55 protein-coding genes, 1 tRNA gene and 2 pseudogenes (2 of these 58 cut by a window edge) are annotated in these 57,671 nt (G+C 40.7%); 30 read left to right on the top strand and 28 right to left on the bottom strand.

Features of this window, described 5'->3' with window-relative positions; all coding sequences use genetic code 11:
- A protein-coding gene (locus BM375_RS14060; protein ID WP_212611689.1) for a CPBP family glutamic-type intramembrane protease crosses the window boundary here: on the top strand, positions 1-414 show its 3' portion. The gene continues 276 nt to the left of window position 1, outside the view; 414 of the gene's 690 nt are visible here — the last part of the coding sequence; its start codon lies beyond the left edge, outside the window; the stop codon is at positions 412-414.
- 352 nt (positions 415-766) lie between these two features.
- Here BM375_RS14060 and BM375_RS14055 read toward each other — a convergent pair whose 3' ends face one another.
- On the bottom strand, positions 767-1,117 hold the full coding sequence (locus BM375_RS14055) for a hypothetical protein (RefSeq protein WP_093366970.1): 351 nt from the start codon (positions 1,115-1,117) through the stop codon (positions 767-769).
- Between the two features lie 139 nt (positions 1,118-1,256).
- Between BM375_RS14055 and BM375_RS14050 the strand changes: the two genes are divergently transcribed.
- Positions 1,257-1,745: a GNAT family N-acetyltransferase gene (locus tag BM375_RS14050; RefSeq protein WP_093366969.1), complete on the top strand. Its 489-nt coding sequence runs from the start codon at positions 1,257-1,259 to the stop codon at positions 1,743-1,745.
- A 431-nt stretch (positions 1,746-2,176) separates the two neighbouring features.
- On the opposite strand, the pseudogene BM375_RS14045 reads toward BM375_RS14050, so the two are convergent.
- Positions 2,177-2,689, bottom strand: a pseudogene (locus tag BM375_RS14045) (SDR family NAD(P)-dependent oxidoreductase).
- An 81-nt stretch (positions 2,690-2,770) separates the two neighbouring features.
- Positions 2,771-2,893, bottom strand: a pseudogene (locus tag BM375_RS14040) (helix-turn-helix domain-containing protein); the annotation flags it as partial.
- A gap of 239 nt (positions 2,894-3,132) precedes the next feature.
- On the opposite strand from BM375_RS14040, the gene BM375_RS14030 reads away from it, so the two are divergent.
- Complete coding sequence (locus BM375_RS14030; RefSeq protein WP_093366966.1) at positions 3,133-3,609, top strand: hypothetical protein; 477 nt, start codon at positions 3,133-3,135, stop codon at positions 3,607-3,609.
- 267 nt (positions 3,610-3,876) lie between these two features.
- Here BM375_RS14030 and BM375_RS14025 read toward each other — a convergent pair whose 3' ends face one another.
- Complete coding sequence (locus BM375_RS14025; RefSeq protein WP_093366964.1) at positions 3,877-5,007, bottom strand: metallophosphoesterase; 1,131 nt, start codon at positions 5,005-5,007, stop codon at positions 3,877-3,879.
- A 330-nt stretch (positions 5,008-5,337) separates the two neighbouring features.
- On the opposite strand from BM375_RS14025, the gene BM375_RS14020 reads away from it, so the two are divergent.
- On the top strand, positions 5,338-5,763 hold the full coding sequence (locus BM375_RS14020; RefSeq protein WP_093366963.1) for a nuclear transport factor 2 family protein: 426 nt from the start codon (positions 5,338-5,340) through the stop codon (positions 5,761-5,763).
- A 352-nt stretch (positions 5,764-6,115) separates the two neighbouring features.
- Here the strand turns inward: BM375_RS14020 and BM375_RS14015 are convergent, their stop codons facing one another.
- Positions 6,116-6,544 (bottom strand): GNAT family N-acetyltransferase, encoded by a 429-nt coding sequence (locus tag BM375_RS14015; protein WP_093366961.1) that lies wholly within the window; start codon positions 6,542-6,544, stop codon positions 6,116-6,118.
- Positions 6,545-6,639: 95 nt separating this feature from the next.
- Here BM375_RS14015 and BM375_RS14010 point away from each other — a divergent pair, with 95 nt between their 5' ends.
- From BM375_RS14010 to BM375_RS13980, 7 genes are all read left to right on the top strand, one after another.
- A complete protein-coding gene (locus tag BM375_RS14010; protein WP_093366959.1) occupies positions 6,640-7,278 on the top strand; it encodes a histidine phosphatase family protein in 639 nt (212 codons plus the stop codon).
- 152 nt (positions 7,279-7,430) lie between these two features.
- On the top strand, positions 7,431-8,033 hold the full coding sequence (locus BM375_RS14005) for a nuclear transport factor 2 family protein (RefSeq protein ID WP_244525912.1): 603 nt from the start codon (positions 7,431-7,433) through the stop codon (positions 8,031-8,033).
- A gap of 777 nt (positions 8,034-8,810) precedes the next feature.
- Positions 8,811-9,002, top strand: coding sequence for a cold-shock protein (locus tag BM375_RS14000; protein WP_093366957.1), 192 nt, complete (start codon positions 8,811-8,813; stop codon positions 9,000-9,002).
- Between the two features lie 235 nt (positions 9,003-9,237).
- Positions 9,238-9,927 (top strand): helix-turn-helix transcriptional regulator, encoded by a 690-nt coding sequence (locus BM375_RS13995; protein WP_093366956.1) that lies wholly within the window; start codon positions 9,238-9,240, stop codon positions 9,925-9,927.
- Positions 9,928-10,001: 74 nt separating this feature from the next.
- Positions 10,002-10,394, top strand: a complete 393-nt coding sequence (locus BM375_RS13990; RefSeq protein WP_093366954.1) for a RidA family protein — start codon at positions 10,002-10,004, stop codon at positions 10,392-10,394.
- A 2-nt stretch (positions 10,395-10,396) separates the two neighbouring features.
- Complete coding sequence (locus BM375_RS13985) at positions 10,397-10,963, top strand: YdeI/OmpD-associated family protein (RefSeq protein WP_093366953.1); 567 nt, start codon at positions 10,397-10,399, stop codon at positions 10,961-10,963.
- A 228-nt stretch (positions 10,964-11,191) separates the two neighbouring features.
- Positions 11,192-12,214, top strand: a complete 1,023-nt coding sequence (locus BM375_RS13980) for an LLM class flavin-dependent oxidoreductase (protein ID WP_093366951.1) — start codon at positions 11,192-11,194, stop codon at positions 12,212-12,214.
- A 44-nt stretch (positions 12,215-12,258) separates the two neighbouring features.
- On the opposite strand, the gene BM375_RS13975 is transcribed toward BM375_RS13980, so the two are convergent.
- From BM375_RS13975 to BM375_RS13960, 4 genes are all read right to left on the bottom strand, one after another.
- Positions 12,259-12,879 carry a response regulator transcription factor gene (locus BM375_RS13975; RefSeq protein ID WP_093366948.1) on the bottom strand — a complete coding sequence of 207 codons (621 nt, stop codon included), beginning with the start codon at positions 12,877-12,879 and terminating at the stop codon, positions 12,259-12,261.
- On the bottom strand, positions 12,872-14,902 hold the full coding sequence (locus BM375_RS13970; protein ID WP_093366946.1) for a tetratricopeptide repeat-containing sensor histidine kinase: 2,031 nt from the start codon (positions 14,900-14,902) through the stop codon (positions 12,872-12,874). Before BM375_RS13970 ends, BM375_RS13975 begins: the two co-directional genes overlap by 8 nt.
- Positions 14,903-14,972: 70 nt before the next feature.
- Entirely contained in the window at positions 14,973-15,578 is a 606-nt protein-coding gene (locus tag BM375_RS13965) for a hypothetical protein (protein ID WP_139227599.1), read from the bottom strand.
- A gap of 17 nt (positions 15,579-15,595) precedes the next feature.
- Positions 15,596-16,582: a TolB family protein gene (locus BM375_RS13960; protein ID WP_093366942.1), complete on the bottom strand. Its 987-nt coding sequence runs from the start codon at positions 16,580-16,582 to the stop codon at positions 15,596-15,598.
- 317 nt (positions 16,583-16,899) lie between these two features.
- Between BM375_RS13960 and BM375_RS13955 the strand changes: the two genes are divergently transcribed.
- Positions 16,900-17,157: a SemiSWEET transporter gene (locus BM375_RS13955; protein ID WP_093366940.1), complete on the top strand. Its 258-nt coding sequence runs from the start codon at positions 16,900-16,902 to the stop codon at positions 17,155-17,157.
- 308 nt (positions 17,158-17,465) lie between these two features.
- On the opposite strand, the gene BM375_RS13950 is transcribed toward BM375_RS13955, so the two are convergent.
- Positions 17,466-18,182 (bottom strand): 3-ketoacyl-ACP reductase, encoded by a 717-nt coding sequence (locus BM375_RS13950; RefSeq protein WP_093366938.1) that lies wholly within the window; start codon positions 18,180-18,182, stop codon positions 17,466-17,468.
- Positions 18,183-18,594: 412 nt separating this feature from the next.
- Between BM375_RS13950 and BM375_RS13945 the strand changes: the two genes are divergently transcribed.
- From BM375_RS13945 to BM375_RS17505, 8 genes are all read left to right on the top strand, one after another.
- Entirely contained in the window at positions 18,595-19,335 is a 741-nt protein-coding gene (locus tag BM375_RS13945; RefSeq protein ID WP_212611688.1) for a DsbA family oxidoreductase, read from the top strand.
- Positions 19,336-19,429: 94 nt separating this feature from the next.
- The gene (locus tag BM375_RS13940; RefSeq protein WP_093366936.1) at positions 19,430-20,149 is read left to right on the top strand and encodes a pirin family protein; all 720 of its coding nucleotides are present in this window, start codon (positions 19,430-19,432) and stop codon (positions 20,147-20,149) included.
- A 39-nt stretch (positions 20,150-20,188) separates the two neighbouring features.
- Positions 20,189-20,764: a YceI family protein gene (locus tag BM375_RS13935; RefSeq protein WP_093366934.1), complete on the top strand. Its 576-nt coding sequence runs from the start codon at positions 20,189-20,191 to the stop codon at positions 20,762-20,764.
- A 195-nt stretch (positions 20,765-20,959) separates the two neighbouring features.
- On the top strand, positions 20,960-21,565 hold the full coding sequence (locus tag BM375_RS13930; RefSeq protein WP_093366932.1) for a hypothetical protein: 606 nt from the start codon (positions 20,960-20,962) through the stop codon (positions 21,563-21,565).
- 185 nt (positions 21,566-21,750) lie between these two features.
- Entirely contained in the window at positions 21,751-22,086 is a 336-nt protein-coding gene (locus BM375_RS13925; protein WP_317614820.1) for an SDR family oxidoreductase, read from the top strand.
- A gap of 90 nt (positions 22,087-22,176) precedes the next feature.
- Positions 22,177-23,244, top strand: a complete 1,068-nt coding sequence (locus BM375_RS13920; RefSeq protein WP_093366929.1) for an AI-2E family transporter — start codon at positions 22,177-22,179, stop codon at positions 23,242-23,244.
- Complete coding sequence (locus BM375_RS17510; RefSeq protein WP_244525915.1) at positions 23,201-23,674, top strand: hypothetical protein; 474 nt, start codon at positions 23,201-23,203, stop codon at positions 23,672-23,674. Before BM375_RS13920 ends, BM375_RS17510 begins: the two co-directional genes overlap by 44 nt.
- The gene (locus BM375_RS17505) at positions 23,632-23,961 is read left to right on the top strand and encodes a hypothetical protein (RefSeq protein WP_244525911.1); all 330 of its coding nucleotides are present in this window, start codon (positions 23,632-23,634) and stop codon (positions 23,959-23,961) included. The genes BM375_RS17510 and BM375_RS17505 overlap by 43 nt, the downstream gene beginning before the upstream one ends.
- Before the next feature lie 296 nt (positions 23,962-24,257).
- Here the strand turns inward: BM375_RS17505 and BM375_RS13910 are convergent, their stop codons facing one another.
- The 15 genes from BM375_RS13910 to BM375_RS13840 form a co-directional block, all read right to left on the bottom strand.
- Positions 24,258-25,499, bottom strand: coding sequence for a bifunctional pirin family protein/GNAT family N-acetyltransferase (locus BM375_RS13910; RefSeq protein ID WP_093366927.1), 1,242 nt, complete (start codon positions 25,497-25,499; stop codon positions 24,258-24,260).
- A 215-nt stretch (positions 25,500-25,714) separates the two neighbouring features.
- The gene (locus tag BM375_RS13905; protein WP_212611687.1) at positions 25,715-27,019 is read right to left on the bottom strand and encodes a DUF3748 domain-containing protein; all 1,305 of its coding nucleotides are present in this window, start codon (positions 27,017-27,019) and stop codon (positions 25,715-25,717) included.
- A gap of 41 nt (positions 27,020-27,060) precedes the next feature.
- The gene (locus tag BM375_RS13900) at positions 27,061-27,921 is read right to left on the bottom strand and encodes a glycerophosphodiester phosphodiesterase family protein (RefSeq protein ID WP_093366926.1); all 861 of its coding nucleotides are present in this window, start codon (positions 27,919-27,921) and stop codon (positions 27,061-27,063) included.
- Between the two features lie 14 nt (positions 27,922-27,935).
- Positions 27,936-29,621: a SusD/RagB family nutrient-binding outer membrane lipoprotein gene (locus BM375_RS13895; protein WP_093366925.1), complete on the bottom strand. Its 1,686-nt coding sequence runs from the start codon at positions 29,619-29,621 to the stop codon at positions 27,936-27,938.
- A 12-nt stretch (positions 29,622-29,633) separates the two neighbouring features.
- Complete coding sequence (locus tag BM375_RS13890) at positions 29,634-32,975, bottom strand: SusC/RagA family TonB-linked outer membrane protein (RefSeq protein WP_212611686.1); 3,342 nt, start codon at positions 32,973-32,975, stop codon at positions 29,634-29,636.
- Positions 32,976-33,021: 46 nt separating this feature from the next.
- Positions 33,022-34,089, bottom strand: coding sequence for a sialidase family protein (locus tag BM375_RS13885; RefSeq protein ID WP_212611685.1), 1,068 nt, complete (start codon positions 34,087-34,089; stop codon positions 33,022-33,024).
- A 114-nt stretch (positions 34,090-34,203) separates the two neighbouring features.
- The gene (locus tag BM375_RS13880; protein ID WP_093366923.1) at positions 34,204-36,381 is read right to left on the bottom strand and encodes a hypothetical protein; all 2,178 of its coding nucleotides are present in this window, start codon (positions 36,379-36,381) and stop codon (positions 34,204-34,206) included.
- A gap of 12 nt (positions 36,382-36,393) precedes the next feature.
- Positions 36,394-37,566: a sialidase family protein gene (locus tag BM375_RS13875; protein ID WP_093366922.1), complete on the bottom strand. Its 1,173-nt coding sequence runs from the start codon at positions 37,564-37,566 to the stop codon at positions 36,394-36,396.
- A 1-nt stretch (position 37,567) separates the two neighbouring features.
- Entirely contained in the window at positions 37,568-39,340 is a 1,773-nt protein-coding gene (locus BM375_RS13870; RefSeq protein WP_093366920.1) for a metallophosphoesterase family protein, read from the bottom strand.
- A complete protein-coding gene (locus BM375_RS13865; protein ID WP_093366919.1) occupies positions 39,340-40,608 on the bottom strand; it encodes a purple acid phosphatase family protein in 1,269 nt (422 codons plus the stop codon). Before BM375_RS13865 ends, BM375_RS13870 begins: the two co-directional genes overlap by 1 nt.
- A 17-nt stretch (positions 40,609-40,625) precedes the next feature.
- Entirely contained in the window at positions 40,626-41,837 is a 1,212-nt protein-coding gene (locus tag BM375_RS13860; protein ID WP_093366918.1) for an acyltransferase family protein, read from the bottom strand.
- A gap of 41 nt (positions 41,838-41,878) precedes the next feature.
- On the bottom strand, positions 41,879-42,808 hold the full coding sequence (locus BM375_RS13855) for a dihydrodipicolinate synthase family protein (protein WP_093366917.1): 930 nt from the start codon (positions 42,806-42,808) through the stop codon (positions 41,879-41,881).
- 20 nt (positions 42,809-42,828) lie between these two features.
- Positions 42,829-44,379, bottom strand: coding sequence for a sodium:solute symporter family protein (locus BM375_RS13850; protein ID WP_093366916.1), 1,551 nt, complete (start codon positions 44,377-44,379; stop codon positions 42,829-42,831).
- The gene (locus BM375_RS13845) at positions 44,376-46,013 is read right to left on the bottom strand and encodes a ribulokinase (RefSeq protein WP_093366915.1); all 1,638 of its coding nucleotides are present in this window, start codon (positions 46,011-46,013) and stop codon (positions 44,376-44,378) included. The genes BM375_RS13850 and BM375_RS13845 overlap by 4 nt, the downstream gene beginning before the upstream one ends.
- Before the next feature lie 11 nt (positions 46,014-46,024).
- Positions 46,025-47,542: a fucose isomerase gene (locus BM375_RS13840; protein ID WP_093366994.1), complete on the bottom strand. Its 1,518-nt coding sequence runs from the start codon at positions 47,540-47,542 to the stop codon at positions 46,025-46,027.
- Positions 47,543-47,787: 245 nt separating this feature from the next.
- On the opposite strand from BM375_RS13840, the gene BM375_RS13835 reads away from it, so the two are divergent.
- Positions 47,788-48,651, top strand: a complete 864-nt coding sequence (locus BM375_RS13835) for an AraC family transcriptional regulator (RefSeq protein ID WP_093366913.1) — start codon at positions 47,788-47,790, stop codon at positions 48,649-48,651.
- 110 nt (positions 48,652-48,761) lie between these two features.
- Here the strand turns inward: BM375_RS13835 and BM375_RS13830 are convergent.
- The 3 genes from BM375_RS13830 to BM375_RS13820 form a co-directional block, all read right to left on the bottom strand.
- Positions 48,762-48,838, bottom strand: a tRNA-Asn gene (locus BM375_RS13830).
- 133 nt (positions 48,839-48,971) lie between these two features.
- Positions 48,972-50,036: an NAD(P)-dependent alcohol dehydrogenase gene (locus tag BM375_RS13825; protein ID WP_093366912.1), complete on the bottom strand. Its 1,065-nt coding sequence runs from the start codon at positions 50,034-50,036 to the stop codon at positions 48,972-48,974.
- A gap of 277 nt (positions 50,037-50,313) precedes the next feature.
- Positions 50,314-50,802, bottom strand: a complete 489-nt coding sequence (locus BM375_RS13820) for an RteC domain-containing protein (RefSeq protein WP_093366910.1) — start codon at positions 50,800-50,802, stop codon at positions 50,314-50,316.
- Positions 50,803-50,942: 140 nt separating this feature from the next.
- Here BM375_RS13820 and BM375_RS13815 point away from each other — a divergent pair, with 140 nt between their 5' ends.
- The 9 genes in view from BM375_RS13815 to BM375_RS13775 are tightly spaced (at most 5 nt apart) and all read left to right on the top strand, a layout consistent with a single transcriptional unit that may run on beyond the window.
- Positions 50,943-51,605, top strand: coding sequence for a MarR family winged helix-turn-helix transcriptional regulator (locus BM375_RS13815; RefSeq protein WP_093366909.1), 663 nt, complete (start codon positions 50,943-50,945; stop codon positions 51,603-51,605).
- Complete coding sequence (locus BM375_RS13810; RefSeq protein ID WP_093366907.1) at positions 51,602-53,074, top strand: phytoene desaturase family protein; 1,473 nt, start codon at positions 51,602-51,604, stop codon at positions 53,072-53,074. Before BM375_RS13815 ends, BM375_RS13810 begins: the two co-directional genes overlap by 4 nt.
- A 5-nt stretch (positions 53,075-53,079) precedes the next feature.
- A complete protein-coding gene (locus BM375_RS13805; RefSeq protein WP_093366906.1) occupies positions 53,080-53,916 on the top strand; it encodes a phytoene/squalene synthase family protein in 837 nt (278 codons plus the stop codon).
- Positions 53,913-54,377 (top strand): hypothetical protein, encoded by a 465-nt coding sequence (locus tag BM375_RS13800; protein ID WP_093366904.1) that lies wholly within the window; start codon positions 53,913-53,915, stop codon positions 54,375-54,377. The genes BM375_RS13805 and BM375_RS13800 overlap by 4 nt, the downstream gene beginning before the upstream one ends.
- A gap of 3 nt (positions 54,378-54,380) precedes the next feature.
- Positions 54,381-54,851 carry an SRPBCC family protein gene (locus BM375_RS13795; RefSeq protein WP_093366903.1) on the top strand — a complete coding sequence of 157 codons (471 nt, stop codon included), beginning with the start codon at positions 54,381-54,383 and terminating at the stop codon, positions 54,849-54,851.
- The gene (locus BM375_RS13790; protein WP_093366901.1) at positions 54,848-55,306 is read left to right on the top strand and encodes a sterol desaturase family protein; all 459 of its coding nucleotides are present in this window, start codon (positions 54,848-54,850) and stop codon (positions 55,304-55,306) included. Before BM375_RS13795 ends, BM375_RS13790 begins: the two co-directional genes overlap by 4 nt.
- Positions 55,306-56,013, top strand: coding sequence for a lycopene cyclase domain-containing protein (locus tag BM375_RS13785; RefSeq protein ID WP_244525910.1), 708 nt, complete (start codon positions 55,306-55,308; stop codon positions 56,011-56,013). The genes BM375_RS13790 and BM375_RS13785 overlap by 1 nt, the downstream gene beginning before the upstream one ends.
- The gene (locus BM375_RS13780) at positions 56,003-56,764 is read left to right on the top strand and encodes a hypothetical protein (RefSeq protein ID WP_093366898.1); all 762 of its coding nucleotides are present in this window, start codon (positions 56,003-56,005) and stop codon (positions 56,762-56,764) included. The genes BM375_RS13785 and BM375_RS13780 overlap by 11 nt, the downstream gene beginning before the upstream one ends.
- Positions 56,764-57,671, top strand: partial view of a cryptochrome/photolyase family protein gene (locus BM375_RS13775; RefSeq protein WP_093366897.1) — the 5' portion only. Its footprint extends 397 nt past the window's final position; 908 of the gene's 1,305 nt are visible here — the first part of the coding sequence; its start codon is at positions 56,764-56,766; its stop codon lies off the right edge, out of view. Before BM375_RS13780 ends, BM375_RS13775 begins: the two co-directional genes overlap by 1 nt.

Below are 57,671 nucleotides of genomic sequence, written 5' to 3'. Positions count from 1 at the left end.
GCATTAAGTTCAGCTTGTTTTGGATATTATTTTTGTACAAAACTGATTTTCAACAGTCGATTAAGTCTTGTAGATGACACTTTCGGCTTTAGAATTGGAACCGCAATTCTTTTAGGCAGTCTTGTCTTCATTGTGTTAAATAATCAAAACGTAAAGAAAAGACTTCAGTCACTTTGGGTGAAGAAATTCGATTTGATCTATTACTCTTCTGCAATTCTATTTGGTTGGCTACATATTCTCAACTTTGAACTAAGTTATTTAAACCTTTTGCTTACCCCTATTCTTACATTGCCACAGCTTTTTAGTGGATTGATTACAGGGTATCTTCGTTTGAAATTCGGTTTCTTATATCCATTGTCGTTTCACATCCTTACAAATTCCATTTTAATCGGCCTAAGTATATTCATAGAGTAGGATTCAAAACACATAATCCTCCGAAAAAGCTCCATAAGCAACGTTACTCTCCAATGTATGTCTCCTTACTAAGTTCCTGCGATAAAATAAATACGCTGGCCACCAAAGGGAGTTTGAAACAGACAGCACAGGCTATTTTGATGCCTACCTTACGGGAGGATGTGATTGTCCTAAGATCAAAGCGCAGGTCGCACACGAAGGATAACAACCCGTAAAGTTTAAAGAGCCGAGAGACACCAATAGGGTAGTTATACACCTCGAGAAAAAGCAGCCATACTATAAGGGCGGGGCGTGGATATGCAGAATTAGGAATGCCTAAAGCGCCTATATCTGCACATTTTTAATCGTGCTGTCACTTCCGGATGGCATCTATACTCATTTTTTGATCCTGTTCAACCGTCAGCACCCCTTCTACGTTCTTAAAATAATTTATTCCCTCGGCTATGTCGCCCTTGGCAGGCAAAGTGATCGCAATGCCGTGAATAGCCTCGTAATTGTGAACAAGCTCCGCATGATAGCGCTCGACTGCTTGCATCAGTGCTTCATTACCCACGGCACTATCATACATAATTATCAGCGTGCGGTTCATATTTTGCTCATCCTGTTCCGTAACTAAACTATCCTTCTTTTTCATCGTTGTGCATGCTGCAAAAACCAACATCCCTAACAAAAAAATAAAACCTAATTTCACGATGCTTTTCATCTATTAAAATTTAAAAATGTAAATATCACTTTCTTAATTTGAACATCTACTCTGCACAAAAGCCATGCCTAGTTAGTAAATGTAAGCGTTATAATGCCATGATATTTGCTATTTTTGTAAGAGAAACAAATACCGTATCATGATGGCCGATAATATGAGTGGAGAGCTGGTGAAGATAGTTGAATACAGCAACCAATATCAACGTGCATTTAAAGCTTTAAATACAGAATGGATTTCCAAATTCTTTGAGCTGGAGGAAGCTGATTATCAAGCTTTGGATCATCCTGAAGAAAATATTCTTCGAGGTGGGGGAAAGATATTCGTTGCGCTTTATCAGGGTGAGGCTGTTGGTGTATGCGGTTTAAAGAAAACAGAACATCGTGATTTTGATTATGAAATGGTGAAAATGGCTGTTTCTCCAAAAGCCCAAGGTAAAAAAATAGGCTGGCTACTCGGACAAGCAACAGTGGAGGCTGCCAAAAAGTTGGGGGGACGTAACATCTATCTCGAAGGTAATACTAAGCTAGAAGCATCCATTGCCTTATATCACAAGCTCGGATTTAAAGAGATAAAGAGCTTTACGCCTTCGTATAAACGTGTGGATATTATCATGCTTTTAACCTTTTGACTGTCTTCTTAATCTTAATTTTTACAGTATGGACATCACCAAAAAATTTAACCGCATCCTTGCTATTTACTCCCAGCTACAGGCGAAACCTCTTGTAAAAGCGTAGGAACTTGCCGAACTTTTTAAAGTGAAATCTACGGACAATTTACCGTGACATGAAGACTTTGGAACGAGCAGGCATTCGTGTTTTGTGGGCGGTCGAAGGTAGAGGGCCGCTAAATCTCGACATTCTTATATATTTCCTATGGTCGTCTTATTGGTTTTATTTATATCTGCTTTTATTATTACAACCATCGGGTTATTTATAATTCAGAAAGCATTACAGCGTATAATGCATGGGGAAAAGTCAAGTAATAGTATCAATATGTACTAAAAGGCATTAAGAGCCGTATCGGAAGTACGCAATTCACGTTAATGCCTCTTGGGCCGATTTATTTGGCAAATACCCGAGACAATTGTTCTACTGCCGCTTTGGTTGCAGAATAAACGCCATAGGTTGGGAAAATCGTTCTTGTAACGGTAGACGAAAGATTGATAATACTTCCGTTATCGGCCAATTTGCTTGCCGCTTCTTGGAGTGAATAGAATACTCCTTTGAAGTTGATATCAATTGATTTTTCGAATTGATCTTCGCCCAAATCTTTGATCATTGCATTGAGCATCACACCGGCATTGTTCACCCATACATCCACTTTTCCAAAATGGGCAATTGTTTCATCAAACAAACGCACAATATCAGCTCTTTTGCTTACATAACCTTGAATAGCAAAAGCATCGCCACCGTTCGTTTTAATAGCCTTCACTACTTCATCTGCGGCAGCTTAGTTGCCGTTGTAGTTAATAACGACTTTTGCGCCTTCATTTGCCATTTTTTGAGCAATGGCTGATCCTATTCCTTTTGAAGAGCCGCTTACCACGGCAACTTTTCCTAATAATGTATTCATCTTGTTCTTATTGCTATTTTAATTATTAATCTAAAAACAGTTGTTGAGTACAAGCGTTTTCAGCATCTTATTTTTTGGGGCTTAATTAAAAGACTTTCTAAATTCTAAGGGTGAAATCTGTGTCTTTTTCTTGAATAATTTACTGACAGACTGTACATGTTCAAATCCCAATTCGTACGCAATTTCACTTACATTCAATGAGGTGGCCAGCTTGCTGCTGTATCTCCTCGGTGATCTTCTTTACAATACTTCATATGAAAACTGGTATGTATACATCGGGAAATCCTATAACATTCCAACGGAAATCACCTCATCAGATAAGCGGATGCTATTTGTCATTATGGCTATAACGGGGAAAAGTCGGTATTTTCTCATGTTCCAGTTCGCTACAGCGTTGGATTTTTTTATATTTATGCTTTAAACCGTAGTCTAATAAATAATAAATGTATAACAAGATTAAATACTTGACCTACTTTACTTTAACCGCATTGATATTTTGTGCATGTAGTAAGGATAACGGAGAAAGCGCTGTTCTTAGTTTCGAAAATACGACTTGGGTTGCTAGTATGACGGATGGCAACCCGAGCACCAATCCATCGGGAGGGTTCGGCATGAACGGTAACAACCAATACTACCCATGGTCGGAATGCCACATGGATGATTCGTTTGTATTTTCAAAAGATCGTCTGACGATTAATGATAACGGGACGGCCTGTGATGAGAGTCTAGGGCTTATTTTTAACACAACGACCCAAGCCTACTCTTACAATGCAGAAGCAAAAAAATTGACGGTTGGAACTCAGAACGATATAATCGTTCTTGACGTATATGAGCTGCATAAGGATAGGTTGAAGTTGGGGCTTTCAGTTGTGGGTTACGGAGGTGGAAACAATATAATTTTCTTGTTTAAAAGGAAGTAAGGTCTTATTATGGATATCGAAAAAGAATAACTACTGATTATTGTATTGGACAACTTTTTGGGATCGCTTCTTTATTGGGCTATGGGAAAGAATATTTAAAATATAAAAGTAAGCCTCGGTTTGGGAAGACCATATAAAACCGTTATTTGATAGTAAACTCATTGAATACACACTGGAATAAGCTAATGATCCAAATCAGCAATACCAAATAACGCAGCAAGGCATCAACTTTTTGATGGGAAGTGCTATCATAATCTTATGATGGTATTAGGGCAATTTATCGAGCGCGATCTTGGTGCCGTCTCGAAAGCCTCTATAATAGACTCCCTGATTGTACAACAATACCTCGCCCTGCTCGCCACGCTGGATATAGGAGTCTATCGCAATCACCTTATGGCCATGCATGGTGCGGACACTACCGTCAGGTGTATGGCCAATGATTATCCTATCCACATCAAAAATCTGAAGTGTACTGTCTATCGTCGGAACGGGGTCGGGCGCATCCTTAAAATAGCCTCTGTACCAAAGTGGCCCATCTGAGAACCGCAAGAGATCAAGCCGCTTGTCGGGCACACTGACCAAGCTATCTAATGTAAAAAGCTTCTCCCGGAAAGCATGGTTGACCTCATCGATTGTATAGTTCTGCTGCAGGAACTTACTGGAAATACCGGCATGTACAAAGAGCGAGTTATTAATGGTGATCATGACAGGCCTCCTGCGCAACCACTGCCCCAGTATGCTATGGTGACCAAACCATGCCTTGAAAGGAACCTGCATCAGGTCTGCCGCCCTATCGTACCGCTGATGCACATAGCGAAGATCTGCATACAGTATCATACTCTCATGATTGCCGGCGAGGAAGTGCACACGCCCCCCGGCCCGGAGTGCCTGATCCTCCAGTTTGAACGTCAACCATAAGGCCTCGGTAACACCGGTGCCTCTATCCATAATGTCGCCCAGTACAATTAGGTGCCCATCACCATAGGCCCAATTATCTTGGTCATCAATCACTCCGTGGGCACGTAGAAAATGTTTATAATTGGTATAGTTGCCGTGGATATCGCTGATCGCGACAAATCTATTGATGTCCGTAAATGCATACGATGGGTAGTACTGATCGCTCTGGGTATAACGGTAATGGGTATAAGGCGAAAACCCTAAAAGTCGAGTGGCAGCAGAATCACTGCCCTGTCTATCGATCTCCTCTTGCCTGATTCCTTCTTTGACCCAGATCAGTCGAAAATCATCATTGGCAATAAAAATATGGGGCGATTCGGAAAATAGACTATCGTCGGTCGGCGCATCCTGACCATAGGCTGTAAGACCCGTCAACAGGATAAGGAGGGTATAAATATGGTACAGAATCGTGGAAGAGATCTTGTTTTGATGATAAACCATGCATGTATTTGTATAGTAATGAACAACTCGTAAGCCATAAATATACAAAAAATATGTGCCATTTCGTTGACTTCAACGAAATGGTCGCCATCTGAGCTTGAGCATACAGGAAGGTCGAAGAACGTTTAAACTAGGAAGGTTAAGAAATAATAAACGTTTCTATGGGAGTAAATATATGGATGTCGCCTAAGGCGAATAGATATCTGTATAGCGCATTCACCGATTTTTTTACCGCGGTTACCGAGAAATATAAGAGCTTGGTCTAATCGTTATTCGGTAAATCTGCCCACTACCCTACCTTTGAGATATCAAATAAGAAAAACTACAGACATGAAAACGACATGGAGAACTATCACAGCAGCATTGATCATGGTAACATCCCTAAGCTCCTTTGCGTCGGAGAAGGCCAATCCTTTGAAAAATGTGGAATCGGGCATGGTAATTGGCTCCTATGTGGATGCTGTTACCGTGGGCAGCATCGACCTGAACAAGTTTCTTTTTGCAGATGATTTCCAGTACCGCAACTTGAGCAACAACGACTGTGCGGGCAAAAAAGAATACATCAAGTTCCTCAAGGCTAACAAAGGTATGCAGTACAACTGCGAGAGCAGCTACAAAATATTATCGCAGGATGGAAAAGTATGCGTAGCGAAGGCAACGATGGCATTCGATAACTTCACCCGCGTAGATTATATCACGTTGAATCAGGGCAAAGATGGCTGGAAAGTAAGCAAAGTGGAAACGACTTATCCGTAGAAGAATTTTAGATCTTTGTTTCAATAGAGGGACATGTTGTGAAATATCTCCCGATGTTTAGTTAGCAAAGCCTGCAAATGCAGGTTTTGATTTTTTCGTTGTCGCTCAAATATTCCTTAATAATTTTTAAATTCGTATCCAATTACGGATATATTTCCAAGAGAATCGAATCATGACAATAATAGGTAAAGCTTTACTAACGATACAGTGCTAACGTTGAAGTAATAATAACACATGAAAAGTGGGAAATTAGGAATAGGACTGATATTAACCGTAATTACTATAGTATGTAATTCATATCTAGGTTTATAATTGGTTAGCCTGTTCGGGAGGTTGCTGAGTTTTGTCGGATTTATTCTTGTTTCCACGTGTATATGGAGCTGTCCTTTGTTCTAAACCCAAGATTTTCGTAAAGTTTACGTGCTGCAATACGGTGGCTTTCCGTAAATAAAAGCACTTCCGTCAAATTCATTTCTCTAGAATACTTGAGCAGATATTCTATCAGTTTCCTACCGATACCCTGTCCTCGGCAGGCATTATCGACAACAACATCTTCTATCCAACCTTTATGTCCGGATATAACACGATAGACAGCCATTGACGCAATACCAACTAGATTCCCGTCTTGAAAACCTCCTATCAGATAAACACCATTATCCGTCTGCAAGACTTGGGAAATATCCTGATACTTTTTTCCGGGACTTAGCTGCCTATATAAGGCTATAATTTCTTCGCGAATAGTGTGATTAATATTAGAAATATCTAGTTCTTTAATTTCCATAGTTCAACGTTTGTTAATAAATACACAAACATAAACATAAAATTCACTACATTGTGATTCATCGTTTTAAACATGAGTAGAAAATGCAATCAATCATGACAGCTATAAAAAGAAAAAATATTATAACTATTCAACATCCCGAATCTGTGCATCATACCAATGGAATGGTTGGTTCATGGACAGATTGGGAACTTTCTGAAAAAGGGAAGCGCTTAGCGGAAAATATTTCTAGTCATTTGAAGCAAACGATTCAACCTGGAAGCGTCGTTATCTACTCTTCTACTCTTAAGCGAGCGGTGCAAACAGCTGAAATTGTAGGAAAAAAATTGGGACTTACTCCCAAACTAATTGGGGCACTGAAAGAACGGGGATTGGGAGCAGGTATCGGCAAATCTGTACAATGGCTCAAGGACAATATAGAACAGGAAGAATTGACGGTTTATGATAAGTGCTTCGCTGATGCGGAATCGAGATATGATGTTTGGAAAAGATTAATACCGTTCTATGAAGAGATCATCTCCAATGAAGAAGAAAATATAATCATCGTATCTCATGGCGATACGTTAAGTTTATTTAATGCGCTATGGCTTGGATTGGACATCGAATTACTCAACAAAATTGACCTTTATGGAATAAGTGGTGGTGTTTCCTTTTTGTATCAAAATAGCGCAGGTAAAAGGATAATCAAAAGATTAAGTGATACATCATTTATGTATCCTATTGCAAATCCTTAAATAAAAAATCCTGAGTCTTCCCGTTTCAGGATTTTTTGCTCATTACCAAACGCTTACTATCCATCGGCGAACATCCGGAAATCCCCCCTAAAAAAAATATCTTTAAAACAATATATTGCGCACTTTGGCAACTGGCTTGCAATCCTTTTGGCATGGACAAACAAGTAGATATCTGCATAGCGCATTCACCGATTTTTTTACCGCAGTTACCGAGAAATACCGGAGCTTGGTCTAATCGTTATTCGGTAAATCTGCCTACCGCCCTACCTTTGAAGTATCAAATAAGAAATAGAAAAAATAATATATACATCACATTAAAAACTTCAGACATGAAAACGACATTGAAAACTATCGCAGCAGCATTGATCATGGTAACATCCCTAAGCTCTTTTGCTTCGGAAAAAGCCAATCCTTTGAAAAACGTGGAATCGAGTATGGTAATCGGCTCCTATATGGAAGCCGTTACCGTGGGCAGCATCGACCTGAACAAGTTCCTTTTTGCAGATGATTTTGAATACCGCAACGTGAACAACAACGACCGTGCGGGCAAAAAGGAATACATCAAATATCTAAAGGCCAACAAGAGTAACAAATATGACTGCAAGAGCAGCTACGAGATCCTATCGCAGGACGGAAAGGTGTGCGTAGCCAAGGCAACGATGGCATTCGATAACTTCACCCGCGTAGACTATATTACCTTGAACCAGGGAAAGGACGGTTGGAGGGTGAGCAAGGTGGAAACGACTTATCCTTAGAAGAATTTTAAATTTTTGTTTCAATAGTGGGACACGTCGTGAGATATCTCCCAATATTTAGTTTAGTTAGCAAAGCCTGCACATGCAGGCTTTGGTTTTTTGTTGTCGCTCAAATCTTCCTGAGAGGTGACGGCTCTCTCCTATTTTTCGACAAAAATACAGACTGTTCTTAGCTTTAAACATAGTGGAAATACTATGGAGATAGAAATTGATTACGAGGCCACGGCAGCAATAGATTTTCCGAATGGCATCAGAAAAGGAGACACAAACAAACTAAAAGGTAAATCTGCTTTCGAATTTTCGCATCATAAAAAGATCATTAAATTATTAGATATAAGCTGAAAAAACGACTAATTTGTTAAAAAGATGTTAAACTGTACTGACAGAAAAAAATCGGCACGGAGGTTGATTATATCCTTATACATTTCATAGATTAGGTTTATAATTGGTTAGTTAGCAAAAATCCTGAAGCTCCCCGCTTCAGGATTTTTTTATTATACATGGATGCATTCATCTACCAATTCAATTCGTAATTTGTACTTCTACCACCTGAATCAGCTTTCGTTAGCACAGTGTCTAACCTCACTTAGTAAATGAATAAACTCCTGCTCATTCCATTGGAAGTTGGTCCAATCGTAGCGATGATGTATATAAACTGCCATCTCAAATTTATGTTATACGGTATTTATTCTCCGCATCATATGATATAATCATCTAGAAGTAATAAAAAAACGTGTCAATTAAATAAAAATTAGTTCATTTATAATAAAAAAAGCCATGCAAGAAGGCAAAGTAAAATTTTTTAATGAAACCAAAGGTTTCGGATTCATTACCCCATCAAACGGAGGAAAGGACGTATTTGTTCATTCATCTGGTCTAAAACAGGATATTCGTGAAAATGACGAAGTGTCATTTGAGGTTGAACAAACCCAGAAAGGTCCTAGTGCAGTAAATGTTAAGTTGATATAATTAATTTTTGCATATATTGTTATGAGCCGTACTTCTTTAGTACGGCTTTTTTTTGTGGCATTCGATTTTCCTTTTCGGAATGGAGAGGTGCTCCCTCCCCTTATCGCTGATCTTTCATACTTGAGCAGCTCGGTTACCCTATCTACACGAAATTTATGTAATTTTGCAGCACCTGATAACCGGGTTATAAATCATTTTAGAATAGCCGCAAAACGAAATCCCCCTAATTTGACAGATGAACGATAACGATACAAAACGACTTTCGCGACTGACAGCAATCCTCACCCAATTGCAAACAAAGCGGCTTTTGACAGCAACGGAATTAGCAGCTAAATTTTCGGTGAGTGTCCGGACTATTTACAGAGACATTAGGGCATTGGAACAGGCAGGTGTCCCGATTATTACGGAAGATGGAAAAGGCTATACATTAATAGACGGCTATAGAATACCACCCGTAATGTTTACCGAAGCGCAGGCCAACGCACTAATTGCCGCGGAGCAATTAGTTCTCAAAAACAAAGATGCTTCATTCGTCAGAGATTATTCGGAAGCACTTGAAAAGATAAAAGCGGTTTTGAAATACAATATCAAAGAGAAAGTCAATTTGCTTGCTGAAAGAACCCGATTTGATCAAAACATTAGCAGAGAAAGGAACAGCAACAATTTATCTGACCTGCAATTTGCCTTGACGAATTTTTGTCTCGCAAAAATAGCATACACAAACGAGCAAAATAAAACAACAGAAAGGCTGATCGAACCGTTTGCCTTACTTAGCACAGACAACTGGTTGTTGATTGCTTATTGTCGTCTGCGAAAAGAATTTCGTTTCTTTCGCTTGGACAGAATTAAAAAATTAGAAGTCTTTACCGAAAAGTTTGAACCGCACCGAATGACCTTACAGGAATATTTTGACAAATATCATTAATGTTTTCATACCCCTGACATAGGGCTGTCTTTATCTCATGATAGTTTTGGACCATTCATTTAAAAAGAACTAAGATGGAAAAAAGAACGATTGACCCTTGGAAATGGGGCGAACAAACAAATTCGGTACAGGCGGTAGAAGTAACGAACGTTAATGGAACTCTTTACTGCTCAGGACAAGTAGCCATTGATGCTAACGGTATGCCAAGCAATGCAGACATGCGTTCGCAATTAGTGCAAACCATTCAAAACCTGGAAAAGCTTATCAGCGAAGCGGGTTACGAAGCAAAAAACATCATAAGGCTGAACGTATACACGACATCTGTTCAGGAGTTTTTTGCGACTTGTATGGACGTTTATGTGCCTTTCCTTCAAAAACATGGTATCAAGCAAGCTGCTACTTTGCTTGAAGTGAAGGGACTTTTTGCTACATTAACCGTAGAATTAGAAGCAACGGTTGTAAAGTAAGAATGCAAGCAACAGAAATATTTTATCCGACAAGCCTTACAGCATGGCGAAAATGGTTAGAAAAAAATCATCTTTCCAAGCAGTCTGTATGGCTTGTCTTCTATACTAAAAAGTCTAAAAAGAAAACAATAAGCTGGAGAAATGCCGTTGATGTTGCCCTTTGTTTTGGCTGGATAGATAGTAAGAAAGTAAAAATTGACGAGGAAACAGCACACCAGTTTTTCAGCAAACGAAAACCACGAAGCACTTGGTCAAAGATCAACAAAGAAAAAGTTCAGCAACTCATTGATGACGGATTGATGACGCCAGCGGGATTTCACAGTATTGAAATAGCCAAACACAATGGTTCATGGACAATTTTAGACGGAGTTGAAGACCTGATCATCCCCGATGATTTAGAACAAGCTTTCAGCAGACACGAAGGCTCAAAAAACTATTTTCTAAGTTTAAGCAAGACTACGCGAAAAATGATGTTGCAACGGCTCGTTCTTGCTAAACGATCCGAAACCCGAAGAAAACGCATAGACGAAATTACCAAGCTTGTGGACCAAAAAAAGAAACTTGAATAAACTTATATTTATCCCATACTGCACATTATCTACGCAATTATCAAAAGGAAGGAAAACTCTTAATTTGCCAACATCCTTAATAAGTATGTCTATATTGTGCTAGAAGACGTAAGGTACAAAAGCATTTTTTATTAACTTGTTCCCATAAAAAAACAAGATAGCGGCATGGCTGTTCTTTGTATTATACGAATACATTTTTTGCAATTTTGACAAATTTCATCGTTGATTATGAAAAAAATAGGCTTTTTATCTTTCGGGCATTGGTCTGAGCATCCTGCATATAGCACCCAAACGGCAGCAGACACGCTGCTGCAGTCTATTGACCTGGCCGTTGCTGCGGAAGAGATCGGTATCGATGGTGCTTATTTCAGGGTGCATCATTTTGCGCAACAGCTGGCGTCGCCATTTCCGCTACTGGCTGCTATAGGCGCTAAAACCAGCTCGATTGAAATCGGTACGGGCGTAATCGATATGCGCTATGAAAATCCCTTATACATGGTTGAAGATGCCAGTGCTGCCGACCTGATTGCAGGTGGCAGATTACAGCTGGGCATCAGCCGAGGCTCGCCGGAACAGGTAATCGATGGCTGGCGATATTTTGGCTATGAGCCAGAGGAAGGGACAACGGACGCGGATATGGGACGTGAAAAAGGCTTACTCTTTTTAGAGAAGCTCTCGGGCGCAGGATTCGCGCAACCCAACCCGAACCCGATGTTTCCAAACCCACCGGGCTTATTAAGACTGGAGCCCCATTCCGAAGGTTTGCGCGATAGAATTTGGTGGGGAGCCGGATCCAACGCAACGGCTATATGGGCAGCAGAGCAAGGGATGCACCTACAGAGCTCTACTTTAAAAGATGATGAAAGCGATAAACCCTTTCATATACAACAGGCTGAACAGATAAGGCTGTACAAAGAAGCATGGAAAAAAGCGGGCCATCAAAGGGAGCCACGGGTATCGGTGAGCCGCTCTATATTTGCACTGACAAACGATCAGGATAGATACTATTTCGGCAATGAAGCGAACCGAACGGACAAAGTGGGCATGATCGAAGCAAACAAACGTGCCATTTTTGGCAGAAGCTATGCGGCTGAACCGGATGTACTTATCCGCGAACTGGCTATGGATGAAGCTATTCAGGAAGCCGACACGCTACTTTTGACGATACCGAATACTTTAGGGGTAGATTATAATGTCCATATCCTGTCTGCTATCTTAGAACATGTCGCCCCGGATTTGGGATGGAGATAGCGCATTTTATACGATTTCTTCGACTTGCCCAAGGAAGCCCTGTACTAAATAAATTTCATTTCGGTGGCTTTGTGAATCAAGGACACCGAATTGCTTACCCGAAACTTCTGTAAAAGATTCCTTCGATGGCTTTCGACGGTAAGCGGGCTGATGAACATAATTTCACCGATCTTCGGCGTGGTATGTCCTTGTGCCATCAACGCAAGGACCTCCCGCTCCCTTTCTGTTATTTTAGGCACGGTATCCTCCGGATTTGTCAGTACAGGAATCATCTCCTTACTCAAGACCTGCTCACCCCGATACGCCGATTGTATGGCATCGATGAGCTCTTCTGCTGAAACATTCTTGAGCAGGTAGCCTGTTGCGCCAGCTTGTAGCATACGCGAAGCGATACTTCCTTCATTGAGGTTGCTGATGGCTATAACCTGTGTTTCGGGATAAGATTTACGGATGATTTCAGTAGCGTCGATACCGTTCATATCGGGCATATTGATGTCCATCAGAACCACATCCACCTGTTCGGCCTGTAAAAAAGCCAAAGCATCCGTTGCGCGGGTAAAGGTGCTTTTGAGCAAGATATCCGAATTTGTGTTTAAAATAAACTCAAACCCGTTCAGCACCAGCGGATGATCGTCAACAATGATGACGGAGATTTCTTTAGCCATGTACTTCAAGTTGAATGTGAAACGATGCGCCTCTGCCTAACGTGGCATCGATCTCAAATTGTCCGTTTAATATTTCTACGCGGTTGCGGATATTGGAAATACCGATCCCTTCTTTTTTAGACAGATCCTTTTCCGCGTCAAATCCTCGGCCATTATCCTCTACGGAAATGAAAAGTTTTCCATCTTCTTCGCTGCATTGCACCCAAGCCTGCGAGGCTCCGCTATGTTTTACAGCATTGGTGAGCAGTTCCTGAACAATCCGGTATACCGCGATCTGGAAAGGCTGCGGATAATTGGCACGTAAGTTAGATGCTTGAAAATCGACCTTTAATTCAGCATTGGTCATGGCATCGCACAGGTCTTTCAAAGCAGCTTCGAGCCCCATATATAGCAGGGATTCGGGCATCATATTGCGGGCTACCCGACGCAGCTCATTGACTGAATGGTCTAATTGATTGATAATGGTGTACAATTCCATGTCGGATTCTTTCTTAATCTGGTGTTTATCAACAGTGGCAGCAACCGCGGATAATTTCAGCTTAACACTTGCCAGCATGCCGCCTAGGCCATCGTGCAGGTCTCTGGCTATTCGGCTACGTTCGCGCTCTTGTCCTTGCAGCATGGCGTTATAGAGATTGAGCTTTTCTTGTTGCCGTTGGTTTTTCAGCTCCTCCTGCAAAAGCATTTCTTTCTGTGCCGCGAGTTTTTTCTTGTTCTTCAACGCTGTATACCACATGTAGCTGACGATCCCCAATACCACAGTGGTCAGCAGCAAAATACCGGCTAGCATACGGGTATTTTGCAGGGAAAGCTGCTGTTGTTGGCTTTCCGTCTTCACTTGCAGAAGCGCTTTCTCCTTTTCGGCTGTCTGGTATTTTGTTTCCAGTTCGTGTATATGAGCCTGGCTCCTATCGGAAAGCAGGGTGTCTGATACGTTTTTGTAGGCTTCATACCATTTGACAGCCTCTTGGTACTGGCCTAACTTAGTGGTGGTGTTAGCCAGATTATAGTATACCATCTGCTTGTTTCGTAAAGAGGGTTTTTGCTGTATATACGGCAATGCTTCCAACAGCTTTTCTTTTGCAGAAGCATACTGGCTGTTCATTTGGTAGGCCGTGAACTGATCAAAAAGCAGCGTGGCGACCATATCTTCATTGTTCTGTGTTTTTGCTGCAGACAGACCTTTTTCAAAATGCGCATGTGCTTTCGCGTAATTTTTGACCGCTGCCCAATGACTCCCCGAGACGGCATGATATATGGGAATGTAGGGCGAGTTTGGAATCTGGGTAGCTAATATGGCTGCACTATCTAAAAATCGGCCCGACTTCTGGTAATCTTTGCTGAGCGTGGCATTGCGCGCTGCATTGCTATATAATGTAAAACGTTCTTCTAAAGCTTCGTTTTTATCCTGAAGGAAATGCAGTGCCTGCTCATAATATGCATCAGCCTTATCATAATCGCCCAAATTCATCAAATTCATGGCGACATTCTGATAGTTATTTCCCATTAAGGCAGAGTCTCCGATGCTTTCGGCCAAGGGAATGACTTTTTCTATCAGAATTTCGACGTACTCATGCGCTTTACCTTCGCGTTGCAATAAAGCTCCGTAACTGGCCCACAGACGTGCGCGATAACGGGAAGCCTGCCGATAGTTTTCGGCCTTGACATCTTTTAGGTAGCCCTCTGCCTGCATGTAGCTTTCTTTGGCCTTGCTGGGATCGGCCTCAAAATAGACCGCAGCACGGTAGAAGCTTTTTAGCCCACGGTAATACGTGGAATTACTGACGCTTCCTAAAACACCCTCGGCTTCGCGGATATACGATAATGCTTTTGTCGTGTCATAATCTGACCAAAAAAAACTCAAATCCAACAGGGCCTCTGCCTTTTTTTCCTGATCTTTGACCTGTTGAAGTTGCCGATACAGGCTATCGCCATACTGCCTTACCTCATCTTTCGACTGGCTAAATCCTTGTGCTGTTATAAACAGCAAATACAAAACAAGTAACCCGAATTTCTGCGCCATATGCGATATAATCACTATCCTTCGTTGCCTACGAAAAATATTGAAATGAAAATACAGATAAATCTCCGAATTAACAATCCGGAACCATCCCCATGGTCATACCATTAGGACCCCATATAGGAACCATGCGCATCTGACAGCCTGACCCGCCGCTATCGTTTTCTGTAACATCGCGGCTGGTATTAAAATTAAGTTCCAATCTTGTTCCCTTGGGAAAGCTTTCTGTCTCTTTTTTGAATACTGCGAGCATTTTCATTTGCCCCTGCTCCCTCTCCAGTCTTCCATCGAAGGTCATCTCCTGCGTTTCGGAGATGAATTCTCCATTTATTGTCTGGTCGGTAATTTTAAAATATATATCAGAATTTTCATTCCCCGTATAAAATGACTTCCTGTCATATTTTCCACGTATTTTAATATTAATCTCGCCCAGATCTTCGATATCTGACAGAAAAACAATAGACACGGAATCTCTCGTATCTTCGATAAGGGCGATACTTCCCGCTCCCGAAAGATCCAGTTTATTGCCGCCTTCCAATAAAAGGCTGCCGCGAACCGTTCCTTTATAGGGTATCCCGCCATAGAGACTACTAAAATCTTCACTTTCGCGAACTTGATCATCTTCTTTGGTACATCCTAAAAGAAGAATAGATACCATGAATAACATTATTTTTTTCATCGCTATTTCTTTTTAAATTATCTCCACATCATTTGTCCGCCTGCCGCTGCAATACGGTCCTCCCCCCTGACAACAACAGGAATAACACCCGGCGAATTTGGTTCGATCGGATCTACATTGTATTGCTTTCCGTCGTTTGGAATAATCTTCATATACCACATATAGCCAAATGGACCGGTTTGTTTATATTCGCTGCCTACGAGTAAATGTTTCCCGTCAGGTGAAAACTGAGGTACAGATTCCTTAAAATTACTGGTGGTTACCTGCTTTAAATTGGAACCATCGATATCCATCGTGTAAATATGATTCGCAATTTGTAAAGCGAGCTGTGTTCCTGCCTGATTGACAGTCAGTTCATCCCAATTTTCGTAGTCCATTTCTTTTATTAGTGTTCCCGAAGTGTAGGGCGGAGCTATTCGGATTATATATTTGCCGTGGGTGATGACAATGTTATTGTTGGGCAACCAAAGCCGTGCTTCGTTAAAACCAAGACGTTCGCCATTAATGTCGACAATGCGGGCTACAAATTCTCCATTTCTTTTCAAAACAGTAAGTCCATCTTCCTTTTCATTGGACGTGACTAAAATCAAGCTATTATCCGGAGAGAGATAGCCTTTGCAGTAAGCACTAAGTCCGGGACCGTTATAGATAAACTCTTCAACGATACTGCCGTTGCTGATGTCGCTGATCGTGAACCGGATATCATATTGCCCAAGGGTACTGGCATTGACGACCGTCAACTTCAACTTCCCATCGCGCGAAATATCAAAGTTGTTGAGTTTAGAATCATCAGGAATAAAAGAACTTCCGGTTCCATCCGGTAAACTTATTTTGAGAATACCTTCCGTTGCCCAATCGTAATAGATTGTTCCTTTCAGTGTAGCTGGATAAAGCATCCCGTCTGGGTTTTCATCTCCTCCAGGGTCGTTATTTTCCTTGGAACATCCAATAAGCAGCAGAAAAAAACAAATAGCAATAAATAAATGCGTAGTCAACTTTTTCATATCCTAATCTTTAACGTTTCCATTTTCAAAGTTAACGGAGAATTCAAAAGCATTCAATCCACGAAAACAAGGATTTTTATCGCTAACGGAATTTGTGCATACAGGCAGATTGCCAATGCCAGGGTATATAGCACGGGGAATATTTCGTCAAAACCAAAATAAATCGTAAATCAAACTACCGCATGCTTATGATGGCTTGCGCGTAATACTGTAAACTGGGATTTTCGGAGCGAATAGATTTTTACTAAACCTATTCTATCCATGAACTACTGACCGTTTTACCTGTTGTATAAGAAGAACAACTAATAACTCCCCTTATGGAAACAGCAATAGGAATTGTAGCCGGTATATTGACGTCCATCTCTATGGTACCGCAGCTAATAAAGGTTATAAAGGAAAAAGATGTGGATAACCTTTCGCCAATGATGGTTGCTATTCTATTAGCAGGTGTATCGTTATGGGTCGTTTATGGCATCATATTAACGGACTGGCCTATTATTCTGTCGAACGCATTTTCAGTCATCGTAAATACGACTTTGTTAATCTGTTATTTTTTCTTTCGGAACCGTCAATAAGGTATGTATAGTGATTGGGCACGCGAGTGTAGCTCCTTCCTATTACTTGTTCTGGTAAAAGTATATAAAAGGAAAAGGGTTCAGCTAAATTCTGAACCCTTTTTTGCTTTTTAATCTTTTGTACCTTTTTTTTCTGTGTCTTTGTTTCTTTTTTCGGATTAACCTTTTGCTAATCTTTTGCAGATACATTAAGAAGCGTTTATTTTAAATAACGGTCTCATTTAAGAGATCGTTTACTTTGTGCTGCTCTTTATATATAAAACGTCCGATAGGAGAAGATATTGTGCAGGAATACATTTTTTTTGTGATTACGGATTTGTGCTGAAAATTGATCCATTTGCTATCAATGCTCTGCGGTTCATTTTTAGAATGTCTAACACCCACTGTGCAAAATCCTCTGGCTGCAAAACCTTTTCTGGATTTCCATCGGTTAGCCCTCCTTGAATACTCATATCGGTGGCAATGGTGCTTGGCGTTAAGGTAACCACGCGTATATCATCCTTGCGCCATTCGGCCATCATAGATTGTGAAAGGGATATTACGGCTGCTTTAGAAGCGGCGTAGGCCGACATTCCTGCGCCCCCTTTGAGACCGGCAGTAGAGGCTACGTTAATAACATCGCCCTGCCCTGAACTCTTAAGATAGGGATATGCTGCACGAGCGACATGGTATACACCAAAGAAATTGATGTCAAAAACTTTATGAAAATCAGCAGCTGACATGTCCAATATTTTCCCAAACTGCCCAACGCCAGCATTGTTTATCAATATATCTATACCTCCTAGGGATGCGGCAAGTGTTTCCACACCTTGATTTACAGTGGTTGCTTCTGCTATATTGAATACGGCATAAGAGGCTTCCACACCATATTGACGTAACTCTTCGACAGTCGACTTTAAATTGGCTTCGTTTTGTCCTGAAACACCGACATGTACACCCGCTGATGCCAACGCTAACGCCACAGCTTTTCCTAAACCACGGCCACCGCCTGTTACAATCGCTTTTTTACCTTTTAACTCTGTCATCGTTCATTGAATTTTTGTTTCCCAAATGTAAACAGAAAGCAGCAGTATCCGGAAAACACAATTGTCAACTTATCGTTAAAAGGTTTTGAGGATTTTCCCTGACAATAAATGCATTTTGGCGTGCTTTGCGCAATTATGGCAGAGAATTAATGTCATAAGTAGCACGCAGCTGTCGGTATTAGCGTAATGCAGCGAAGCGTTTTGTTAAAATTTGTTAAGCCTATACGTTGTAGCACGGAAAGGCACAGAGATTGATTAATTGATTATACTTTTCATAAATTAGGTTTATAATTGGTTAGTTAGTTAAAATCCTGAGGCTCCCCGCCTCAGGATTTTTTGATTTTACCCTCTTTTGCTCCTTAATACTTACCTTTGTAAAAACACAGAAATTTAAAAAACAGGTAACACAATCATGAGCAAAGCAGAAAATTCTTCTAAAATGAAGGTAGAGGTATGGAGCGATATTATGTGTCCGTTTTGTTATATTGGAAAGCGCCACTACGAGTCGGCGTTAGCGAAGTTTAACAACGCATCGCATATAGATATTGTTTGGAAGAGTTATCAACTCGACCCGACAATACCAGAGGACGTGGAAAAAAGAATGACTACTCCTGAATATCTTTCTACAAGAAAAGGTATGCCTCTGCAACAAGTCGAAGCTATGCAGCAGCAGGTTACCCTTATGGCAGCAAAAGCTGGTTTAGAATATCACTTGGATGATGCCGTTGTATATAACTCTTTTAAGGCCCATCGCGTTATCCAACTTGCTAAAACCAAAGGCTGGGGAGACAAAGCAGAAGAATTATTTTTCCATGCGCATTTTACTCTGAACAAAGACTTGGGCGATACCGACACTTTAGTGGAGGTTGGGAAAGAGGTAGGGCTTAGTGCAGAGGAAGTGCACGAAGCTTTAACCAACGAGAACTATGCTTACGAGGTGAAACAGGATATCCAAGAAGCGCAACAGATTGGTGTGCGCGGTGTTCCATTTTTTGTTTTCAATCGCAAATACGCCATTTCAGGAGCGCAACCCGTAGAGGCCTTCGTCGAGACACTGGAGAAATCCTATGCTGAATGGCAAAAAGACAATCCTACAGGGGGCCTTGAAATAACGGACGGAAACGTATGTACACCGGATGGGGATTGCCAGTAGGAACAAGGTCGAAATTTAAAATCTATTTCTTAACATACATCAAGGGATTGAAAGGAAGACTGCTGTAACTTTGTATTATTAAAAACAGGAAGTTATGGCAAAATCAATCTTACATAAAGCCGGCTCCAGGGGTGGGGCCGACCATGGGTGGCTCAAAAGTTTCCACACATTCAGTTTTGCCTCCTATCATAATCCAGACCGCGTGCATTTCGGTGCTTTGCGCGTATTAAACGACGATTGGGTTGCCGGGGGGCAAGGTTTTGGTGAACATCCGCACAACAACATGGAAATCATTTCCATTCCGTTGAAAGGAGAACTAAGGCACCAAGATAGCATGGGAAATAAAGGCGTAATCAAGCCCGGTGAAATCCAAGTGATGAGCGCAGGTACGGGCATTTACCATACCGAGTTTAACAATATACCCGATGAAGCTACCGAATTTCTTCAAATATGGGTTTTCCCAAACAAACGGGACGTCCAGCCCCGATATGACCAAGCTAAATTAAGCTACAAAAAACACCCTAATCAGTTAGAACAGGTTCTTTCCCCCGATAGGGAATCTGCCGGTGTATGGATCCATCAGAACGCATGGTTTCATATGGGCTGTATAGCACAAGGGAACAAAACAACATATACCGTTAAAGATGGTGCAAACAATGGTGTATACATTTTTGTTCTTAATGGGAGTATCCTTGTTGATGACCAGGCGTTGGACAGACGGGATGGCTATGGGCTTTGGGAAACCGAAACATTTACATTGGAAGCTACAGCAGATGCGGAGGTATTGTTGATGGAAGTTCCAATGATTATATAATGAGTAAATAAATACGAAATAATTTAAAACAACACTAAAATGAAAAAGTTAACAACATTTTTTGCATTCCTATTCTTATCAATAGGATTGTTTGCTCAAACGACATGGACGGCAGATCCGTACCATTCGAAGCTCGGTTTTACGGTTACCCACTTAGGCATCGCTGATGTTCCCGGCCATTTCAACACATATGATGTCTCTATTGTGTCGGCCACCGAAGATTTCAGTGATGCTGTTGTCGAACTAACGGTGCAGACTAATTCGATAGACACAAGAGTAGAGCCAAGGGATAACCACTTAAAAAGCGCCGATTTTTTTGATGTTGAGAAACACCCTACCATGACATTCAAAAGTAATACGGTAAAAAAATCGGCAGAAAACACCTATACATTGGAGGGCGATCTTACTTTATTAGGGGTGACAAAACCGATTACGATGACCATGAAATACCGGGGAACTACCAAGAACCCAAATGCGGAAGGAGCTCCCGTAGCAGGAATCCAGATTACAGGAGTAATTAAACGATCGGATTTTGGCTTAGGTAACAAGTTCCCTGCTCCGATGATTAGCGACGAAGTCCAAATTAAAGCAGATGGCGAATTCGGTCATAAATAAAAAAGCAATAGTACTAGTATCTAAAGCCGTCCCCCTATTTGGGACGGCTTTTTCTTTACACCTCCTAAGGGCTCTTTCATATTCGTATTTATACGGTATTGCAAAAGAACTTCACACGCATTTCAGGTATTAAACGAAAAAACTCTCCGTCGCTATGACTGTTTATTATATAATATTCACATAAATACTAAACTAATGAATGGCGATATTCCAAGACAGTTTGAAGGCAAATCATTGGATTGTTATAAGTCTGTCACTTTACATTCCAGAGAGCAGGCGGAGCTATTCTATGAACGGGTAAAGACCCGTTTATTGGATGTCAACCATTGGGATAAAATAGCAGAGCTCCCTTCAGCAACATTTACTATTAAAGACACGGCGGGTCATACACTAAATAGACCGGTTCAAGAGGGTGACTATATAAAGATCGATATCCCCGGACCAGGATTACCTTCTTCAAAAGGATATGACTGGGTGCAGGTGGAGCAAATCACGGAAACAATAGAAAATGAGGATATAAATATCATCCTGACATTGCGTCCTGCTCCCGACCCGACACAGGACCTTACGGACACCGCACACTTTTTTAAGCGAATAGCCACCTCTTCTATCCTGTTAGAGCAGAAAGATAAAAATATCTATTTACATTATGCAGGCCGTAACGAAGTAATAAATACGGATAACGCCTCCATATTGGATAATTTCCGAAACTTTATGGTGGGGTTAGGTGCAAAGCTGGGAGCATCATTTCCTCAATGGAAAGCACTTATTGAAGGATTGGGAGACATCGAAAAACCTTGATTTAAGTGAATTAGGGGATCCTATCGAATAATTCGCTATACGTAGACAGCATTTGAACGATAATTCGCTATCTGGTGAATACCGCAATTCACTATTACAAGCTGATTAAAATGGAAATTACATGAAAACAAGACAAAAAGTATTCTTAACAGGCGGAACTGCCGGAATAGGAAGAACCACGGCCCATCGAAGGAAATATTATTAATATAGGTTCAATGAGTGCTGATAGCCGTGGGGGAAAGAGTTCGGGATATGTAGCAACAAAGTCAGGCATACAAGGATTCACAGAAGCCTTACGTAAAGAGTTAAACCCACATAACGTAAGTGTATCTTTGATTGAACCCGGCGCTGTTGGTACCGATATGCAAAAAGCTACGCCTGAAGATCAACGTGAATTGGAAGAAAAAATGGAAATGTTAAAAGCCGAAGATATCGCATCGGTCATTTACTTTATACTGCAGCAAGACCGAAGATCTTCTATTGTAGAATTGAAAATAAAACCTTTACGACAACTTACATAAACCAAAGAATTATTTATATCGTGACTCCAACCATTTCGTGTTGCGATTGTTTATCTTAAAACAATATAGATAAATCTTTCACGAAACAGCATGATTAAAGCACTCCCTAAAGAACTACAGGTAGCTCTGACCATCGTATTGACGGTTATCATTTTATATTATGGCAAGGAAGTATTAGCTCCCATGGCTATTGCCGGTATTTTAGCCATGTTGTTTGTAGCCCCTTCAGCATGGTTAGAAAAGAAAGGATGCCCCCGCTGGGCCAGTGCTCTTATATCAATAGCTATATTGCTTACATGCCTTACCGGGCTAGGTTTTTTATTAAGTTGGCAACTACAGGGGTTTGCTGAACAAGTAGATTCGATGAAGAAGAATCTGACCGAAACCGTTTCAAATCTCCAAGAATGGATACGGGATCGTCTGGGAATCGATCAGGAAAGACAGAAGGCTATTGCCGAGGAGCAAGTGAAAAGCGGGGGGGCCACAACTGGAATGGCACAACAATTTGCTTCTGGATTCTTTAGCTTGTTCATTGATTTTATTCTGGTCATGGTTTATACCTACTTGCTGTTATTTTATCGTTCCAGATTAAAAAATTTTTTACTTAGGGTAACTCCCAATAACCTTCAAGGGCGCACCATTGAAATTGTAGATTCTGCCAGTCAGGTTGCCGCGGGTTATATGGCAGGATTAGCAAAAATGATTGTTGTATTGTGGGTGCTTTACGGATTTGGTTTTACGTCTATTGGCGTAGAAAATGCACTATTTTTTGCTGTTATCTGTGGGCTATTGGAACTGATCCCGTTTATTGGAAACCTTACGGGCACAGCTATAACTATATTGGGAGTTACGGCTCAAGGTGGAGACACCAATATGATTCTAGGTGTGGTGGCGATATATGCATGTGTACAGTTTGTGCAGACTTACCTTTTAGAACCACTTATCGTAGGCAATGAAGTAAACATCAATCCACTGTTTACCATATTCAGCTTAGTCGTCGCAGAAGCTTTGTGGGGGATTCCCGGAATGGTGCTCGCCATTCCTGTAATAGGCATTGTAAAAATAATTTGTGATCGCGTACCGCATCTTAAACCCTTCGCCTACCTCATTGGAAGTGATAAAAAAGCCAAAAAATCATTTTGGAAAAGCAAAAAATAACTATTGTACACAGTTGGGGATCAGCAGAGGTTCGCCGGAACAGGTAATCGATGGTTGGCGGTATTTTGGTTATGAAGCAGGGGAAGGAAAAACAGACATAGATATGGGAAGAGAAAAAGGCTTGCTCTTTTTAGAAAAGCTCTCCGGCACAGGATTCGCACAGCCCAACCCTAACCCAATGTTTCCAAACCCACCGGGTTTGTTGAGACTGGAACCCCATTCTAAGGGTCTACGTGATAGAATATGGTGGGGCGCGGGATCCAACGCAACAGCTATATGGGCAGCAGAGCAACGTATGAACCTTCAAAGTTCTACCTTAAAAGATGACGAAAGTGATAAACCATTTCATATACAGCAAGCTGAGCAGATAAGACTATACAAAGAAGCATGGAAAAAGCGGGCCATCAAAGAGAACCAAGGGTATCAGTGAGCCGTTCGATATTTGCACTGACGAACGATCAGGATAGATACTACTTTGGTAATGAAACGAATCGGACGGACAAAGTAGGCATGATTGAAGCTGATAGACGTTCCATTTTTGGAAGAAGCTATGCTGCAGAACCGGATGTACTTATCAGAGAGCTGGCCATGGATGAAGCTATCCGGGAAGCGGACACAATACTTTTAACGATACCGAATACTTTAGGAGTAGACTATAATGTGCATATCCTGTCGGCTATCTTAGAGCACGTAGCCCCTGATCTGGGATGGAGATAAGGTCTTGTAGAATTAGATGTGCGGAGGTGGTTCCGACGAATATGCTCAAGGTCACTAGCTGCCGTGTTAATACTGTCGTCAAAGTTCTGAATCTCCTTTGTTGTTAAAGCAGCCTTAACCGTTCAAATGTAAAAAACTGTCAAATCAACATGAAAAAAAAAGATTGGCACAGGGTTTGATTGTATGATTATACTTTTCATAAATTAGGTTTATAATTGGTTAGTTAGTTAAAAATCCTGAGGTTCCCCGCCTCAGGATTTTTTTGTGTTTATAAGAAACGTATCCCGCCAATCTTATTAGAATATCATCTTGCGCAGGTGCTCGTCTCCTTCCATGACCTTCTTAGCGTAAGGACACAGCGGAAGAATCTTCACGCCTTTTTCTTTTGCATACGCAATTCCTTTCATGACCAATTGCCTACCATAACCTTTTCCGTTAAAGGCCTCATAGGCTTCGGTATGGTCTATAATAAACTTATTGTCTCCAGCCCAGACATAAGTCATCTCTCCTGCAGGGATATCATTCTCTAAAATGACAAATTTTCCCCTACGCTGGTTCTCCTCTTGGTGGAATGTTACTATATTTTCTTTCTTTTTCATCTCTGGTAGTAAAACGTATTCTTTTTCATCTCCAGGCACTTTGGGAAAGACTTCAGTATTCTGCTTTCTCCAGTCTTCTTTGGCTTTTTCGATAACGGCCTTGTCGGAGTTGACAAAATTCCAGAACATAAACCGTTCTTCTTCAAAAGGCTCGCCGCCGAATAGGTACAGCGTGGTCTCTCCATTGGTTTCGAACCGACAGAGGGAAGCATTTTTGGCGATCAACAGCTGCTTGGAACCGTAATCGTTGCCTTCGATATTTACCGTGCCGTCAAGAACATACATCCCAACCTCACCGAAGAGCTGCGGACCGATATTTATCGTGCCGTCAAGAACATACATCCCAACCTCACCGAAGAGCTGCGGACCGATATTTATCGTCTGCGCGGTCTTTGTTTTAATTTCTATAAAATACAAAGGGCTATGCACGGGAACGGGAGAACGGTGCTCACCAAGTGTTCCTGCAATAAGCTTATAGTAAACGCCTTCTTCTTGCCACACGGGGATATCTTCCTTACTGATATGAAAAAAGGAAGGATCAGCCTGCTCCAAAGACTTAGGCAGCGCAATCCATATCTGCAATCCATGCAAAAATTTATCTTCTTTTCTTAGGTAATCGGGTGTGCGTTCAGAGTGTACTACGCCCCTACCTGCCGTCATCCAGTTGACCTCACCGGGTTTTATCTCTATTGCATTGCCCAGGCTGTCCCGATGAAAGATAGCGCCATCGAAGAGGTAAGTCAATGTGGAAAGGCCAATATGGGGGTGTGGAGGAACATCGAGGTTCTGGTATTCTTTCAAACATGCCGGTCCCATGTGGTCAATAAACACAAAAGGACCAACTGATCTTTTTTGTCGAAATGGCAGAAGCCTGCCTACCATAAAATTGCCGATATTGGCTGCTTTTTCTTCTAAAATGAGGCCTACATTTGATTGCATATTGAATAAGTTTTGATTTTTGATGATTGTCTTCTAATCTTACTTTCATACAAATCTACGCTAACCGATTTGAATATGCATTGATATATGTTAAAAACTGTTCTTGTTGCTATATATATTGTTTTTAAGCTTAGATTAATAATTGGTTAGTTAGTAAAAGGCCTAAAGTTTCTCGCCTCATTTTTTTAATAACCAGCAGGGTACAGATTATTTAATTAATCACATAAATGGACTATCTTTATTTGTATATATTCATTTCCATTACTTTCTGCATACTGATTAAAGGCTATCATGTCATCTTTTCTGGAGAACACCGGTGCCCCAACTATTTTTAAATCTTCGGGGGAATTGGATGTCAACATGACACTTTTTTTGATTGCTAAATCAAAGAGGTAAATATTGTTATTAGCAACAAAAGTGATCTTATCTCCTCGGTGACTCATATTGATAGGTGAAGAAATAGAAAAGTCAAAATCCGAAACGGTTGTAAACCTACCGCTGCTAACCTCGCATTGCACTATCTGGTTTCGATTGTCATCGTCCTTGGCTAAAGCATACACATAACGTCCATCCGACCGCAACCAATGTCTCAAGTCAGAAAGCCCTTTAAGCGTACGGGATAACCGACGTTGACGGATACCATCCGGAGTGCGAGGACGCTCTCCCTCCTTCCCCACAGCCGAGGAATCCTGCAAAATACGTGCTGGATCAATGTCAACTAAGTAGATTTCTGTGATGGTTTCTCCTTCCTCATTGCGCGTATTTCCCTGAAAAGCTATAGTATAATTCGTATGGCTACTGACCCAACACTCGTCAAAAGCTTTAGAAATCTCATCCGAACCCGGTAAGGGATCACGAACAACATCGGTAACTATTGCTGCATATTTTTTGCCCTTATTATTTTCCTCCAGACTGGATATGACAACGGGTTCTTCCGTAGGCACCATAACACCAACCATCCGCAAATCCGGATCGACAAACTCGTCATTATATGTAAAACTAATTAGCCTCCCATCGCCACTCCAACAATGGGAATGTGTGCCTCCACGCAGCGCCCCTGCTGTATAAGGAGCATGGCTATCCCGCGCATCCATCGGCATACCTACCATAGGGTTGTACATGTTTACAGCCAACCCGAATCTACGGGTTATATCGTAAGGTTTTACCGAATCAGCATCATACAAACCGTGGATAAACACCACCATATCTTCTACAGGACTGAAAGAGGCTGCCCCGACACCTGGCCCATAAATCGTCTGATTCGCTGTTTTATACAGCAACCTTTCTTCTCCGGTATGTACATTGACCATACCTATACTGGATGTTTCACCGATTTTCGTATCGTCATTACGTCCGTCAAAAACAATCCAGTTATTATCCGGAGAAAAGACATTATTATGATGTAGTGTGTGGCCTATATCCGACCTCGTTAAACTATCTATCCTTCTTTCCATATTATTTTTTTCTTGCACATCAAACATCACCATCAGTATGCTTAACAAGGGGAATATATACATCATATCTTCCTGTCTTAACCCGTTGCGCACTATATTAAGTAAAGTCAGTTTCGCCAGCCCCTGTCTTTCAAATATGCAATAAGTTGCAAAGATAGATCTGTCTGTACAACATTAACATGCGGTGTTTTCGTGAAAAAATCTTCAAACCCCGTTTTATTCTCTCTTTCTGCTTGATCGTATTTACCAAGGGTATTGAGCCATACACGTGTTCCGCTATTGATGAGTCCCTGCATCAGGCTATCTTCATAGTAGCTGTCGTCGATGTGAATAATATGGATAAAATCATATTGTTTCATAAAATCTAAATCTTCTACCGATCTAGCCCGAGGCAATAGCTGAATACCATTTGCAATAGAGTGGATACGGCTAATGTCATTTTTATCGTATAGGAAGATTAACAATTGATCCTGAACACCATACTGCTGTGCCAAATCCACAATTTTTTTGTAGGACTGTGGATTTTCAAATTTAATATCCAGATCCACTAGAATATTTCCCTTAATCAACTTAAATACTTCTTCCAAAGTCGGTACAACATAAGGGGTAGTATCACCTTGGTGAACAAGGCGGAGCTCTCGGAGCTTATTTAACGTCATGTCTTTCACTTTTCCATGACCGTTCGTAGTCCGATCTACAGTACTATCATGTAGTATCACGAGGTGTCCATCGACAGTCTCTCGAACATCGATCTCCATGATATCCATACCATAGGCTATGCACGAACGCATTGTTTCTATAGAATTCTCCGGGTATATATTTTCACCGGTATTCGCCCTGTGCGCCACAACCCATACTTTGCCCTGCTGTGTTTTGTTCAGCAAGGCAAAGTTGTGCTGTTTGGGAACTGCACAGGATATGAATAGAAGAAGGAGGCAATACAGCCAATACACTCTTTTACGCTTCATGTTCTTCTATACGATTACCAAGGTTTATTTGTTCCTTGTAACAACCATGGTTTAGACCATTGGCTATTCTTACCCCGGATATTGGAATGCGCTGTTTCTTCGAGCTTTTCGATAGCTACGTTGGCGTTCATCTGGTTAGCCGACAGTTCATTGTTGCCATAAATAAGTCGTACTGGCAGAACCGGTTCTGCCGAGGCAGGTCCTGCAACCAATTGCGGCAATCCTGTTCTTCTGAAATCCATCCATGCTTCGGTAGAGCAATTCCAGCTTGCTATCCATTTTTGTTCGATTATTCTGTTCAATGTGCCATCATATTTAATACTGCTTTGACCTATAAAAGCACTATAAGACTCCGCTACTCCCCAAGATTGGAGTGACTGGCGTACGGCTTCATTATAATATGTCTCGGCGCTGGCAGTTATCCATCCGCGTTGTGCAGCCTCGGCCAGAATAAAAAGGGTTTCTGTTGCGGAGCTCAGCCGACGGCGTAAAAAATCACCCGTAGTGGCTCTATACTTAGGAGCCAATTGCGATACATGCTGGTTTTGTACCGACTGACCAGGAGTCGGGTTATTGTTATAACCATCAGGTGCCATAGAACCTACCGGAATTCCCACATACAAATCTGTATCCAGGCTATGTCCCAACAAATTAGGGTTGTAATGACGCGTAAACTTATGTCCTTTTTCAATCTCAGCCACATACTGTTCATCAGTCAATGAGACATAGGTTTGCGGCACATCATCTTTCCGTACGAATGGTTCGGTAGGAACGGTAAGCGTGAGGTCTTCAACCCACTGACAATGAACAGGAGCTACCCAAACTTGCAATCGGGGGTCATTACTCGCCAGAAGATTATCAACCAGCGGTTTCGCCGGTTTACGTCTACGAAAACCACTCCCCCCATCTGAATCAAACTGTTGTGCCATGTACCAGGAATCAACACTGGTATTTCCTAAGAATCGAACTCCCGCATCATTAACGCTCTTATCAATATATACGCCTCCATCATATACTTTTTTGATGTATTCAGAAGCTACATCTGGTAATTTTGCAGACAGGCGCATCGCGTACCGCAGTATGAGCGTATTGGCAAATTGATGCCACTTCTCAATATTGCCCTGATACACCAGATCGCTATTGGCAATAATCCCGGTATTGGTATTATTTTTAAACAAGGATACTGCTTTATCAAGATCGGCCAACACGCCCCTGTAAATCACCTCTTGACTATCGAAAGCAGGTTGAATGACATCTTCCCCAGCCTTAAGTGCCTCTGTATAGGGTGCATCACCCCATAGATCGGTGATTGTGCCAAACGAAAATGCCCGGATTACATAGCCGATACCCTCGTGCATAGGAAAATTACCTGTCACCGCACTTTTAATCATTAACTCATTATCCCGAAGCACATTGTACCAATTGCCCCAATCGCGATTGGACCAAACATAATGGTTATAGCTATTATACCATCCATCTTCCTGCATATGCTGCACCACACCACTGCTAATGCCGTTATCTAACTCGGCATAAGCACCGGACATCTTCGTCAGAATCCCCGGAAGTAAAAGATTCACATTTGCATTGTCAGGATCCACACCATTGGGGTTTTGATTGAGTTCCGTTAATTTATCATTGCATCCAACGAATGTCAGTATCGCAAAAACAACTGCAAAGTATTTATAAAAAATATTTTTCATCACAAATAAAGGTTATAATGTCAAATCCAATTTAAATCCAAAAGGCACTGTCCAAGGACTTAGATTTTGGGTTTCGATTCCCTGTCTAAAGCTTCCGCCGTCCACCTGAAACGCCCGTTCCGGATCTATACCAATTTTGGCCTTCGTCCAGAGCATGATATTCCTTGTAAACACCGATACACGTAGGTTTTTAACATGTTTGATCCCTTTGACATCATAGCCTATAGCGAGTTCTCTCAATTTTAGATAGTCGGCATCAAAGGTTACCTGTTGATTATAATTCCAAGAAAACTGACTAGAAGCCGGATACAACATTGTTCCTTCACCTCCTAAATGTTCCTTATAACCGATCAAACCACCATTGGCATCATACTGTGCAATGACTCCGGGAATGAAAACACCGTCATAGCCCTCAACTCCTCCTTGATTTATATAGAAACCTCCCGACTCCTGTGTCAAACCTCCAACTCTTGGAAAGTCGCCATTATGTGGAATAATGTACTTTCCCGGATCGGATTTTAAAAGAGCGGTCAGTTCTTCGCTACTCATCGTGCCTCCCTGTATCATCAAGTTTAACTGGTGCTGGGACTTCCAATCAGATCCCCCATACCGATAGGTCTGGGATTGAAATTGTCCACCATAACGCCAATCTAAGCTAAAACTCAAATGAATATTTTTATAGCTGATCGTATTTTGCATTCCTGTAAGGAGTTTCGGGTTGAAATTACCTACTTTCATCCTGTTTTCTACAGCATTATCCTGAATCCATTTTCCATCATTGCCTAAAACCGGCCATAAATAATATGGTGATTGAGGATCGGTAACCCTAGCATATCCTCTGCTATACAGGTTACCGACCTCTTCTCCTACCCAGGTCATGGCACCGGAACTGTTCTCATTCCAATATTCATAATAGTCTATCCCCGGTGCCAATTCCAATATCCGTGTCCGGTTACGGGAGAAATTGATATTGACGTCCCAAGTGAGGCTATTGTCTTTTTTGATAGGTGTTCCCCCTATACCGAATTCCCACCCCTTGCTCTGCAGTCGGCCTGCATTAATCAGTTTTCGGGCGTAACCAGAAGATTGTGCCGTACTCACCGGCAAAATTTGGTTTTTATTTTCTACTTGATAATATGTACCTTCAAAACGCAATCTATTTCCATACATATTGAGGTCTATCCCTGCCTCATAGGAAGTTGCTATCTCCGGTTTCAGATTTGGCGACAACAATGTTTCCGGCATCTCCATATAAATCAAATCTCCCCATCGCCCTGTAGATAATACCGGGTTAAGCTGATATGGATTTGTATCGTTACCTACTTGTGCCATACCTCCCCTGAATTTCAGAAGGGAAACCTGAGACGGCATAGAGAATGTCTCATTGGCTATCCAACTCAATGAGGCCGAAGGATAAAAATACGATCGGTTCGATGCGGGCAGTGTACTGGACCAATCATTACGAGCCGTAAGGTCTAAGTACAATTGACGCTTATAGCTCAGGTTAGCCATGGCGTATAGACTGTAGATCGATTTTTTATATTCTCCGTTTCTGATATCCAGACCTGCGGCAGGAATATTGGATAGACGATACAGTCCTGGAATTGTTAAACCCGCATTCCGTCTCGAACCGGCGTAGTTATCGGTATTGTATTGATACATATAATTACCTCCCGCAGACACGGAATAAGTGAAATCCGGAAACTGTTCTCCACTATTATAGGTAAATAGAAAGTCTACATTGTTTTCTCTATTTTTGATATCCTGCAAGTGGTAGCCTCCTTTTGTATCACGGCTATAGCTCCACGGGATTTTTGTCTCTCTGGTTTCTACTGACCGGGTTTCAGCCGCTCTGAAAAATGCAGAAATATTATTGTTTATCTCCCAATCTAATTTGACATTGCCATAGATTCTATCACGCATAAAAGAATTTGTGAGCGCGTATGCCAGAAAATAAGGATTATCCCTTCCTCTTGCCACTTCCCGCTGCTGAATACCTTCTTCTCCTTCCATCCAATAGTCCTTCAGATCCAAGATATTGACGTGTGGAAAATTATACACGGCTTGTAGTGGGTTCGAGCCTCTATTCCCTGTTGCAGGCATGTCATTTGATTTAGCGCGCACAAAGTTAAGATTCGTACTGATCTTTAAGCTATTCGCAATATCATAGGTGACATTTGAACTTATCCCATTTCGATAAAGATCACTATTGGGTATCAACCCTTTATGGTTCATATTGTTAACAGAAAAACGATACTGAAACTTTTCGCCTGCTCCGGCGATAGAAAGGTTATTGGAAGATGTTATCGCTGTATTCAGGAAATTTTTCATATTGTCTGAATATGATTTCAGCTCGGTGGGAATCTTATTTCCATTCGCATCTACCGGACTATTCCACTGTATCGCAAGAATACCTTTATCGAGTTCGGGGCCTGCCCAGTATGCCGAGTTTTCAGCCAGTGGCCCATTAGGACGAGTACCGGAAGCATACTTGTAATGAAAGTCCATAAATCGTACAGGTTGTTCAAACACATTATTGGTTGAAAAATTTATGGTCGTCTTTTGTCCCTTGCGACCGGATTTGGTGGTTATCAATACCACCCCATTCCCTGCGCGTGAGCCGTATAGCGCTGCAGCACTCGGCCCTTTTAACACGGAGATACTCTCTACATCATCCGGATTAATGTCCGAAATCGGGTTTCCATAATCAACTTGATTTCTGTCATTACCGAAGTTACTGACATTATTCATACCACTGACCAAAGGAACGCCATCAATCACATACAGGGGCTGATTGTCCGAACTTAAGGATGTAGCGCCACGAATGACCATACTAATGGATGAGCCTACTCCTCCTGTTTGATTAAGCGTTACGCCGGGTACCTTGCCGGCGATCCCTCCTAATAGGTTTTCCTGTACAACTGTATTGAGACTCTCACCATCAACTTTACCTACCGAATATCCCAAAGAGCGCTCGGATCGTTTAATGCCTAATGCAGTAACAACGACCGTTTCGATATCTTGATTAACAGATTGTAATATAATCTGAAAAGTTCGTTTGCCCCCGAGATTGACCTGTTGTGCTTCATATCCCACATGGTTGACCGTGATAAAGCGATCCTGTGCTGTCACGTCAATGGAAAACGTTCCGTTGTTGTCCGTACTCGTTGCACGTAACGAGCTGTTGGTGGATATGCTGACAGCTGCCAATGGTCTTCCATCAGTCGATGAGGTGACCACGCCACTGATGGAAGTATTCGCTTGCTGTGCCATAACAGGATACGTAATCACCGTAGCAAGCAGTACAGCCAAAAAGCAACACCAACCTTTAAATGAAATGATGTTTGTTTTCATAGATTTTTCTTTAATTGAATAATTAGGTGAAATAACTATTTACATGTTAATTAGACTTTACGTTATTATTAATCCTTATTTTTTTAAATGCAATATTGGTCCGGTTCCAGGTATAGGTGAGTGCAACGCCATCTGGAGTAGATACAATTGCAGGATAAGAATATTCATCTCCATCCTTGCCATCTTCAAGCTTTAAAGCCTCTTTCCAACTTTCACCATTATCCATCGATAATGCAAGATTAAGCGCTTTCCTTGACCCCCAGTTTTTATTATCCGGATTATATAATAAGGCTAATGTGCCATCGGCAAGCTGCACCAGATCGATCCCGCTATTGGGGTTAGGTAAATTCGTAGCATAGGGTTTATTCCAAGTTACTCCATAATCCTCTGAATCACTCCTATAGATATAACCACCACTAGTCCGCAGAAGCATATGCACCTTGCCCTTCTCTGACTCCCATAGGGTCGGCTGGATCATACCTTCTCCACCCAGGCTATCTACATCAAATGAAAGAAAATCAGTTTTTTCCCAAGTCTTGCCCTCATCTTTACTGATGTCTACAAAAGACCGCCATACACCCGATTCGTCAGAAGACCCCGCAATCCAATAGCCATTGGACAATACGATAGGCTTATTCCTCACCGGCCCTCGCCCTCCACGATCTCCCGCTACAAGTTCCTCAGGCTCTGACCAAGATTCTCCATTGTCCGTAGAAGTGATATACCAAGTTTCCCAAATGGCAATCTCTGCCCCTACTTTAAAGAAAAGCACGATTTCTCCATCGTTTTTACGAAACAATACGGGATTCCAATGTGGCTCTTCTCTAATTTTGGCGACCTCTTTAGGAAAAGACCATGAATCACCATTCCCCTTGGTGAGCCATATACCTACATCATTGTGCTTCTCCTCGGTGCCACCAAACCAAGCCACCAAAAATTCATCATTGTCCAACGACACCAATGTAGATGCGTGGGCTTGCTCAAAGGGTTTGTTGTCGGGCAATACAAAAGATGTCTGCTCCATAGTCACTTGATCGGCCTTTTCCTGCCTACATGCGTAGAAGGTCGTCAGTAAAAGTGCCAAGGCCGAAGATAAAAATACTCTCCTCATCATTATTTTGGGTTATTTGGATACTTCAAAATTAAAGTAAGATGATTGTCAATCTTTCTAAGAAATTATCATCTTTATTGCGGATATTAACATCTACAGCAGTCAAACTGCTGACCATCAATGTATCAATTCAAGATATCTCCCCATCCAGTAAGGTAGCAGCCATATATCACCCGCACTATTCTCCGCACGTCCACCGTTCCCACCATCCAGGGTGAACCGATTAGCATTATGCCTTGAAATCTTTAACTCGTCCGGAGGCAATACTTCTTTCGTAAATTGGTTTCTAAAATTACTCTCTAGCAATTCAATATCCTTTCTGTGGCTATTCTTGATGTTCCAATGGATAAGATCCAAAGGATATTTCTGCAGATACCATACAGCATCGTGCATTCCACAGTCATCGATACCGGTCATCGCTGTTATAATATTCCATAGTGCTTCCTTTTCCGGAAGCTCAATTTTCCAATGATCCAAAATCGCTTCTTTATATTTTTCTTTGAGATCATTATTGAAGGCATAACGATACAAGCCCCAATATCCCAAGAAATACATTTCATCATCCGAATGATTCCAATACACGGAAAGCAATTGACTCAGATCATCTTCGTTGTCATCGGATTTACCGATCTCAGCCATAGGGTGCATCAAATTCTCAAGATAACCGTGTTTATCCATCAGTTCTAAAGCTTTGGCTTTAAAGATTTCTTTTTTAGTAAAATGATAAGCAGTTTGCAGCATCGCAATAATATTAGAGGAGTTTAACTTTCGATCCCCTACATTTTTTGAGAAACCATTTACATACGCCGGATTCCATTTCCCCCATTCTGTTGGTTTTCCATCGAAATCAATCAAATAAAAATCGTGTTCTACGATATGTGTCATCAGTGAATCGATCAAACGGATTGCCTGCGCTTTAATCTCCCGATCCTCTACAATTTCCGCGACTACGCCAAATGCAAAAATATGCCCTATGGCTTCATCAGAACTTGTCGTTGCTTTCCAATCCCAATCCGTATAAGGCGATCTTTGCCAGCGTTCAGGGTCAGACAACTCGTTAATATGTCCGGTGCGCTCAAATGAGCGTGCGGGAAATCCTTTTATGGGATTAATACCATATAAGCGATCCATCGCATCTAAAGATTCGCGCGTATTCTGCAAAGCTTCAGGGTCTTTCGTAACGGCATACCGAAATGCCTGTCCGGCAAGATACATGGACGTCCATAAACCATCATTGTCTGAATCACTCATATAACCGGTAGAAATATCGCCATTATTTAGGCCCGAGAGGGTCGAATTAAATCCATTTCGGATATGCCTCGATCTCACCTGCTTTTCGAAAAAGGTAGCTTTTTCTGCTAATGTCATATTCTTCGAAACAATTTTTGATAGTCCTTGCTCCGTAAGAATAAGTAGATTCCCGTCGGTACCCAACTTGATATCTATTACCCCATCGTCCTGCAACCAGCGCTTACTTGCATAATACTTAATCTTGCCGCCCTTATCTATTCGAAATGCACCTTGCTTACTACCTACCCACAGTTCTCCCCGCAAACTCTTCACCACTTGGAGCTCAAGAGAGGGTAATTTCTGATTTTTATAGGCTAAGGAGTAAGCCTCATTTAAAAAATGAAGTCCCTCATCTTTGTGCGCAATCACCAACTCTTTCCCATGCTGGGTCATGGACACAAAATTATCACCTTTATAAAGTGACCGTATTTTTTTACTGTTCGGTTCTCCCAGAAACAGTTCGTTTGCCGTTAGAATAAAAAATTGCTGCAGATGACTACCCCTCATCAATTCTATAATACTTCCTTGCGGCAAAGTTGTGGCCCACAACGACTTTCCATCTTGCAGATATTGAATCTTATTTTTGCTATAAACGATAAATTCTGTTGTGGACAACGGCACCATTCCTATCGCATCTTCTACATCGTGAGGTATATAAAGGTCTCCTGCCCAGGCATTACTAAAGATGACTTTCTTATCCAGATAGACAAATTGTCCATCTAACTGGGCTATATCGAGAATAGCCTTGTCTTGCATAAAACGATAGGTGTTATCATCTACAATAGCTCCCGGCCATAATAATTCTCCGGCGGCAAGTTGTTTGAGTCTACCGTTGCTTAGAAGCTGAATATTGCCATTGCGATCAGACTCTACGGCATGTGATGGAGTCGTAGCCACATATTTTATTGCATATTCCTGTACGTAAGGCACATCCCGATGAGTAACCTGCGCATAAAGCGAAGACCATAGCACACCCAATGCCATAGATATTAATGTTCTTTTCATAGTATATGGTTTTTAAAGTGAGTTCGGATCTATAATGACATGTTCAATAGTTTTAGATTCTCCTGTCTTATGATGAGAATAAGTCAAATGCACGATACCTTTACTGGACACAATCATTGCGGGGTAAGAGAAACTACCCGTATGGGCTTTGTCTTCGACAATAGGACCCAAATTCTTCCAGGTCTTACCCTCATCTTTGGACTGATAGAGCGATAAGCGGTATCTCCCTTTCTCCGTATCGTTTACGAGCAATAGCCAATTCTGCTGTGCTACTTTCACAACTTCTACACTCGCTGTACTCGCGATATCAATCTCTTGACTGGCAGTCCAGCTTAATCCTTGATCTGTGGAGATGCTATAGTGTAGCAGTGCCGGCTTATCTCCGGTATCCCGCATATAGGCAAAAATTTCTCCTTTGGAATTTTCGATGAGGGCAGGCTGGATATTACCCCTGCCGACAACGGGCAAACTGGGTTTCCAATGCAGACCATCATCATCTGAATAAGCCATTAAGGAAAAGTTCAACCCGTCCGAGTACACCGGCAACAATAAACGTCCCGAAGAAAGCAATAAGGGTTTTATACGTGTCATCCAGCCGAAGGAGCGTTTCATCAAATCTTCAGAGGCTTTGATTATCATTTCATCATACTTCGGGGCATACTCTGCCCATCCATGGTCGACAACAGGCAATTCTTTGAAACGTTTCTTCACCTCATCTACAAAAAGGGCACCCGGTTTGAGCAAAATATTATCCTGCCATGTCCAATTCACCTGTTCTTTATCAAAGTCTGTGCTGCTCTTCACACGCAAAATAGAGTATTCCCATCTGTTGGCATGCACAGCAATCCATACCAGATGGAGCTTGTCTTTATGTATAAACAATACCGGGTTACAGTCAGGCAACCCATCAGTATCGGCCAATACATAGGGCGCTCCCCATTTCTTCTCTTTTAAAGAATATTTTGCTCCCATAACCTTGACGTCATCAGCAGTCCGCTCTCCGGATCCCTGAAACCACGCAGCCAATAGGTTTCCATCGGGAAGCTCTACAATGGAACTGCCATGGACGTGTTGTGGCTGCAACGAAAAAATAAAATTACGCTCAGCAACCTTAAAATGGCTCTGCTGGCTAAAAGCCAGAAAACAGCATGTCATGCATAAAAATGCTACATAGATTCTTTTCATATTAGTCTATTTTAATTAATTCAAATTCATCAATCTTAGTACCGAGGCTATCTACACTTGTAAAATACAAAGTCTCCCCGTTTATTTTCACATGTTGGTACAGGTACCCTTGGTGTACAGCGACCTCTCCGGTCTTCGCCTTTACATTCTCTCCTTTTTTCTTCGTGCCTACAGACATGACATAGACCGGCGAATCAGATGATGTTGACTTCGGAGCCGTTCGGTGATAGTAATGAAAATGTCCGTTCAATACCAAATCAACCTTATACTTCCGAAACAAAGGTTCCCATACCTGGATAATATCGGTATACGTACTTTCAGAAGTATGGGGCGGAAAATGGAATACCGCTATTTTGAAACGCTCTACACTGGCTTTCAATACATATTCAACCCACTGTTTCTGATCTTCGACTGAAATAGTCACCGCATCCAGCATCAGGAAAAGTGTATTGCCATAAACAAAGTGATAGCTAAGGCCTTTAGTCTCTTTATGAGGACCGTTATGCGGATATTTCAAATAATTGAGATACATCGCCGGAAATAATCCCTCTTGACTGTCGTGATTGCCCGGCACTGCCATAAAAGGGCTATGGTCAAATAAAAGACGTCCGGCATGCAACAACTGATCCCAATGATCCCTGTACAAACCTGTATTGACCAAGTCTCCTACCTGTAGGTAAAATTTTGCATTTGGAAACATCTGCTTCCACCTTGGGAATAGATGTCCCCATCGCCCATCATTGTGAATATCTCCAAACCAACCAAATTCAAAATTGTCATCGCCTGAATCGGTGGTAAATGTATACGCAGGACTTTCCGTTACTCCAGATAAAATACGAAATCCATAAGTAGTCCCGGCCTTAAGACTGGTTAGAGACACCTGAAATCTTTTTATATCCGGGTCATTGGCTAACAGTACATCGTGGATAACCATTTCATTGGCTTGTACGGTCATCGTATCTTGCAGCCCTTGTTGCCAATAAGCTACGGAGCAACTTGCTACTTCTATTCCTGTACGCCAACTGATATCCAATGAAGTCTTGGGATCACCTGTCCACGTCCGTATAAGTTGGTCCGGTTGAGATGTTGCGGGATAATCCGTGTGTCTAAATGCTCCAATAAGATGAGCTTCCCGCGATCGCCCACGGATTGTCGGCAGTATATAGCCTCCTTCAAAATAGTCCGGGAGCGCTGTTAGGGTCAGCTCTTCCCAATCGTGATAAATTACACTCCCTATTTTAACAGGATTTACGTCCTGTTCCTTCGGCCAAATGGGGGTAATCTGTAGGGATTTCTTATTGTCCAAGGCCTTTACAACAACGAAATAGACGTAACGGTGCCTATCAAAACCATTGATTCCCAACTGCACCTTCCCTTTCTGAAACACTTTACGCCACACCTCATAGTTTACATTTTCATTCCTTACAGTATCTGTTGTTTTGTGAAAATCATCTTGTACAAGCCAAAAAGGCACCTCTTTTTGCTGTACATCCCGACAGACAAATACCTCGACATCGGAATTTACCTCAAAGCCCCAATAATCATTTGCCAAGACCCGCAATCCATCTGCATTAAAATAGGGAAGGATTTCTTCTTGGCTTATATCCTTGAATAAGTCGACTTCCTGCCGTTGGTAGATTTGTCTTATCGTCTGCTCCATAACCGCCGGTATACGAGACTCTTTTGGTTGAGAAGAGCAGGACATTAAAACGAACAGACACCACCACGTCAGCAATGGAATAAAGAAATATTGATATAGGGCCTTGTTTTTCATTAATGTATTATTGTGTTCACACCACGTGTCTTAAGTATAGTGAAAGTATCTAAAAGATCCCCATTAACTTTGTATGAAGAAAATATCAATTTATCGTGCTGCACTTCCACCCCGTGAAACAGTTGTGTAAAACTGGCAGATCTATCCATCCAATCGGCCTCTTGAACTTCACTCATTTTTGGTCCAGAGACAGAGACGACATAGGTAGTATGCGATTGTTCGTCCCCAGTCATAGGCACTTTGTCTTTCCCTCTGGCATAGGTATGGTCGTGCCCCTGCAAAACCAGGTCCACTTTATACTTATCAATCAACGGCTTAATAAGGTTTCGCAGCTCTATATTATCCCTATTCTTCTTCGTTGAAAAGATAGGGTGATGAAAGAGCATAATCAACCATGGTTGCTTATTCTGTGCCAAAACCTCTTCCAGCCATTGCACCTGATCTTCTCTATTCTTTTCATAAGTATTAAACATCTCCGTATTAAAGACAACAAATCTTACATTCTGAACATCAGCATAATACGAAGTTCCTTCCAACCCTGCAGCTCCATTATTGGGAAGTTTAAATTGCTTATTCCAATACTCCGAAATCCCGTATACACCAGCATGTGAGTCACCATGGTCATGATTCCCCGATGCAGGCATTATCGGTATAGACTGGTGCATTCCTCCGCTGGCATAAAACCAGTCTTCCCATTCATGGAGATTGTTTCCCCTATTTACAATATCGCCTGCATATAGGATCAGCTGTGCATCTGGAATAGTACGGATAGATTGCTTGGCTATTCGCGACCACATACTTTTTATATTAGATTGCACATCTCCGAAATAGACAAATTTTAGTGTAGCCTCAGAACCACCGGTCGTTGTGAAGTTGATCCACTCACTCCACTTCTCCCCTTGGCCAACCCGATATACATACGTGGTCTGGGCATCCAACCCTTCGAGTAATACAGCATGGTGCCAAGTGCGTAAACCCTTAAATTCCAACAGCTCAGACTTTGCTAGATGGGTTGTTGCTGAATCCGCGATGTTGAACCGCGAATGTTCTCTTGCGATCTGCAAAGTACTGCTCGACATGCTTTCATCTGTTCGCCAACTTACGGACACACTGGTGGAAAGGTCTTCCGAGACACTTAGCACAATCTGATCAGGATACCCGCTGTCTAAAGAAGCCGCATACAAACCTGAATAACAAAACGTTACCCATACAAGTGCAATAAAAAAGATATGTTTTTTCAATAAAATCATCATGTTTAGTTTATTCATTGTTTACCAGATATAAATCAGACCTTAATGTAAATTTTTCTTTTTTCAAGAAAGTAACCGATAGCCCACATCAAAGCCAAAAAACACAGCGCATAAAAGAGGGAACCAATTTCTGGAGGCCCCGGGATCTTCGCACACACCGTATTGTAAAAATACTCCAGTACATTACTCTCTCCTAATGGTTGTTCAAGTGAAGATTGCTGTGGAATACGGACAAGCTCCAACAGGCCGGGAATCATACTGCTCATGATATAGATAAATAAGGGGTTCTTGCCGAAGGTTTCAAAGAATCGTGTTATGACGTTTCGTACGCCTTGTATTTCTATATACCATAATGCCGTCCCCAATGTCAGTATAGCAAGTCCAGTGGTATATAGGACATAGGAACTTGTCCAGATCTTTTTATTGATCGGAAATCCGAGAGACCACGCCCAGCCTAACACCAATAGTATAAACCCTGTAACCATTAGACCAGACACTAATCTAAAATTTGGGTCGGTTCCAAATGGAACTTTCTGCCAGAGCCAATTTATCTGACCTTTCGCCAATATTGATAATCCCACAAGGTAACCAAACAATACTTGTACAACTGATGGTATCGTACTCATAATACCCTCTGGGTCAAATGCAACTCCTTCACCATGATACATATGTGCTGTGCCTAAAATAAACTTATCGACATCCGTTCCGAACCATCCATCTAACCCATAAGGATCAGCATTGCCAAATGCCAGACAAATACCCCAGTAAGCAAATAGCAGGATGGCTGAAAGATAAATTATACCCCTTGGTTTAAAAAAATAGGTAATTATAGATGCAAAGAAATAAGCCAAGGCAATCCGCTGAAGCACACCTAATATACGTACGCCAAGAACTGTATCGCCATTCCCTCCCCAACTCCTGAAATGTAACTCCCCAGTATCCCAATACAGAAAAGGCCACCAATTTAAAAACAGACCAATACCAAAAATAAGTACTGTCCGTTTGATGACTTTCTTCCAGAATATACCTGCCCCAGCCTCTTTCAAACGCGGCACCACAAACGCCATAGCATTGCCCACTGCAAAGAGAAAAAAGGGAAAGACTAAGTCTGTTGGGGTACATCCATGCCAACCTGCATGTAACAACGGCGAAAAAACATGATCCCAGGTACCGGGATTATTGACCAATATCATGAAGGCAACTGTTGCTCCTCGAAAGACATCTAAAGAATAATAACGTTGTTTCATTATCTTTAATAAAAATTACACCTATTTTGCTTACCTTCTCTCTATTTAGAAAGACCGATTCTATTTGCCAGTATCTCGTAATCGTCCCCCAATCTATTCAGTTGATCTTTTGTACTTTGATGAAGCGATTCTTCCCTACTTCTACAGTAAACTCCTATGGGCAGGTTTCGCTGTTGCAGAACGTATTTTGCACTCGTGGGATAGGTGGCGTGCATAACGTCCATATTATCGATAAAGAATTGCTGCACCTGCGACACGTCCTCTTCCTTATCCGGGCAGCCATAGTGATTGCACAGCCAAACGACTAATTCCGGAAAATAATTGCCTTGTATGCAGGACAGGCCTGCAGATCCGGATCTAAGTGTTTCCACGGCATGCACCATGTAGGCATCATAAAGTCCAAAATCTGATACTTCTGCTGTATAGGCAATCTTAGCTTTCACATTTTCAATATCCAGGGAGGTATCCTTATGGTATTTTATCCGTCCGCTTTTGACCAATTTCCCCAAGAATTCCGGAGATATCACTCTTTTATAAGGAACAGGACATTCGTAAAACCCCAACGGAATGTCAGGAGTCAGACTTAGCAGTCGTTCTACATTAGCCTGAAAAGTCTCTTCGGTATCTTCTTCCTTAGCCATCAAACTGGTTATAACAATAACGCTATCTACACCTGTTTTGTATATTTCTTTGATGAATTGGGCTTGCATTTCAATCGGTTGATCAAAAGAGCCCGTGGCTACTACGGAGACTCTTCCATTCACTTTTTCTACGATGAACGCAACGGATGCCAACATCTCTTCTTGTGTAAGATTAAACATCTCGCTGGACAAACAATTGGCAAATAGACCTGAAGCGCCAGCTTCCAAATAATATTCTACAAGGTTTCCTAAAACGCGATAATCTATATGTCCATCCTCTTGAAAGGGCATAAGCATCACAGGAATAAATTTTTTATTACTCCGAACCATAATCTTTATATTGTGTTATTTTATTTTTTTCTTAAAATCCTATTGATATTCCCTACCAAGAAAATCACCAAGGTCCCTACCACGATAATCATATTGGCATGCAAGGTATTCTTTAAGTAACCATATTGTTCGGGGATCAGATAGGAAAATGTCATCCAAAGAATAACGCAAATACCTACAATGGTCCCAATAATAGCATCGTTATTATTGGCTTTTTTGCTAATTAATCCTAAAAGGAAGAGTCCCAGCATTCCTCCTGCAAAAATCCCGGACAACGTCCACCAGACATCCAATAGGCTTTTAACCCCTATCATAGCAATTCCACAGATCATCCCTATAAGTCCTACAATAACTGTGGCGATGTACAATACTTTTAAACTGTTTTTGTCGGAAGATTTTTTATTGAAATATCTCTTATAGATATCCTCAGTAAATACAGTTGCTGACGCATTCATTCCAGAACTAATGGTACTCATTGCTGCGGATAATATAGCAGAGACTATGAGCCCAAGCAATCCTGTAGGAATCATGTGCACCATGAAATGTGGCATAATTTTATCGCCATAATCAGCCGGCTTTAAAGTCGCTGCTAATTCCCGAACTTCTGGATTTTGCACTGTAAGTCCGGATTGTTCTGAAGCTGCTTGCAACTTAATAGCTTCCAAGAGTGTAGGATTTTCAAGATAATAGGTATATAAGCAGGTACCTATTATAAAAAACAGTAATGATACGGGTACATAAATCCAAACGCACAGCCATACGGATTTATTCGCTTCAGCAGGACTACTGGCCGTATGGTATCGCTGCACGTAATTTTGGTCCATTCCAAAATTATTGAGGTTAATAAAAAATCCATATAGTAATACGACCCAGAAAGAGGAATTGACGAAATCAAAATCAAGGGTGCCCAAACTAAATTTACCTTCGGAAAGCCCCACGTCAATTATTTCCTTAAAACCATCCGGCACTTCTTTTACCACGAGGTAAATTATGATAAGTGCCCCTACCGTTTTCAATATACCTTGAACAACTTCTGTCCAGATTACGGCCTCAATCCCACCCATAACCGTGTAAATTACGATACATATCCCGGTAACAACCATAATCGTCACCATACTGTACCCGGTTAAAGCTTGAAGCGTTAAAGAGATGCCGAAGAAAATAGAACCGATACGAGCCAACTGCGTTAATAAAAAACATGCGACCGCATAGGTTCTTGCCCAGGTACCGAATCTCTTTTCTAAATTCGTATAAGCTGATACTTCTCCCGTACTCCTATAGAATGGAACAAAATATTTGGTGGCTAACCACGCCGCCAGCGGCATAGAAAGACTGAATACGAAGGCATTCCAATTACCTCCGAAGGCCTTCCCAGGAACACCCAAAAAAGTATTTGAACTTAAAAATGTAGCATAAATGGATATACCGATAGCCCAACCCGGTATCCTGCCTGCGGCTTTCGTGAATTCATCCGCCGATTTATTCCTCCTCGAGAAGTAGACACCGACCAATACCATGGCTAAGAGATAAGCTATGATTATAAAAATATCTAATAGGGGTAGATTTTTCATAGTTCTAAGTTCGTTAATTCTTTATAACCTTGATATAATGTTTTATAAATAGCGGCTCGTGAGGGATTATAACGATATGTTTTAGAAACTTTTGCCGCGAGTTTTTCTTTGGCCGCACCGATGTTTGGATATGCCCCTGAAGCTACCGAGGCAAAAATTACCGCGCCTAAGGCACAAGTCTGGTCGCTATCTACAACTTGTATATCGCATGCTAAAACGTCAGCCAGTACTTGTACTACAAAAGGTGACTTATTGGGTATTCCTCCCGTAGCAATAACCGTGTCTATAGGTATATTATAGCTTTTAAATCGATCAATAATTGCTTTAGAACCGAATGCTGTAGCTTCTACAAGTGCTTTGAAGATATGCCCTGCCTGTGTGGATAGTGTAAATCCATAGGCACCTGCTTTCTTCTTAAAATCAGCATCCGGTGTACGGCGTCCATTATGATAATCTGTAAATATGAGGTCACCTTCTGTCAAGGGAAGTGATTCGGCTTCTTCAGTAAGGTATTCAAAAAAAGCATTTTCTAAAATTTTTTTCTGTTCATCCGGCAAGGATAATCCATTGAGTTCTTGAATAGGCTTCAACATCATTTTTTTCAACCAATTGTAGGTATCTCCAAATGCAGACTGGCCTGCTTCAAACCCGATCATTCCGGGGTCTATAGAACCGTCTACCTGTCCACAAATACCTTCAACTAAAGGGGGATTATCTTGTCGAGGGACAACCAGCATATCACAAGTGGATGTACCTATCACCTTTATCAAGGTATAAGCTTCGCTACCAGCACCCACCGCACCATGATGTGCATCAATTCCACCAACTGTAATCAGCGTATTTTCATCAAATCCAAATCGTTCAACGAAATGCCCTGAAATTTTACCAAAAACCTGATCCGAAGTATAGGTGTCATAATAAAAGTGATTTATCAAATGGTAAAAAGAGGGATCTAATGAACATAAGAACTCTGGGGAAGGTAACCCTCCATGCGATTCGTTCCACATCGCCTTATGTCCAGCCGCACATCTGTTACGCTTAATTTCTGAAACACTGCTTATGCCGGATAGATAAGCAGGAATCCAATCCGATTGTTCAATCCAGGTAAATGTCTTATTCTGCACACGTGCATCCACACGATTGATATGCAAAATTTTAGACCAAAACCATTCTGAAGAATAGATCCCTCCACTAAATTGTGTATAGTCAATGGACCATTTTTTTGCTAATGCATTAATTTCATCAGCCTCCTTAATGGCTGTGTGATCCTTCCAGAGGATAAACATGGCATTTGGATTTTCTTCAAACCCTTCTAATAAAGACAATGGCCGACATTTTTCATCAATGGCTACAGGTGTAGATCCTGTCGTATTGGTCCCAATGGCTCTGATCTGTTTAACCTGTGCTGGCGAGAGTCCTTGAAATAATGTCGTCAAAATAGCATCTATGGATTCCATATAATCAAGAGGATGCTGTCTATATTGATCGTTTTCAGGTTGACAAAACAATCCTTTTTTCCAACGATTAAAATAAGATACAGCAGTTGACAATATCGTTCCCGTAGTGGTATTCACCAAAAGCCCCCGAACAGAATCTGTTCCGAAGTCCATACCTATTACTAGCTTCTCATCCATGGTGCAATAGGTTAATTTATTCCACAAAAATTCACCTTGATACCTAACATCTCCAAAGTTGCAGCTTTTATCGCAGCCGCTCTCTTCACACCAAAGTCTCCATCTACATAGACCACCTGAATATGATTGGCTTTATGTTTTGCCATCATTTGATTTTGGCTAACGCCATCCAGAACGCCGTGCATAATCGGCCATTGCTTATCTGTCAAATCCCATCGACGTTGAGTTTCAGCTTCTGGGAGTTCAACGACTTTCCCCGTGCCAATATCACAGAAAAGTTCATTGTTCTCGATATATATACGGCTCCAAACAATTTTTCCCGGCCGACTAATCCCCCTTAGTGTTCCTCCTCCTTTTTTAAAGAACATCGCCGGCTGTCTTAAACTATCAGCCCCTTGATAACCATTAATAAAATGAGACGCCGGAGCTGCGCCAGATATTAAAAATACCCATACAAATTCATTTATACCATTAATCAGGAAATCTTCACCCCAACGCAGATCGTGCAATGTATTGTCTCCGTTCAATCCTAATTTATTCCATAAATGATAAGTAATATAGCCATCTATACCGGCACACTCATCGACCTCATTAAAATGTGGCAATGCTACTCCCGGATATAATTCTATTCCCCTGTCATTGTATACCGGTGGGCGGTCTGTGTTATTCAAAAGCCCTTCGACTAAATCACTTGCCGCCACTAAATCTTTCAATCCTTGCTGATATTGAATCCCAATCGTATCACAGCCGAATTCGTCTGCCAATCGTACTGCAGCAATATACATTTTGCATTGCTCAAGTGTCTGTCCTTTCGTTAGGTCCGTGGCTCCATCATACCCCCAATTAAACTTCATGCCTTTGCTCAGCATCCAATTTAAAACCTCTTCAGCCTCTGAGTCTAATACATTCAGCATTTTGGCATATAAAGTAGATTGACTTAATCTTTCTTTATAAATCCCAAGTTTATGAATCAGGTCATCTGGAACAATGGCATTGAACATCCCCATACAACCTTCATCAAAAACGCCCATAATAACCTTGTCTCGTAAAATATTTTCAGCAAATCTTGTGGCCAATTGACGATCTTCAACTGCAAGAGATTCTGCTGTAAATGGATGAACATGTGAACAATCATGAACTATATTTCCCGTCTCTGTCCATTCTGTTAAGCAGTCTATGAAAAAATCATCCGTAAAGTCTTTGCTCCAAAGAAAACTATAATTAACTCCGGCCTTGGTCAATGAACCTGTAAGATTTAATGCCCCAACGAGCCCGGGAAAAGCACCATCCCAGTTAGCAACGATTAAAATAGGCCCTTCATGGCTTATTAATCCGGCTAACACGTGGTGGCTATATTGCCAAACGCTTTCCGCAACAATTAAGGGGACTGCTTTATCTATATCACGAAATATTTTGATTCCAACGTGCTGATAATCTATAAAACCGTGTCCTTTTTCCACATCATAACCATGTGCCCGTTGAATAGTCCAACCTATTTTCTGAAAGGCCGTCTGGAGTTTTTCCTCCATTTTTTGTTGCATAGGCCAGCAACTTAAATTCGCTGACGGTCTAAGATCTCCACTACAGACCAGGGTTGCTTGTTTTTCATTTTTTATTGTCATAATAAAACTATTTTACAATCGGTATTACAAATATCTGGTAAGATCGAAGTAAAAAAGTTTAATAATTTAGCCAATCATTCTAACATATTATCTTAATCTTGTATACGTTGATACATTTTTATATCTTCATTGAGAAAAAATAGACACCTATCATGAAAGCAAAATTTCACAAAGTACCAAAAACAAGTGAACACACTTTTAAAATTAGGCATGATATATTACCCCACTTTGGAACCACATGGCACTATCACCCCGAAATAGAGCTACACTACCTGATCAAAGGGGAAGGTATTCGATTTATTGGTGAAAATATAGCAAACTTTCAGCAGGATGAACTCATCTTACTCGGCAGTAATATACCTCACACTTGGAAATGTAATAGATTAGCCAATCACGACTATTATGTTGAAGCTTTGGTTCTACATTTCCATCCGGAGGCCTTTGGCCATAATTTCCTTAACTTACCAGAGACAAAAAAAATTCCAAAATTACTGGATTTAGCAAGGCAAGGGTTAATAATTAAAGGGGAGTCCAAAAAGAAAATCATTAAATTGATGCATAGAATGAAAGAATCTATCGGTATAACAAAAATCGTCTATTTATTAAGGATATTCGATTTATTGAGCTATAATATCGATTTTGAAATAATCTCTGCAAATTATGCCAGTGCGGGTTCAAATACTTGGGATGAAGATAGGCTAAATAAAGTATTTAACTATACATTCAATAATTTTGAAAAGAATATAAACCTCGAACAAATCGCAGAATTAAGCAATTTAAGTGTAACCTCCTTCTGTCGTTTCTTTAAGAATATGACCCAGAAATCATATTACGACTTTCTCACTGAAATTAGGATCAACCATGCTTGTCGTTTGCTTATAAATACAAATATGAAAGTAGATGCTATAGCAGAAGAAAGTGGGTTTGAAAACACTTCCAATTTTTACAGGCATTTTAAACGTTTAAAAAACAGTACCCCAAGTTCTTATAAAAAAGATTATATAGATATGAACTGAGAGATATCCTCAGGTTTTGTTCATCAGCCAACTTTTGTACTTGATCCTGTACAGTATATAAAGGTTATAATGTAACATAACAAAAAAAGCCACAGCTAATTGCTGTGGCTTGGCTCCTGAAGCTGGGCTCGAACCAGCGACCCTCTGATTAACAGTCAGATGCTCTAACCAACTGAGCTATTCAGGAATTCACACTTTAAATGCAGTTTGACCCGCTTTTCTAAAGTGACACAAAGATAAGGTATAATTTTAATTATGCAAAATAATTTTAAAAAATTCCGGATGGACAAAATAATCAGTCCATCCGGTAATTAATAGCATCAATTTGCTGCAGTCTTCAGGCTTGCCATATCAATGACAAAGCGATATTTCACCTGCCCTTTCAACAGGCGTTCGTATGCTGTATTGATATCCTGCATATTGATAAGTTCAATGTCTGCCGTGATATTATGCTCGCCGCAGAAGTCCAACATTTCCTGAGTTTCCTTGATACTGCCGATGGTTGAGCCTGCAAAATTTTTGCGCGCAGGTATCAGACTAAAAGGGGCAATTGGCAGTGGGTGTTCCGGCGCACCTACCAAAGCTAAAGTGCCGTCTACTTTCAAAAGTCGCAAGTATGCATTAACGTCATGCTGTGCAGACACACAATCCAAGATAAAGTGAAGGGTATTGGCGCTTGCTTTCATCTGCGCTTCATCGGTAGATAGGATGACTTCATCTGCTCCTAACCGTTTGGCATCGTCTACTTTGGACGGAGAAGTCGTTATAACGACTACATGTGCTCCCATCGCTTTAGCCAATTTGACACCCATATGTCCCAACCCACCGATACCGACAACTCCAATCCGTTTGCCTGGACCAACTTCCCAATGTTTCAACGGAGACCAAGTGGTCACCCCTGCACAGAGCAAAGGTGCTGTTGCTGCCAAATCCAGATTTTCTGGAACACGCAACACAAAATGCTCATCGACCACAACCCGCTCCGAATAGCCTCCGAAAGTCTGTTGGTTCAAGTGCTTGTCATGTCCATTATAGGTTTGGATATTGCCTTCTTCACAATATTGTTCGCTTTCGTTTTTGCATTGTTCGCATTCCCTGCAGCTATCCACCATACAGCCTACAGCCGCCAGATCTCCGACTTTAAATTTTGAAACCGCATCGCCCACTTTGGTAATACGACCTACGATCTCATGTCCGGGAACATTCGGGTAAATAGTGCCGCGCCATTCGTTACGTGCTGTATGTAAATCGGAATGACAGACGCCACAGTACAAAATTTCGATTTCTACATCCTTTGACGTGACTTCACGACGCTCGATGTGCATGGGTTTTAAATCGGCTTCTGGAGCGGCAGTTCCAAAAGCTTTCACAGCAAATGTATTCATGAGTTTGAGATTTATATTATGATATGCACTAAAATAAGGATTATATTTTATAGTTTTCAGGAAAAAGCCTTTTGAGCTGAAAACAAGGCTCTTATGTGGATAATCAAAGATTGTAAGTTAACGTTTTGGTAACGGTGCTTATTGCTTTGCTTTTCAATACGTTTCCGTTAGCTCATAGCAAATATACAAAATTTATGTTTCTCAAAAACAATTAAACAGTTTTAATTGTGTTGGGATTTCAGGATAAGACAAAAGGGCTTTAAAAACCCTTTTGTTGTTATATCCCGTCCTGCTCGTCCATTTTTTTGATAAGGCTTTCTTTGAGTTCATCTAAAAATTTTGTCCTGTTTATTTTTCGGGATTTAAGTTCCAAAAACGTATGGTAGAAATCGCCTAAATCAACATTGAATGTTCTTTCAAATACTGTTACAATAGGTTTAATATCTACGTTGCCGTTATTAAATATCCCTTGCGAATGCAGGGGGTAAATCAATTCTGTCAATGCTGATTTGTTCCCTGTCCAATTCAGTTTTGTTGGTTTTTTGGGACTATCATTGACAGCCGTTTTGAACAACTGATTTTCGAGGTATTCCTCTATCAAATCGTTAGCAATAATCTTGGCTACTTTGTAATCGTGGGAAGTATTAAAATTGTGGTCGGTTTCAAAATAGTAGGTATCTAAACCCAATTTAATATTGTGCCTGCCACGCAGAAAATAGGTTTCATCGAGATAGGTGCTTTCTGTTCGGTAATAGCTGTAAAGTATAAATTTTGTTGTGAAAATGTTCTATAGGAATTATCTCATTGATTATAAATTGTTTTAAAATATGTGATACAAAATAAAAGTATACAATTACACTATTTTTTAATTTAAAATAGTATATTTGTATACTAATATAATTCAAAATGAACTATAACCTGATTAAAGATATACTTGATTTGGTCGTGGAATTTGAAAACCAAAACCCTGGCCTGAATAAATCGGCAGTTACTATCGATGATTTCAAAAAATGGATCGTTATAAATTACAATGCCGAAGACTTAACTACCGAACCAAACTGGGAAGGAAAAGAGAAGGGACGAAGTCCCGAAAGTGTCATTAATACGCTGATCGTGCATATGAACCGCTATGCCAAAAGCTATTCAAGGTCGGCAATTTTCGGGTCGGATTTTTCTTCGCAGGAGGATTTTATTTACCTCATCAATCTCAAAGCATTTGGCGATATGACAAAAATGGACCTGATAAAAAAGAACGTTCACGAAAAGCCTGTCGGAATGCAGATCATCAATCGCTTAATTTCAAAAGGATGGGTAAACCAAATGGACTCGGAAATTGATAAAAGAAGTAAGGTTTTGAAAATTACGGACAGAGGTATTCAGGTTTTGGATAAGCAAATGGATAAAATCAGAAAAGCAACTGAAATTGTAACAGGAGATTTGACCCAAAATGAAAAAATGGAACTAATCCGCTTGCTCAATAAGCTCAATGACTTTCATAAGTCGATTTATGACAAAAATATAGAACCAGAATATTTATTGGAAAAAGCCTTAAAGAATACAAACTTATGAAAAAGAAAATAGCTGTTATCGGTTCGGGGTTTTCGGGTTTGTCAGCTGCGGCATATCTGGCAAAAGCGGGAAATGATGTACACGTTTTTGAAAAGCACGACCACCCAGGTGGCAGGGCAAGGCAATTTACTACCGAACAAGGCTACGTTTTTGACATGGGGCCTAGCTGGTATTGGATGCCGGATATTATAGAGGGCTTCTTTGCCGATTTCGGCTACAAAACGGCTGATTTCTTTGAGATGATTTCATTAAATCCACAGTTTGAGATGATTTTTTCTAATGAGAAAATTGATGTGCCTGAAAGTTTGGGGGAATTGAAAATCGTGTTCGAACAAATCGAAAAAGGTGCAGCGTCGCAATTAGAAAAATTTATGCAATCTGCAAAATTCAAGTACGAAGTAGGTATGCAGGATTTTGTGAATAAACCTTGCCATAACTGGGCAGAATTTATTTCTCCCAAAATAGCAAAAAGTGCCTTGAAGCTGGATTTGTTCACTAATTTCAGAACTTATGTCGCCCGATATTTTAAAAGTGATAAACTGAGAACCTTAATGGAATTTCCCGTAATTTTCTTGGGTGCTTCTCCCAAAAACATTCCGGCATTGTATAGCCTTATGAACTACGGAGGTTATGCTTTGGGAACACATTATCCTTTGGGCGGCTTTTATCAATTGGTACTGGCGATGAAAAAAATAGCCGAGAAACAGGGTGTAAGTTTTCATTTTAATAAAACCGTTGAACGCATCAATACACAGACCGACAAGGTGAAATCTTTGACTATCGATAGCAAAAACTATGAATTTGATGTCGTGGTTGCTTCTTCGGATTATCATCATACCGAAACACTTTTGGATAGGGAATATAGAAATTATGATGAGACTTATTGGGAAAAAAAGACATTTGCACCATCGAGCCTGATTTTCTATTTGGGTGTCAATGAAACCATTCCCAACCTGAAACACCACACGCTTTTCTTTGAGAATGATCTGGACGAGCATATTGACTGTATTTATAAAGAAAAAAAATGGCCTGAAAAACCTTTGTTCTACGCTTGCTGTCCGTCAAAAACTGATAAGAATGTTGCTCCCTTAGGAAAAGAAAATTTGTTTTTGCTAATGCCTTTGGCTATCGGGATAAACGATGAAGAGGTTGTTAGGGAAAAATACTTAACAGAAATGCTTTCAAGAATCGAAAAGCACACAGGCATGAGGGATTTGCAATCTACAATAGAATACAAAAAAAGTTATTGCGTCAGCGATTTTATGTCAGATTATAATGCCTACGGAGGCAATGCCTACGGACTGGCAAATACGCTTGGTCAGACTGCGGTTTTAAAACCTAAAATCAGCAATAAAAAACTGAAAAACTTATTCTACACGGGTCAGCTGACGGTTCCGGGCCCCGGTGTTCCGCCGTCAATCATATCGGGAAAAATTGTAGCCAACGAAATAAACAAAATCAAAAACTGAGTAATATGAAACATCTATTTGACGAACTCTCTTACTCGGTAAGTAAGATAACCACCCAAAAATACAGCACTAGTTTTTCTTTGGGTATTTTAGCGCTAAAGCCCGCTATTCGTAAGGCTATTTATGCAATTTACGGCTATGTAAGATTGGCAGATGAAATCGTGGACAGCTTTCACGATTACGACAAAAGCAAATTGCTTAACCGTTTGAAAATGGAAACAGAAAACGCTTTATCAGAAAAAATTTCTCTGAATCCGATTTTACAATCCTTTCAGGAAACAGTGCACAAATACGCTATGGACAAAAATCTGATTGACCAATTTTTGCACAGTATGGAAATGGATTTGCAACAAGTAGATTATAATTATGAATTATACAAAGAATATATTTTCGGGTCGGCAGAAGTGGTTGGCTTGATGTGTTTGCAGGTTTTTACCAATGGAAATAACGAAAAATACGAAGAGCTAAAACCCTATGCAATGAAGCTGGGTTCGGCGTTTCAGAAAATTAATTTCTTGAGGGATTTGAAAGACGATTATCAGATTTTGGGACGCACTTATTTTCCGAATATCGATATGAATGTATTTGACAATGCTGTGAAATCCGAAATAGAAACAGAGATTGAAGAAGAATTCAAAGAAGCTCTAATCGGCATTAAGAAGCTCCCAAGCTCTTCAATTTTTGGGGTGTATCTGGCTTATAAATATTATTGGTCATTGTTTAAAAAGATAAAAAGAAAATCGTCGAAAGAGATACTGAATAACAGGGTGCGTATTCACAATTCTGAAAAAGCTTATGTAGCGCTTACAAGTTATGTAAGATATAAAACGGCTTTTCTATGACAAAAACATTCATTTTGCTGATGTCTGTACTTTATCTTTTTGTAATCTCTGAAATGCGTGCAGACATATTAGACGATGTACGAAAAAATTACGATAAAATGGCTTCAAACGAGGAACTGTGCAAAAGTGCGATAGCGAATTTGAAAGGAACAAAAAACAATTCGAGTACACATTTGGGGTATCTGGGAGGCTTGCAGACCATTTGGGCAAACCACGTTTTTAGTACGATGAGCAAGCTCAATACATTTAAAGAAGGAAAGAAAAACATAGAAGAAGCCATTAAAAAGGAGCCGGATAATGTTAAGTTGAGGTTTATCCGACTTTCTGTTCAGAAAAATGCACCGTCTTTTTTGGGGTATAAATCAAACATAACAGAGGACATACAATTTATTAAGAACAATCGAAGTCAAATAAAATCGCCTGTACTGAATAGGCACATAGAATCCTTGCTAAAAGAATAGAAAATGAAACATCGATTATACAGAGAACAACAATTGCATTGCAATATAGAAACGGCTTGGGCATTTTTCTCTTCCCCAATGAATTTGTCGAAAATAACACCAAAGGATATGGGATTTACGGTATTGTCCGATTTTCAAAACGAACCGATTTTCAAGGGAATGATTATCGATTATACCGTTTCACCGATATTACGTATTCCGCTACAATGGCGGACAAAAATAACGCAGGTAGATACACGCAAAAGTTTCACCGATTTTCAACAAAAAGGACCTTACAAATATTGGAATCATTTTCACGAATTTATTCCCAACGCAGACGGTGTGCTGATGAAAGATACGGTAGAATATGAGTTGCCTTTCGGTGTTTTGGGAACTATGGCACATCGGGCATTTGTAAAAAAGAAATTGGAGTCGATTTTCGATTTTCGCTACCAAGTTTTAGAACAACAATTTAAAAAAAAGATTTCGATATGAACGTATTAATCGCATTGCTCACATTTATATTGATGGAAGGAGCAACCTGGATTATCCACAAATACGTGATGCACGGCTTTTTGTGGGTTTTGCACAGGGACCACCACGACCATAGCAATGAGGGCATTTTGGAAATGAACGACTATTTCTTTGTGATATTTTCCTTGCCAACGATAGCTCTGATGTACTTCGGTTCGTTAAAGGATCTTAATTATTTATTCTTTATCGGCTTGGGAATAATGCTGTACGGAATGGCTTATTTTTTCGTACACGATATTTTTATTCATCAACGCATCAAAATTTTCAGTCGTACTCAAAACCCCTATTTCTTGGCACTTCGCAGAGCTCACAAACAGCATCACAAGCACACGGGAAAAGAAGATGGCGAATGTTTCGGATTTCTGTACGTGCCTTTCAAATATTTCAGAATGTATTTTAATTCCGCTAAAAAATGATGGCTTATACTTACGCATTAATCCTGTTTTTCACGGTCATCATTTGTTTCATCGCATCTTTTGACCGAAGAATACTCTTTAATCGACATTTCGGAGCATTTCTGAAATCGGCTGTTTTGGTGGCCATTCCTTTCATCGCATGGGATGTTTGGTTTACGGCAAGAGGCGTTTGGTGGTTCAATACTGATTATACGCTTGGCATAGTCATCGCAGGATTGCCTCTGGAAGAATGGCTGTTTTTTATCTGTATTCCGTTTTCCTGTGTGTTTACCTATTTCTGTTTTGACAAATTTTTCAAGTTGGATTGGCTTTCGGGATTTAACAACCTGATTGTTTTTGTAACTGTAATCGTATGTGCTGTGATGGCACTATTGCATCACGACAAAATTTACACACTGGTAACAGCTATCGCAACAATAGCAACCTTAATCTATCTGCATTTTATCGTTCGTGCAGATTGGATTAGTAAGGCATCAATGGTGTTTACGGTTTTGATGTTGGGCTTCTTCCCGGTAAATGGTGTATTGACAGGGACAGGATTAGAATCGCCTATCGTGAATTACAATCCCGGTGATTTTTTGGGCATACGAATGGGAACGATACCCATAGAAGATGCGGTATATGGCTATACGCAGTTTCTTTTGGTGCTGTATTTTTTCAAGAAATTTTCTGGTAAATCACTAAAACAGCAAGGTAATGAAGAATAAATTTCAACTTTTAAATGGGCTTGCTTTAGTCGCAACCATCGCCATAAACTATCTCTCCAGTAGTGGTATGCTTAATGGCGAGACAATGGCAAGTATTTCGGCAAAACATCCAACGCTGTTTACTCCGGCAGGATATGCGTTTTCTATATGGGGAATTATTTACATCGGACTTTTGGGTTTTGTGATTTACTATGGTCCGCTAACAAAAAGGACCGAAACGAAAGGAAAAACTGTTTCAACTATTGGTTGGTGGTTTGTCATATCCTGCATAGCCAACAGCTTGTGGGTGGTGACGTGGATGTATGGCTATACGTTCCTTTCTATTCTTTTAATGGTTGTTATTTTTGTTTCATTATTGAAAATAGTACAGCAAATCAAGCCTGAGCTTCAATCTGCCAACTTGAAAACACGGCTTTTTCTCCGATTTCCTTTTCATATTTATGCAGGTTGGATTTCGGTTGCGTTGATTGCGAATGCAGCCTTTTTATTAAAAAAAGTAGCATGGAACGGCTTTGGGCTTTCAGAAACTACTTGGACGATTATGATGATTTTAATTGCTGCATTGGTTCATTTATTTATGCTTTGGAAGCAAAAAATGCCGGTGTTTGCGCTGGTTTCCGTTTGGGCATTGCTGGCGATTGCAGTAGCCAATCAACCGAACAATGATAGTGTTTTTATCACGGCATTAAGTGTTGCGGTATTCATTTTTGGAAATATTGCTGTTCAGATTTTTATGAAAAAATCGGTTTGATGAAAAGTAAGGTATCCGTTTTTTGGTTTCGTAGGGACTTGCGTCTGGAAGATAATGCCAGTTTGTATCAGGCATTAGCTTCGGAATATCCTGTTTTGCCGATTTTTATTTTCGATGCAAATATTTTGAAACGCTTTGAAGATAAAAAAGACCGAAGAGTGGATTATATTCATCAGGCTCTTTCCGACATAAATTATCGACTAAAATCATCCAATGCAAGGCTGAATACTTTTTACGGAAATCCAATGGATATTTTTAAAATGCTTTTGGAGGAATTTGACGTCCAAGCTGTTTTTTGCAATCGGGATTACGAACCCCAAGCGATAAAAAGAGATATGGAGATTTATCATTTTTTCAGCGAGCAAAACATTCCTTTCAGAGCATATAAAGACCAAGTGATATTTGACAAAAACGATGTGCTGAAAAATGACGGCACGCCTTACACGGTTTACACGCCTTATTCCAAAAAATGGAAAGAACGATTAACAGAAGAACATTATAAGCCGTACAAAACGGATTTTACAAATTTTCTAAAGCAGGATTTTAAAGAAATTCATTCTTTAGAAGAAATTGGTTTTGAAAAAACGGATATGATTTTTGAAATACCAAAATTGGATATTGCTATAATTTCCGATTACGATAAATACAGAGATTATCCGGTATTACAAAGAACAACTCAATTGGGAATTGCTTTGCGTTTCGGAACTATTTCGGTCAGAAAATGTGTGGCTTTTGCCTTAGAACACAATCAAACTTGGCTCAACGAACTGATTTGGCGTGATTTTTTTATGCAGATTTTGTATCATTTCCCAAAAGTGGAAAATCAATCGTTCAAAGCAAAATACGATACTATCCAATGGCGAAATAATGAGCAAGAATTTCAAAGATGGTGCAACGGAAAAACCGG

The sequence above is a fragment of the Sphingobacterium wenxiniae genome (assembly GCF_900116225.1).
Classification (GTDB): Bacteria; Bacteroidota; Bacteroidia; order Sphingobacteriales; family Sphingobacteriaceae; genus Sphingobacterium; species Sphingobacterium wenxiniae.
Note: the sequence above shows the minus strand (reverse complement) of the source record. Positions and strands in the feature narration are given on the sequence as shown.

Excerpts from the sequence above, each read along its gene's own strand:
- BM375_RS13980 (WP_093366951.1), top strand. The coding sequence starts at position 11,192 with ATGAAAAAAATAGGCTTTTTATCTTTCGGGCATTGGTCTGAGCATCCT.
- BM375_RS13840 (WP_093366994.1), bottom strand. The coding sequence starts at position 47,542 with ATGGAGGAAAAACTCCAGACGGCCTTTCAGAAAATAGGTTGGACTATT.
- BM375_RS14030 (WP_093366966.1), top strand. The coding sequence starts at position 3,133 with ATGTATAACAAGATTAAATACTTGACCTACTTTACTTTAACCGCATTG.
- BM375_RS13890 (WP_212611686.1), bottom strand. The coding sequence starts at position 32,975 with ATGAAAACAAACATCATTTCATTTAAAGGTTGGTGTTGCTTTTTGGCT.
- BM375_RS13850 (WP_093366916.1), bottom strand. The coding sequence starts at position 44,379 with ATGAAAAATCTACCCCTATTAGATATTTTTATAATCATAGCTTATCTC.
- BM375_RS13865 (WP_093366919.1), bottom strand. The coding sequence starts at position 40,608 with ATGAATAAACTAAACATGATGATTTTATTGAAAAAACATATCTTTTTT.
- BM375_RS14010 (WP_093366959.1), top strand. The coding sequence starts at position 6,640 with ATGACAGCTATAAAAAGAAAAAATATTATAACTATTCAACATCCCGAA.
- BM375_RS13845 (WP_093366915.1), bottom strand. The coding sequence starts at position 46,013 with ATGGATGAGAAGCTAGTAATAGGTATGGACTTCGGAACAGATTCTGTT.
- BM375_RS13960 (WP_093366942.1), bottom strand. The coding sequence starts at position 16,582 with ATGAAAAAGTTGACTACGCATTTATTTATTGCTATTTGTTTTTTTCTG.
- BM375_RS14055 (WP_093366970.1), bottom strand. The coding sequence starts at position 1,117 with ATGAAAAGCATCGTGAAATTAGGTTTTATTTTTTTGTTAGGGATGTTG.
- BM375_RS13935 (WP_093366934.1), top strand. The coding sequence starts at position 20,189 with ATGAAAAAGTTAACAACATTTTTTGCATTCCTATTCTTATCAATAGGA.
- BM375_RS13785 (WP_244525910.1), top strand. The coding sequence starts at position 55,306 with ATGGCTTATACTTACGCATTAATCCTGTTTTTCACGGTCATCATTTGT.
- BM375_RS13910 (WP_093366927.1), bottom strand. The coding sequence starts at position 25,499 with ATGCAATCAAATGTAGGCCTCATTTTAGAAGAAAAAGCAGCCAATATC.
- BM375_RS13940 (WP_093366936.1), top strand. The coding sequence starts at position 19,430 with ATGGCAAAATCAATCTTACATAAAGCCGGCTCCAGGGGTGGGGCCGAC.
- BM375_RS13975 (WP_093366948.1), bottom strand. The coding sequence starts at position 12,879 with ATGGCTAAAGAAATCTCCGTCATCATTGTTGACGATCATCCGCTGGTG.
- BM375_RS14000 (WP_093366957.1), top strand. The coding sequence starts at position 8,811 with ATGCAAGAAGGCAAAGTAAAATTTTTTAATGAAACCAAAGGTTTCGGA.
- BM375_RS14050 (WP_093366969.1), top strand. The coding sequence starts at position 1,257 with ATGATGGCCGATAATATGAGTGGAGAGCTGGTGAAGATAGTTGAATAC.
- BM375_RS13970 (WP_093366946.1), bottom strand. The coding sequence starts at position 14,902 with ATGGCGCAGAAATTCGGGTTACTTGTTTTGTATTTGCTGTTTATAACA.
- BM375_RS13815 (WP_093366909.1), top strand. The coding sequence starts at position 50,943 with ATGAACTATAACCTGATTAAAGATATACTTGATTTGGTCGTGGAATTT.
- BM375_RS13825 (WP_093366912.1), bottom strand. The coding sequence starts at position 50,036 with ATGAATACATTTGCTGTGAAAGCTTTTGGAACTGCCGCTCCAGAAGCC.
- BM375_RS13995 (WP_093366956.1), top strand. The coding sequence starts at position 9,238 with ATGAACGATAACGATACAAAACGACTTTCGCGACTGACAGCAATCCTC.
- BM375_RS13875 (WP_093366922.1), bottom strand. The coding sequence starts at position 37,566 with ATGAAAAGAATCTATGTAGCATTTTTATGCATGACATGCTGTTTTCTG.
- BM375_RS14025 (WP_093366964.1), bottom strand. The coding sequence starts at position 5,007 with ATGGTTTATCATCAAAACAAGATCTCTTCCACGATTCTGTACCATATT.
- BM375_RS17505 (WP_244525911.1), top strand. The coding sequence starts at position 23,632 with ATGGAAAAAGCGGGCCATCAAAGAGAACCAAGGGTATCAGTGAGCCGT.
- BM375_RS13965 (WP_139227599.1), bottom strand. The coding sequence starts at position 15,578 with ATGAAAAAAATAATGTTATTCATGGTATCTATTCTTCTTTTAGGATGT.
- BM375_RS13895 (WP_093366925.1), bottom strand. The coding sequence starts at position 29,621 with ATGAAAAATATTTTTTATAAATACTTTGCAGTTGTTTTTGCGATACTG.
- BM375_RS13900 (WP_093366926.1), bottom strand. The coding sequence starts at position 27,921 with ATGAAGCGTAAAAGAGTGTATTGGCTGTATTGCCTCCTTCTTCTATTC.
- BM375_RS14015 (WP_093366961.1), bottom strand. The coding sequence starts at position 6,544 with ATGGAAATTAAAGAACTAGATATTTCTAATATTAATCACACTATTCGC.
- BM375_RS13855 (WP_093366917.1), bottom strand. The coding sequence starts at position 42,808 with ATGGTTCGGAGTAATAAAAAATTTATTCCTGTGATGCTTATGCCCTTT.
- BM375_RS14020 (WP_093366963.1), top strand. The coding sequence starts at position 5,338 with ATGAAAACGACATGGAGAACTATCACAGCAGCATTGATCATGGTAACA.
- BM375_RS13810 (WP_093366907.1), top strand. The coding sequence starts at position 51,602 with ATGAAAAAGAAAATAGCTGTTATCGGTTCGGGGTTTTCGGGTTTGTCA.
- BM375_RS13990 (WP_093366954.1), top strand. The coding sequence starts at position 10,002 with ATGGAAAAAAGAACGATTGACCCTTGGAAATGGGGCGAACAAACAAAT.
- BM375_RS14005 (WP_244525912.1), top strand. The coding sequence starts at position 7,431 with ATGGACAAACAAGTAGATATCTGCATAGCGCATTCACCGATTTTTTTA.
- BM375_RS13800 (WP_093366904.1), top strand. The coding sequence starts at position 53,913 with ATGACAAAAACATTCATTTTGCTGATGTCTGTACTTTATCTTTTTGTA.
- BM375_RS13795 (WP_093366903.1), top strand. The coding sequence starts at position 54,381 with ATGAAACATCGATTATACAGAGAACAACAATTGCATTGCAATATAGAA.
- BM375_RS13905 (WP_212611687.1), bottom strand. The coding sequence starts at position 27,019 with ATGATGTATATATTCCCCTTGTTAAGCATACTGATGGTGATGTTTGAT.
- BM375_RS13930 (WP_093366932.1), top strand. The coding sequence starts at position 20,960 with ATGAATGGCGATATTCCAAGACAGTTTGAAGGCAAATCATTGGATTGT.
- BM375_RS13920 (WP_093366929.1), top strand. The coding sequence starts at position 22,177 with ATGATTAAAGCACTCCCTAAAGAACTACAGGTAGCTCTGACCATCGTA.
- BM375_RS13945 (WP_212611688.1), top strand. The coding sequence starts at position 18,595 with ATGAGCAAAGCAGAAAATTCTTCTAAAATGAAGGTAGAGGTATGGAGC.
- BM375_RS13885 (WP_212611685.1), bottom strand. The coding sequence starts at position 34,089 with ATGATGAGGAGAGTATTTTTATCTTCGGCCTTGGCACTTTTACTGACG.
- BM375_RS13870 (WP_093366920.1), bottom strand. The coding sequence starts at position 39,340 with ATGAAAAACAAGGCCCTATATCAATATTTCTTTATTCCATTGCTGACG.
- BM375_RS13790 (WP_093366901.1), top strand. The coding sequence starts at position 54,848 with ATGAACGTATTAATCGCATTGCTCACATTTATATTGATGGAAGGAGCA.
- BM375_RS13805 (WP_093366906.1), top strand. The coding sequence starts at position 53,080 with ATGAAACATCTATTTGACGAACTCTCTTACTCGGTAAGTAAGATAACC.
- BM375_RS13860 (WP_093366918.1), bottom strand. The coding sequence starts at position 41,837 with ATGAAACAACGTTATTATTCTTTAGATGTCTTTCGAGGAGCAACAGTT.
- BM375_RS13950 (WP_093366938.1), bottom strand. The coding sequence starts at position 18,182 with ATGACAGAGTTAAAAGGTAAAAAAGCGATTGTAACAGGCGGTGGCCGT.
- BM375_RS13985 (WP_093366953.1), top strand. The coding sequence starts at position 10,397 with ATGCAAGCAACAGAAATATTTTATCCGACAAGCCTTACAGCATGGCGA.
- BM375_RS13835 (WP_093366913.1), top strand. The coding sequence starts at position 47,788 with ATGAAAGCAAAATTTCACAAAGTACCAAAAACAAGTGAACACACTTTT.
- BM375_RS13880 (WP_093366923.1), bottom strand. The coding sequence starts at position 36,381 with ATGAAAAGAACATTAATATCTATGGCATTGGGTGTGCTATGGTCTTCG.
- BM375_RS13955 (WP_093366940.1), top strand. The coding sequence starts at position 16,900 with ATGGAAACAGCAATAGGAATTGTAGCCGGTATATTGACGTCCATCTCT.
- BM375_RS13780 (WP_093366898.1), top strand. The coding sequence starts at position 56,003 with ATGAAGAATAAATTTCAACTTTTAAATGGGCTTGCTTTAGTCGCAACC.